Origin of the sequence: Sphingobacterium sp. UBA5996, assembly GCF_002429765.1 — a bacterium.
Taxonomy (GTDB): domain Bacteria; phylum Bacteroidota; class Bacteroidia; order Sphingobacteriales; family Sphingobacteriaceae; genus Sphingobacterium.
Window position 1 is genome coordinate 57,672 of sequence record NZ_DJAS01000010.1, and the last position, 57,671, is coordinate 115,342.

Genomic DNA, 57,671 nt, shown 5'->3' on the forward strand with positions numbered 1-57,671 from the left:
TTTATTGGTGCTCGTATCAAGTTGTGCAGCGATTGAAGGTATATTTAAAGCCGGCGTATGGTCTGGTATTCTATTGGTTGTAGTGGTTGTTGCTCTTGTAATTTGGTTGGTAAGCAAATTATTTGGCGGATCAAGATGATAATGAATATTTGATCTTTACATGCTTAGAAAGCTATATTTTTTCTACTAGATATTTCCAGTAACGTTTCGGAACATGCCTTAAATGAAGTTTCAGATTTTTACGTGATTCAATGGTTGTACTCTTAAAGTAGGTTTTCCAAAGATGCTGATAAGCCTTTTCTTGAGGATCGAGATCCACTTCTAGCTGATATGGATCTCGAATTTCATCACTTTCATTTGGCGATACTTCGACAATAGTATTTCCATCATAATGAAAGCCATAATTTCGCCTTAAATCATAAATTAACCAACACTGGTCTGCAAATCGATTTTTAAAGAATTGCACAACAAGCGGAATCACATTGAAATCGGGCTCAACAACCGCTGTATACAGATGGTCATTAGATTTGACAAATCGTATAAATGCTTTCATACGGTGCCGTTCCCTATTGATCTTTTTAATCGATTGATGCAAACGAAGTATAGGAGGATAACCATAATTATGTATATCCAATTGTTTTGTGCGAAATAATTCGACAATCAGCCGAAATCCATTGAGCCATTCAATCTGATTATCGGACAAAAAATTATGGTAAAAAAAAAATCGTGCCTTGGTTTCCAATTATTTTTTTCATGCCCGCTAGAATGCGTTGGGCTTTTTTATTATCTGTTGAAATGAGTCGTTTTTCCGAAAAAAGAGTAACTTCCGTCGCTTTTCCTGTTTTAGGAATGCTGTCAAACTCTTTCCTTTCAAACGCTTCAAATACGCAACTCAGATAGCCGGAATAACTTCCGTCAAAAATATAATCCATTAAAATAAAGTTAATTGGCTATTCGAACCTTTTATTTGCGATTGGGAATTATGTTTCATTATGGATTTTCTGATCTTTTCCGGATAGTGAAAGCCCGCAGTGATCAATGTATCCTGACATAGCATAAAATATTTCGCTCGATTATAAGCTATTCCAATTTTTTGCACTTGCTGTTCTTTTAATTTTCCATATTTGCGTGCCTGTATTATTTTTTTAGCGGATTGTCTTCCTATCCCCGGAATTCGTATGATCCAATTAAAGGTAGCGGTGTTAATGTCAATAGGGAAGAATTGTGGATTGCGAAGTGCCCAAGCAAGTTTAGGATCTATTTCTAGATCGAGGTCCTGATGTTTACTATTAAGTATTTCATGAAGCGAAAAGCCATAAAATCGAAGTAACCAATCTGTTTGATAAAGTCTATTTTCACGAACCAGCGGCGGTGCTGTTCCAATTTGAGGAAGGTTGGAGTCTGTTGCATTTATAGGAATGTAACCCGAATAATACACCCTTTTGAGGTTATAATCTTTATAGAATGTGTTTGCAGCCTCCATAATTTGGAAATCACTTTCTGGTGTTGCTCCAATAACCATTTGAGTACTTTGTCCTGCTGGTACAAATAAAGGTATTTTCTTATTGGTTTTTCTGTCCTGCTGAACATTTTGGATTTCATTTTTAATTATTGTCAGCGGTTCGCGAACAGATTGATGATCTTTCTCTGGAGCGACAAGTTTTAGTCCTGCTTCAGTAGGTATTTCGAGATTTACACTCATACGGTCAACATAAAGACCTGCTTCCTTTAACAAAGATTCACTTGCTCCAGGAATAGCCTTCAGATGAATATAACCATTAAACCGCTCCTCAGTTCGAAGTTTCTTAACCACTAACATTAAGCGTTCCATAGTATAATCTGCAGATTTAAAAATACCAGAGCTTAAAAAAAGCCCCTCAATATAATTTCGACGGTAGAAATTCATCGTCAATTCGACAACTTCCTTGACCGAAAATGCTGCTCGCTGTACATCATTGCTACGCCGACTCACACAAAAGGAGCAATCGTAAATGCAAAAGTTAGTCATTAAGATTTTTAGAAGGGAAACACAGCGCCCGTCTTCGGTATACGTATGGCAGATGCCACTTGCTGAAGAATCACCGATACCACCATTATTTTTTCGCTTACTTCCACTTGAGCTGCAGCTCACATCATATTTAGCAGCATCCGCTAGTATCTGTAGTTTATCATCAAATCCAAACATATTCAATACATCATTTTTACATTGGTAAAAATACTAATATTGTTAGCAAATAACGCGCGTAGAATTACGTGTTTTAATTTTAAAAAGTATAGTCCCCTTTTATTAAAGTATAAAGTATACTGCCTGAATTTGGCTAAATAGAAAACGATTTATGAGGGGACGTTGTTCTTTATTAAAAATAGTTATGGCAGAGAATAATTTAAGTGATAAAGACGCTTTAGAAAAGCTAAAAGAAATCGTTGATAAGATTGACGTAGGTACAGTGTGCTCTTTTCCAAAAGATTCGGACTATCCCCATGGTGTTCCGATGAGTAGACAAGAAGTTGATGAAGAAGGTAACATTTGGTATATCTGTTCGGCAGAAAGTGAAACCTTTACAAATCTTTCACAAGATTCAAGAGTTTCTTTGTTTTACGCAGATCCTGGAAATTATACCTTTCTCAGTATAAATGGAGAGGCGAGTCTTTCGCGGGATCAAGAAAGGATAGATCGTTATTGGAACAAGATGATGGAAGGCTGGTTTGAAAAAGGGAAAGAAGATCCAAATATTAAATTGTTAAAAGTTATTCCCCAAGATGCTCATTATTGGGATTCAAACTCTAATATGATTGTCAACTTGTTTAAAATGCTTAAGTCGAGAGTAACAGGCGAGACAGAAGATATAGGTAAAGAGGGAGATCTTAATATATAGTGTGCTTCATATTAAATGTATAAAAAAGGCTTCTCAGTATTGAAAATTGGGGAGCCTTTTTTATGACAGGAGCAACGGCCCGACCAGTTATGCATTTCCTTTAATAACACGAAGGAGAACCGCAATGATAGCGATTACCAATAGTATATGGATTAGTCCCCCGCCCACAAAGCCGCCAAAAAAGCTGATGGCCCATATGAGCACCAAAATAACTGCAATTGTATATAATAAATTTCCCATAGTAATAAATATATATCTGTTTATTGAATAACAATATTTATCGAACGATGGTTTACTATATTTAATCTTTTTTATTCATTAACCGAATCCAATTGCTGGTTATTTTTTTGTATTTTTTTCCATTTACGAATTCTCCCGGTTGCATTTTGATATGGTGAAGCGGTATTAAATTGTGTTATGTGGGTTAAGATCCATTTGCCATACAATGTAAGGCATAGAGTTTATTGATCGGCAAGGCGTATGATCCAGCCTAAGTTATTGTTTAATGCAATAGCTGTTTTTGAACTTATTATTGAATTTGATAAAATTCCATGATTTAAAATGAAAATAATATGGCTTATGGCGTTATTTTTTGTAAAATTTATGGTTTAAATATAAGATGGTTGTGTTTTATTCTGTTTATAACGAATATTGACGTGTGTATTCAGGTGCAGGTTCTTTTAGTAAGGATACTGTTTATATCTAATGCCAATAAAATAATAAACTGAAAATTTATAAAAAGATGAAAAAGATTTTAATTTTAGCAACCTTGGTTATGTTTTCCATTACAGGTGCTTTTGCTCAGATTCATAAACCTGTTAAATGGACTGTTGCTAGTAAAAAACTCAATAACAAGGAAGCAATTATTTACGTTAAGGCGACTATTCAAAATGGTTGGCACATATATTCCCAACATGTGAAAGATGGTGGCCCGATACCAACTTCCTTTAATTTCAGTAAAGCTACTGATTATGCGCTAGTCGGTAATACGGCCGAACCAAAACCCAAGATCAAACACGAAGAGGTTTTCAAAATGGATGTAGGGTATTTCACCAATGAGGTAATCTTTCAACAAAAAGTTTCTCTTACTAAAGGAGCGGCGACAGTAAAAGGCACTGTGGAATGGCAAGCTTGTGATGCTTCACAATGTCTTCCTCCAGATGAATACGCTTTTGCTGTGACGGTCAAATAGCCTAAAGCAATTCAAAACTAAAGCAATTGGATGCTTTATCTACCACAGTTGGACGACTATGAATAAAGTTATTTAGAATTATTTTAAATAACTATCTTTGCTTGTATATTGGAATAAGATAGGGTATATCTCTACTTATGTAAGTAAAACGATTATTCTTATGATTATGAATACAGTAGAACTGTTTGAAAATGAACGTGCAAGTGGCTATGATGAATTTGTTGAAACCTGGATCCCCAATTACCATTATTTTTTAGATCAGTTGCCTAAGATCCTGTCCGAAATAGAGCACAAAGATTTATTAGTGGTCGGATGTGGTACAGGAAATGAAATCGAACGCTTTGTCGACACATCAGAATCTTGGAAAATAACAGGGGTCGATCCCTCACCCGAGATGATTGGTCAAGCGAGGGAGAAATTTGAAGCAGATGAGAATGTTAACCTTGTGGAAGGTCTAGTAAGTGATTTGGATGAAGGAAAACAATATGGCGCCGCGACGCTTTTGCTTGTATTACACTTTTTAAAAGACGATGGCGAAAAATTGGGTATGTTGCAAGATATTTGTAAAAGAATGATGTCTCAAGCACCATTGGTATTATTAGATATAACAGGCAATAAGGAGCAAATTCAGCAAAACTTGGGGCTGTTGAGACTTCTTCTGCCTAAGGGTATAGATGAAACACAGGTCGCTCAAAGATTGCAACGAATCGAACATGAATTGTTGCATGTTTCTGAAGAGCGCTTAGCAGAACTCTGTGAAGAAGCTGGATTTGAACCTCCTGTTCGATTCTTTCAATCCTCAATATATATGGGCTGGATAACCCGAAAAAAAGATATTATTTCCTTTTCTTAGCAAAGGGATTGAAGGAAAGCCCCGCATTCATATAAAATGAAGGTTCGGGGCTTGCTTCCCATATATAATCGCGTTGGGGTTTGTTTTTCTCAAATATACGTGCGCGAGGTATGGCTTTTATTCCTGATTTAAAGGTGGCAATAAATGATCGCCCGAGGTTATGCTCATAAGTCAGGCCCGAATTGATCTCCATCTGATTGAAAGTATATACTTTTTCAGAACTTGGAAAGTTATAAAGGTAAAAGATTGTACTATTCAAATCTGAACCGATCGAAACTCGGCCATTCCACAATACCCCTTTTCGGAGATATATTCCTTTTGGTAAGATCACATCAAGTATCATCCCTTTGCCAAATTGCTGTTTGTAGGCGAAGGTTGGTAAAATCGGAAGAATTGCTGCCGGGTCTATAATCCCGATAATACCTACGGCCATTTGAATCTCCTGCGTAGCTTTTAGTACTACAGTGGCAGAGAGCATCCCATTCACGCGTTCGATTGCTTTTTCACTCCCATTTGTAGCGACCGTTGCTGTGTAAAAGGCTACTTTACCCCATAAACGTGAATAACGGGTCAGATTAAGTGATTCGTATTGATAATGATAGTGGCTGGCTAAATGTGTGATGGAATGCGCAACAAGGTCTGGACGACTGGAGTTTACAGAAGTGAACTGATAGCCAATATTGGTCCCCAGATTCCATGTTCGGCTCTTTAAAAAGTTAATGTTGATACTACCTCCTGCTTGGTACATCGATTCTACTTTCGTTTCGGATAAATCCCTACCGTGGAGTTTTGATGAATAGCTATATCCTGCATTGGATTCAAAGGTCAAATTGAGGACGCGTGTTATGGGAAATTTGTCGGTAATCACTGCCATCACTTTTTGCTGCACGCTATCCTTAGTTTGTGCGATTAAAGTGTATGACCAAAACAGTAATATAAACACTAAAAGTATTTTTTGCATAGATGTTTCATTAAAATTATTGTAAGAATAGCTGAAATTTGTAGGTGGTATTTTTTTTTTAGACCAACAGGTGTTGTTTTTATACAAAAGCCCAATTTAGAAGAACTACGGAAAGCGAAGCTATACATCATCTACTAATTTTGGTATAAAAAAAACAGGTCTTCGTATAAGAGATCTGATTCTTGCCTAGAAAAACTTTATTTTTGTTATTTAAGTTAAATCTATTCTAATCCATGCAAGACTTTAATAATAGTATTGTTTTAAGGTTTTTTACAGAAAATAAATTCAGGCCATTGCGACATATATTTTTTCTGATCGGGTTACTCTTGCTCTTTGCTAATGCAAATTTACGTTCCCATTTTCAGAGCAGTTATCGGTTTTATTTTTCTATTGTCCTATGGTTTGTATTTGTCTGCATGTTTTATGCTAATATGTACGTATTGATACCAAAGTTTTTCTTTAAGGCCAAATATGAGTTATATGTACTCGCATTAATATTGCTCGTGACGGCCAGCGTGCTGGTTGTTATGTATATTGCTAATTACATCTATTCCATTCATATTCCGGTGATAAAAAAGGCTGAGTCGGACTCTATGGGGCTAATTGCAGCTTTATTTATCTGTATGCCTATCATTCTGACCACCACGACTTTTAAGCTCTTTAAACGCTGGTTGGAAGATAATAAGCGTATTTCTGAATTGAAAAATCTGGCTTTGACCACGGAGCTTATTTCCTTGAAAAATCAGATTCAGCCACATTTTTTATTCAACATGCTTAACAATGTTAAAGCTTTAATTCGAAAAGATCCTATTATGGCTACTGAAGTGATCATGAAGTTGTCAGATTTTTTAAGATATCAGCTGTATGAAAATAACGATGATAAGACGCTTTTGAAGTCTGAAATCAACTTTATTAGCAATTTTCTGAAATTAGAGGAAATACGCCGCGATAACTTAAAAACGCGTATATCCTGTCCTGTTGAATTAGAAAAAAAAGGTGTATTTCTACCGCCACATCTTTTTACGGCCTTTGTTGAAAACGCAATTAAACATAGCCTCAGCGCAGGTGATGGCTCTACTTTTATCACAATCCATTTTTCTGAGCGGGATCAGCAACTTTGTTTTGAATGTGAAAATTCGAAAGATCCCAATAGCCGGTATGTTAGCAGCAAATTTAGCGGATTAGGACTGGCTAATGCCAAAAGAAGGCTAGACCTTCTGTATAGAAATGATTATGAGCTCTCGATTTTAACAACCGAGGTGTTGTATCAGGTTAAACTTACTATTCCATTATGAATTGCATCATTGTAGACGATGAACCCCTGGCTAGGGAAGAAATGAAGAATTTAATCGAAGAGATTTCTACCCTTCAGATTGTTGGTACATTTTCCAATGCGATATCTGCATTGGAATGTATCAAAACGAATCCGGTTGACTTGCTTTTTTTGGATATCGAGATGCCCACGGTCAATGGGCTTGATTTTGCACAATCTCTTCCAGACGACAAATTAGTGATCCTTACGACTGCCTATGCGCATTATGCCCTGAAAAGTTACGAATTGGATGCAATAGATTATCTGCTGAAACCCATTAGCAAAGACCGTCTGGCCAAAGCGATCAACAAATCAATAGCTTATAAAAAACTATTGGAGCTAAAAGAAAACCAAAATACGGTTGAGAAGTACAGTAAGGACGCACTTTTTATTAAATCGGATAGGAAATACTATAAAATTGCATTTACCGATATTCGCTTTATAGAAGCGCTCAAAGATTATGTGGTCATCTATACTCAGAACAATAAACTGATTACTGCAATGAACTTGAAGACAATTCACCAGAAACTTCCTGTGAGGCTGTTTGCGCGTACCAGTAAATCCTATCTGATTAATTTATCGTTTATTGATTCTTTTGATAGTCACACTATTTACATCGATAAGTTTGAAATCCCGATTGGTGAGATCTATCGAGAGTCATTCTTTAAACAATATACCGGGGGACTCCTCTGATTGAACAGTCGCCCTAAGCAACTACAAAGCGATCTAGGAAATGAACTTGAATATTGTAACGCTGTAGGAAATCTGTCAGATATTCAACAGAACATTCTTCTGTTTCGAAGCGGAAAATAGCGTCCTCATCATCGAGATCGACAGTAGCATCTTGTACTTGTGGAAGATGAGTTTTGACTAATTGCATTAAAAAATTTTTCTTATCTTCTGTCTTTACTGAACTTTTAAAAATCAACACTTGCCTAGCTTTCATCATTACTAATTTATATGCGTTCAAAATCACTGCAATCTCCAATCACCTGTGGAGATATTGATACAAATCTATGTTCTTGACTATTTACTGCAATCTATATTATACGAAAGTATTTAATTTTTATACAAAGCGAGATTGATACAATATAAAATATCCCCAGTGCTATCAACTTCACTGGGGATATGCTACTATAAATTGTCTATTGATCTTACTAATCTTTCTTATGGAAAAAAGATGCTTTTGGAATATCGATCACCGGTGAATCTTTGACGCTATATTGAAGTTTTAGGGTGAATCCTCCACCTGCTTCGATGAAATCTATAGCAATTGGATGGTAGCCAGGTTCTAACGCAATCTGTCCACTTTTCATAATTGGCGCATGCTGTCCATCATTATCGACGACAGGCTGATCGTGTATCCGAAGGACACCACCATCATCACAAGTGAAATAGAAATTATAGACTCCTTTTTCTTTGACATAGAAATATCCTCTTATTTTAGCACCAAAAGAAGGCATTTTGATGGTATCGCTTAGTGATACATTGCTGATCACTTCGTGGCGTACTTCGGGACCGGCAATGGCAGATGTATTAGCAAAAGTTCCATTAAAGAAAGTTGCTTTAAGGCCTGGTGCCAATGTTGATTCATCCACTCTCACACTTTTTTTCCAGGTATCATACTTAAAACTAATTTGATAGAGCTCACTTTTTGCACCTGAAGACGAGATTGTTGCAAATCGAATAGGACCTTCTTTTTTTACAGCGAGCGAATCTTTCAGTACGGGGCTTTGCTGGGTTGGAAGACTACCGTCGGTAGTATAGTGTATTGGATTTTGAGGAAGTTCATTCGCGACCTTTAATATAGATTGTCCATCAACAATCACCTGTGTTTCGGCAAAACCTTCGAGGTCGGGCATGCGATAGCGCAAACCCATTTTGTCCCAGAGTCCAAAGTGGGAAATTACTCGATTTCTATAACTATCGTATAACGGTTTGTTGGTCCATACGCGTTCAGATAGCGCACTTAAACGCGGGAGAATCATAAACTCTAATCGCGCAGTGGTTGGAATCATTTCTGTCCATATATTGGCCTGAGCACCTTGGATCAAATGAGCTTTTGAACTAGATATATCTGAAGGTATCACGTTCATGTTATACACAGCATCAAGGCTGCTGCTATTCGGAAGATAATCAAAATATAGCGGATTGGTGGGAGTCATAACGACCCTATGACCGCGGTTCACAGCCTCCTTTGGTGCATTTTTTTCCCAGCCACGCCAGTACATAACCATCATGCTAGTGTCTGAGCTGCCGTCCAATATCTCATCCCAGCCGATGCTCTGTTTATTTTTTGAACGGATAAAATTGTTTACCCGTTTGACGAAATAGCTCTGGAGATCATGTAAATTGGCAATTTGCTTTTCTTCCATAAAAGCTTTAGCAGCAGCCGATTTTGCCCAAGAATCTTTTTCTACTTCATCGGCACCGATATGAATATAGTGGGAGGGGAATAGTTCAATGATTTCACTGAGCACATTTTCAACAAAAGTATAACTGCTTTCTTTCCACGGACTGATCGGTACGGAGAATTGTTTTCCCCAGCCGGCGGTTTGACTGTCCAACAGCAGTTCGGGATAAGCTTTTGTAGCTACCATCATATGCCCTGGCATATCTATTTCGGGAATGATTTCTATTTGTCGGCGCTGCGCATAAGCAACAATGTCTCTGATATCCTGTTGGGTATAAAATCCCCCATACTCTTCTTTTCCGTTTGTTGTGCGTATCAATTCTTTGGGCAAATTAAAGTCTGGATTTTCTTTGGCCTTTACAAAGCAGGCGGAATCTTGGTTGTTATACGTTCTCCAGGCACCATATTCGGTAAGTTTAGGGTACTTCTTAATTTCTATCCGCCAACCCTGATCGTCCGTCAAGTGGAGGTGGAATTTGTTGAACTTGTAGCTTGCAATGAGATCGATAAATTTATAGAGATACTCTTTTGGAAAAAAATGGCGTGCAACATCGAGTTCGACCCCACGCCATTGAAAAGCAGGCTGGTCTTTGATTGTAATATACGGAAGAGCCACTTTAGCTGTTGTGCCCGAAAGTAAATATAATTGCTGAACTGTCTGTAAACCATAAAATGCCCCCTTCTCCGAAGCAGCAACGATCTGAATGCCTTTTTGATCTGTTTTCAATTCATAGGCCTCATCTGAGAGCCCTTGACCTTTGATCAATTGCAGCGAAGCACCAGCTCGCTTAACGCTTTTTTTATTCAATTTCCCGAACAGCGCATGGTCGATCCATCCAGATAAAGATGGAGAAGATAGCGCTGGATCGATGTAGTAACCCAATTCTTGTCCCTTTAGCTGAAAAAGACCGGGATTGGATGCTAATTGTTGAGGAAAAGGAATGAGTTGCGGAACAGTAGCTTTGTTTTGCGCAAAGTTTGTCGTTGGCAAGTATAGGGCGCAGGACAGAAGAATGGTTGCTAGAATTTTATTCATAAATTGTACTCTTTAGTAATCCACAAGTATGTTAGAATGAGCTGCAATATACCAATATTTCAGGTATTCGATCGCAAAACGCTTCACTTACTGTTGCTAATACGATTAATTTCTGTTTATAACTGTTTGACCGACATTTATGAATAATGTAGTATATTTAGCGCTGAAATAACCTTTGGACGAGGAAATATTGTGTAATACACCCTATTTTTGATATTTTAACCTGTTTACTATTTGATAATGTACTGTTTCCTGACTTGGCGCAGTGTATCCCAATTGAAAGTAAACTGTGGCTAATGTGACGTTAGATTTTATGGTGTTGTGAATGTTGTATCTATGAAAAATTTGCTATTTGTCGTTATTTTTCTGTGGCACTTGAGCCAAGTTTTTGCGCAGCCTAGTCGCGCTCATTTTTTTTCTATTCAAGATGGTCTGACCAATCAACAGGTCTTGGACCTTGTTCATGATGATGAAGGATTTATGTGGATAGCGACAGAGCTTGGTTTAAATCGATTTGCAGGAAAAGCATTTAAGAGCTATTACGCTTTGGAGAAACCGGAAGGCTTGTTTATCAATAGTAATGAAATCAATACCTTACTGTACGATAATAAAAAAGTTTTTATAGGTACGCGTGCCAATGGGCTCAATGTTCTCGATCTGAAGACCAATAAATTCAGTTATTATACGCACGATTCGAATAATCCGAAGTCTATCGCCACCAACGATATTACGGACATGATCAAAGGTGCGGACGGCAATCTATGGTTGGCAACTTACCATCAGGGATTACAGTATTTTGACATCACAAAGGAAGAATTTCGCTGTTTCAATAAAAAGAGTTTGCCTGGTCTTCCCGAAAATAGTATCTGGTCGTTGGCTGAAGATAGAAACAGGACACTTTATATTGGTCATGTAAATGAAGGGGTGACCATATTTAATCCTATTAGTCAATCTTCCAAAAGATTGACTGTTCAAAATACAAATGGGCAATTGCCTGATAACGAAGTGAAAGCTTTGTTTTGTGATCGTTTCGATAACATTTGGATAGGTACCCGAAAAGGGCTTGCTGTCTATTCTCCTTCAACAGGTGAAATTATGCACATACCGTTGGCCGTAGCATCAAAAAATGGAAATGAACCATTTGTATATACGATTGAGGAAATCGGAAATACGATTTGGATCGGGGCTGAATCTTCTCAGCTTTTTCTTTTTCAACCAGCATATGGTTTTGATCAGCAAATCTCGGGTGTTAAAGAGCTAAAAACTATGGATTTGGGAAAGGGCAATAATGCAATGGTCCAACGTATTGTAGCAGATCGATTTGGGAATGTTTGGCTTGGGTTATATGGTGGAGGTGTTGGTGTTATAAATCATATACGCCCTTTTTTTAATGTATTCCCCGAAGAAAATACGCTGCCTGATCGCCTAGCAACAGTAAGTAATATCATCGTTCGCGATAGCCAAACAATTTGGCTAACAACAGAAGGATCGGGTATTATTGAGATGGACAAAGATGGTCGTTTGAACAAACAGATAACGCATAAGGAAGGCAGCCCGGACGATTTTATATTGACTGCTTTTAGCGATCACAATAAACATGTTTGGGCAGGTTTGCGGAAAGGTGGAGTAGCTGTTAGATATGCTGGCTCGTCCGCATGGCATGAAATTGATCTTGGAGAGCGCGTTACAGAAGTCCGTGCAATTTATGAAGATCACCGCGGAGGAATTTGGATTGCTGGATATCAAGGTATATTTATATATGATCCCATAAAACATACTGTAGAAAAAATACTGATTAATAACCCTATGTTAGGTGACTATGCGCCTAGGGCGCTAGTCGAGGACGGGCAGCACAATATGTGGGTAGGCACCTATGGACAAGGCCTCTATATCTACAACAGCAATCATCAATTAATTCGAAAAATGGATAGTGAGAATGGGTTACGAAATAATACCATCAACTATCTCTTGCGTGATAGGAATAATAACATTTGGGTGGCAACAAACCAAGGTTTAGCACTGCAGGAGTCTCAGAAAAAAATTGGAGACTTAAAAATATTGTCCGTTCCTGGCGGCAATGCCTGGCTGTTTATCAATGGTCTTGCGGAGGATCAGAATGGTCACATTTGGTGTTCGACGAAGTCTGGAATGCTCAGGTTCCTACCTTTAGAAAAGCGCTTTCTACAATATGATCAGTCATTTGGCCTACCACTTGGCGGGTTTATTAATGGTAGCGTGGGAAAAGATTTGAAAAATAGGCTGTTCTTTGGAATGCAAGACGGAATCTGTTATTTTGATCCGAATGAGATCCCCTCAAATCTACCGTTATCGCCTGTCCGGGTAAGCCGATTTATTGTTTTTAGATCCGGCGAATCAAATACCCAACAAGACGAATACCCCTCGCCTAAAAATGAGATTAACCTCAACTATAAGGAGAATAGCTTTCGTGTCGAACTTGCCGTAATGGATGTTGCGTTGGATGGATTGGTTGAATTCAGTTATCAACTACAAGGACTCAACAATGATTGGATCTTCCTTGGGAACGAGACGAATCTAGATTTTCGGAATATTCCATATGGGGATCATGAATTGTTGATACGGACGCGGATGAAGAATGGGCAATGGTCCAAGACATATGAACGACTGCTTATTAAGATCGCACCGCCGATATATTTAAGTTTAGGCGCTAAAATAGTTTATTTGATTCTGATACTGCTTATCGTTTATACACTCATATTCTTTTACTTCAAAAGAATGAAAGCGGAAACCGAATTGAAACTTAAAGAGAGGCAACATCAACAGGATGAGCAGCTGCACTCGGAGCGGATGAATTTTTATACGCGAATTACGCATGAGCTCCGTACACCATTGACACTTATTTTAGGGCCTCTGGATGATTTATCACACGAAGGGGAGCTGTCAGCAAAAAATAGAAGTTTGGTTCAGACTGTACAGAAAAGTGCAAATAGACTTTTTACGTTGGTGAATCAGCTTTTGGAGTTTCGCAAAGTGGAATCACAATTTAAACCTTTGGTACTTGAATCCGGATCTTTACGTGACTTGCTCAACGACATCATTCATAAATATAAAACGCTAAACACTAAGCCGCGACTTCAAATACTATCGGATTTTCCCGAAGTTGAAACTCGTACGCTGTTTGATGCCGAAATTATGCAATTGATTGTTGATAATCTTTTATCAAATGCCTATAAATATACAGATGCAGGTTATATCAGATTGAGTCTCAAATATGAGGAAACCAATCTTGCCAACTGGACGGTATTAACGGTAGAAGATACTGGTTGTGGTATTCCTGCTAAGGATATTGAACGAATTTTTGAAAAATTTTATCAAATCTCCAAAGTTGGAGTTCAAGGTACAGGAATAGGTCTAGCCTTAGTTAAGGAGTTAACAGCAATTCACCAAGGAAAAATAGGCGTAGTAAGTAAGGAAGGTGTTGGGACAACAGTTTCAGTCCGATTTTTATTAAATCGAGTGGTCTCTAAAAAATCTGAAGAACCAGCGTTAAGTGTGGAAGAAAGTCGTCCTTCGCTTGATCCTATTCGTCCGCTGATACTCTTGGTTGAGGATGATGTGGATTTGAGCGAATACATGGTGAAGGTGTTAAGCAATCATTATGATGTACTGACGGCCGAAAATGGAGCTATAGGATTTGAGCGTGCTCAAGCTGTCGTTCCTGATTTAGTGTTAAGTGATGTCATGATGCCCGATATGGACGGGTTTCTTTTGGCTGAAAAGCTCAAAGCAGAGCGGGTGACAAGTCATATCCCAATCATTTTATTAACTGCAAGAGATACCGATTTGGATAGACAACGTGGTTATGAGCTTGGGATTGATTCTTATCTGACTAAGCCCATTGGGAGCATGCTTTTGTTGAAACGTATTGAAAATCTTTTGCAGAAGCAAAAAATAATGAACGCCGTTGTATTGCAAAAGATAAAATCGGATAATCCGCCGGAACTAAAAGGTGAAATGATTGAAAAAGATAATTTATGGCGTGAGAATACATTCGTTCAGGATTTTATCACTATTGTAGAAGAGCATATGCAGGATGAAGTTTTGGACGCCGCTACGCTAGCAGAACGGATGAATATGAGCCAGTCCACACTGTATAGGAAACTTAAAGGGATTACGGGGAAGAATATCAACCAACTGGTACGTAAGATCCGGATACATAAGGCAGCCGAACTGCTTCGTTCCGGGAATCATAATGTGACTGAAGTTTCCTTCTTGGTCGGTATCAATAGTGCTATCTATTTTCGTCAATGTTTTAAAGAAGAATTTGGCAAACTTCCGTCCGAATACCAAAAATCAGATGGGAAGGGGAAATAACTTCCATTGGCCAAAGAATACGCTCTAAGAGTCTTTAATCAGTGATTTTGACCGAATATTGTATGTTTTTTGACGGATTTATATATGTTTTGGTGCGGTAAAACTCGCTAAGTTTGGCTTATAATTCAATTATAAATCTAGGGAGGAAGGGCAGCGATGCCGCTGATATAACCAATATAAACCATGGTGCGACATCTTTTTGTCTATTCTGACCTGATTATATTTTTTACTGTTTAATTAGCATAATTACTTTATGAACAACCTAAAAATTGTTTCTCTTTATACCCTGTTGAGCGTTGCGCCAACATTGGTATACGCACAACAAGGGAAAATTACGGGGCAGGTTTTGAACAAATCAAACGAACCGATTCTTGGCGCAAGTGTTATCGTCGAGGGGGCGGGTAAAGGGACGAAGACAGACATGTCAGGTAAGTTTGAACTCAATGCCAATAAAGGTATTCTCGTCGTATCATTTGTCGGGTATAAAACTTTAAAAATTCCATTGGATGGAAAGTCAAATTTAACTATTCAGTTAGAACGTGATGAACATGTATTGGAAGATGTCGTCGTTGTAGGTTACGGTACGCAACGAAAGGCGACGTTAACGGGATCCATTTCAGAAGTAAAAGGAAAAGATCTCGTAAAAAGTCCGCAGCCAAATCTGTCCAACTCTTTAGCTGGAAGATTTTCGGGAGTGGTGATCAACAATCGTAGCGGAGAGCCTGGATACGATGGTTCATCAATCACGGTGCGGGGCCAAGCGACAACAGGTAGTAATGACGTGTTGGTTGTTGTCGATGGAGTGCCGGGGCAGATAGGTGGTCTGGAGCGCCTAGACCCCAACGATATTGAAAGTATCTCGGTTTTGAAAGATGCTTCCGCTGCAATTTACGGAAATAGGGCTGCTAACGGAGTAATTTTAGTAACCACCAAACGCGGAAAGAGTGGTAAGCCATCCATCACCTATAGCGGGAATCTTGGATTTAGTTCACCAACGAGATTGCCCAAAATGGCGGATGCGGCAACATATGCGCTATTGCGAAACGAAATCGCCTATGGTAACAGTTCTTCAGCTGGGATGAACCAAATCTATTCAGAAGAGCAGATCCAGAAGTTTAGGGATGGTTCCGATCCTTTATTGTATCCGAATACCAATTGGGCTGATGTCGCCCTGAAAAATACCGCCTTACAAAGTCAACAAAATCTATCTATTGCAGGGGGGACGGAGGATGTCCGCTATTTTATGTCCTTAGGCTCGGTCTATCAAGACGGGATCTACAAAAAAGGTGTCACGAAATATAAGCAATATAATTTTAGAACAAACCTGGAGGCCAATATAACCGATCGATTTAAAGTTGGCCTATCGCTTTCGGGCAGACAAGAAGACCGCAAATTCCCGATAGCGTCGGCAGGAGATATTTTCCGTTCGATCTACCGTGCTTACCCTACAGTAAGTGCATATTATCCGAATGGCTTGCCTACACGGGGCATCGAAGGCTCTAATCCAGCTTTAATGGTGACAGATATAGGTGGCACTGTTGTCAATCCCAAGCAGGTGTTTAACGGTATCCTCAAAGCGAGTTATCAACTTCCTTGGGTAGAAGGATTATCTGTAGATGGTTTTCTTTCAATAGATAAATCCACAAATTTTAGTAAGAATTTTAGTGTTCCGTATGTTTTAAATAATTACAATCAAGAGAAAAATAGCTATGAGGAGTCGATTGTTGGCGGAAACAATAATAAAGCTACACTGACTGAGTCGCATACGAACGAGTCGTTGATTACAAGTAATATTAAGTTGAATTTCGAACGAAAATTTGGAGATCATGCTATCAATGCCTTTGTAGGATATGAGCAGAGTAAACGACATTTGGAGTATTTCGATGCACAGCGTTTCAATTATCTATCTACGCAATTGCCCGAATTATCCCAAGGTGGATCCGCTGCTACAGATTATCTCAACTCCGGATATAGCAACAATTACACCCGTAAAAGTATCATTAGCCGTATAGCGTATAATTATAGCGAAAAGTATTTGTTTGAAGGACAGCTCAGGGCTGATGGTTCGTCAATTTTTCCTTCAAATAAGCGTTGGGGGTACTTCCCTTCCGTGTCCGCTGGATGGCGAATCAGCAAAGAAGATTGGTTTTCCGACAAGATTGGATTTTTAGATGATTTAAAACTGAGAGCTTCTTACGGTAGCCTTGGAAACGATAATGTGGATGCATTCCAATATTTTGATAATTATACACTCGTGGGAAATGGATTAGTAGCACTTTTAAATGAAAAAAGTCAGATCGAGCCGAATGTTAAATTAGCGAAATTAGCCAATCCTGATATCACTTGGGAAGTATCGAAGAAGCTTGACGTCGGACTAAACGCACAATTTCTCAAGAATTTTACACTAGAGGCCATTTATTTCAAACAAAAGAGATCAGATATTCTGACCGAACGAAATGCATCGATTCCGGGAGTTTCAGGTATTGTCAATCCCTATAAAGAGAGTAGTTCCAAACCATTAGTCCCTTCGGAGAATATTGGCAGGGTGAATAGCGAAGGATTTGAAGGAACACTGTCTTATCAAAAACCGGGAGAATTTAGCTGGGGAATGTCGGGTAATTTTACCTTTGCTAAGAGTAAAATTATCTTTATTGACGAGGCAAGTGGGACATTAGATTACCAACGTCAGACAGGACGACCTTTGGGAACTTATCTGCTCTATAATGCTATTGGATTAAATAGAAATGAGGCAGATCTTAAAGGATCTCCGCAAGCTCCCGGTGCGCAAATAGGCGATTTAATTTTCGAGGATTATAATCAAGATGGTAAGATTACCGCAGATGATATGCTGCGGACAAAGTATGGAAATATACCACAGATCACCTATGGTTTTAGCTTAAATGCGGCTTATAAAAACTTTGATGCAGCAGTATTATTTTCTGGGCAAGCCAGGGTTAGCCAACATGTACTTCCCGAATCTGGTACGGTAGGAAACTTCTACAGCAGTTGGGCCGACAACCGATTTAATGCCGTTAATAACCCGAATGGCACATATCCAATGGTTCCCGAACGTGCTTCTTCTGCGGTCAGCGGAGGGCTGTATGGAAATAATTTTTGGTTGAATAATGCTTCCTTTCTGCGTTTGAAAAATGTTGAAATAGGGTATACACTGCCACATGAGGTTCTTTCGCGATGGAAACTGGGTGGACTGCGCTTCTACGCGAATGGATTCAATCTGTTGACTTGGACAAAAGTCAAAGATTATGATCCAGAGGGAAGTAGCGGCAGCGGACAATTTTATCCGCAGCAACGAATTATTAATGTAGGTGTAAATTTAAAATTCTAAGGAGGAACATAACAGATGAAATCTTTAAGTAAATATTTCCTGCCCTTGGCTTTGGGAACGACTATCTTTTCGGCTTGCAACAAAAACCTTTTGGACGTTACAGCAACTGATCGTATTTCTACAGAAGCTATTGAAACAGATACAGCCGTTTTAGAAGCCTTTGTCATCAATAGATATATTGGCGAGAAAATAATATCAAATGAGGCAGATGGTACTAATCCAGGCTTCGGTCGCGGATTTGAATATGCGCTGTGGTCTTCTCTCACAGACGAATCCATGTATACCAATGATGATAATACCTGGCTTATTACCCGGGGACAATTGTCTCCAGAAAATTTAGGTGCCGCCGGATCGCTTTGGGCGCGTAGCTACCGAAGTATCCGCGAGTGCAATTACGCTAAAAAAGTATTGGCTAATATACAGATGAGTACGTTGCATAAGCGCCAATTGGAAGGCGAACTTCAATTTATAAGAGCATTTAGGTATCATGATCTCATTCGAAATTTTGGACGCGTTGTGTTGGTGGGAGATACAGTATATGGATTGAAGGATGATCTAACCAAAGCAAGTCTTTTTGAGCGAAAATCCATGCAAGAAGGTATGGATTATGTGATCAAAGAATTGAATGAAGCGATTGAAAAGCTGCCTGCTGAAAATAACGACAAAACCTGGGTCGCTGGACGGGCCACAAAGGCTGCAGCCATGGCTTTAAAATCGAGATTACTTTTGTATGCTGCAAGTCCATTGTATAATGTCGGAAATTGGGCGGCCGCTGCCCAGGCAGCTCAGGAGGTGATCGCCCTAAATAAGTACAAGCTATACACGGGCGGATACCAATCGTTGTTTTTAACAGACCGAAATCCAGAAACTATTTTTGCAAGATACTATACCAAAAATGCCAATCACGTGCACCTCGAAATTGCCAACGGACCGAATGGCTATGGCGGATGGGGCGGAAATACACCATACCAAAACTTGGTCGATGCCTATGAAATGAAAAATGGAAAAGCCCCTTTCAATGAGGACGGCACCGTCAACACGGCTTCAGGTTACGATCCGAAAAATCCTTATGTTAACCGCGACCCCCGTTTTGACGCGACTATTTTATATAATGGCGCTTTATACAGGGGTAGGGCAGTGGAAACATATATACCAAAGGGGCAAGATAGTCCGCAAGGAAGTGACAACTGGAATACTTCTAAAACCGGATACTATCTGCGTAAATTTATGAACGATGCCTATCCGCTTCAAAATCCTTGGGGTAATGCGGGATTTCAACCGTGGAATTACTTCCGCTATGCAGAAATCCTTTTGAATTTTGCAGAAGCAGCAAATGAAGCTTACGGTCCAGATGTGTTACCTGCTGGTGGTAGCTTAACAGCGCGACAGGCTTTAAATTTGGTTAGAACACGGCCATCTGTCGATATGCCCGAAATTCCTATGGGACAGTCGAAAGATGAGTTTAGAAAGCAAGTGCGTTACGAGCGCAGAGTTGAGTTAGCGTTTGAAGAACATCGTTTTTACGATGTCAGAAGATGGAAGATTGCGATGGTAACAGAAAATATCCCTGCTTATGGCGTGACTATAGATAAAAATGGTGAGGGTTTTACGTATACACGCAAGGAAGCGCTTTCAGGACGCCGATTTGAAGAAAAGCACTATTGGCTACCGATTCCACGTTCTGAGATATTATCGTCGAATGGACAATTGGAGCAAAATCCTGGCTATTAATTAGCATATTTGTTTACGTAAGTTATTCATCCTCTTGGTTCTTTAATAAGAGTCAAGAGGATGTTTTTGAGAAATAAAAAAACCTTTAATAAATCAAATACTCCATGCGATTAACACTTATTACATTTTTATTGATGAATGTTGCGGCGGCAGTTTACGCACAAGAATACAAGTATGGCCCAGCAGAAAAAGATTTTGCCGGTTATCTATTCGCCTATTTTAAAGGGAACGCTGTAGCTGATGAGGCTGTGTGTTTTGCGATTAGCACTGATGGCTATACATATAGGGCTCTAAACGATAATCAACCCATCTTAGACTCAAAGGTTATCAGTAAAACTGGTGGTGTAAGAGACCCGCATATTCTTCGTGGCGACGATGGGAAAACATTTTATATGGTACTGACTGACATGACCTCCTCCAAAGGCTGGGACTCCAACCGCGGAATGGTCTTGTTGAAGTCCCAAGACCTTGTGCATTGGTCGCATCAAACAATCGACATTCAGCTGCGCTTTAAAGGCCAGGAAGCCTTGAAAAGGGTGTGGGCACCGCAGACAATATTTGATCCTTCGGTAGGAAAATATATGGTGTATTGGTCTATGCAGCATGGAAACGATCCCGATATCATTTATTACGCTTATGCTAATAAGGAGTTTACCGATTTTGAGTCTGATCCTAAAGTACTTTTTCTGCCGAAAAACGGTAAATCTTGTATTGATGGTGATATTATTAAAAAGAATGGTCTATTCTACCTCTTCTATAAGACTGAAGGTCACGGCAATGGTATCAAACTAGCGATAACAGACTCACTGACATCAGGAAAATGGATTGAACAGCCAGGGTATAAACAGCAGACGAACGATGCTGTGGAAGGATCTAGCGTCTTTAAGATCAATCAGTCCGACAAATACATCCTTATGTATGATGTATATGGCAAAGGAAAATATCAATTTTGCATCTCTGATGATCTTGATCGTTTTAAAGTTATTGATCATGAAATTGATATGGATTTCCATCCAAGACATGGTACCATTATCCCCGTTTCCAGACAAGAACTAATTGATCTGACCAGCAAATGGGGAAAACCAAAAGACATGCAATTCACATTTAGAAAGAATCCAGTTTTGGATGGTTTTTATGCTGATCCGGATGTACTCTATTCCAATAAAACCAAAAAATACTACATTTACCCTACGAGCGATGGTTTTGACGGTTGGGGCGGCTATTATTTTAAGACCTTTTCGTCCCCGGACCTCAGTAAGTGGAAAGACGAGGGGGTGATTTTGGACCTGAAAGAAGATGTTGCCTGGGGACCTAGAAATGCGTGGGCACCAACAATTACGGAAAAGAAAGTTAAGAACGACTATAAATACTATTATTATTTCACGGCGGCGCAAAAGATAGGCGTTGCGGTAGCAGATTTGCCGACAGGGCCTTTTAAGGATTCGGGAAAGCCATTGATAGATTTTAAACCTGAAGGTGTAAAAGGTGGTCAGGAGATAGATCCAGCAGCGTTTAACGATCCAAAATCTGGGAAAAGCTACCTATATTGGGGAAATGGCTATCTAGCGGTAGCTGAACTCAACAAGGATATGGTTAGTATCAAGAAAAACACTGTAAAAGTCATAACTCCTGATAAGACGTTTCGCGAAGGTGCATATGTAGTCTACCGTAAAGGCCGCTATTATTTCTTTTGGTCAGAAGACGATACACGGAGTGAAAATTATCGGGTACGTTATGGAACAGCCACTTCCCCCGATGGACCGATCACTGTTCCTGAAAATAATCTAGTCTTACAAAAAGATCCTGCAAAGGGGATATATGGAACAGGACATAATTCTATTTTGCAGATTCCAGGAAAAGATGAATGGTATATTGTTTACCATCGTTTTAATTATCCCAAAGGCATCGAAATGGGTGACGCTGCAGGATTTAATCGCGAGGTGTGTATGGATCGGTTGTATTTCGACGATGAGGGCCATGTAATACCAGTAGTTCCCACGCTTTAATCACTAAACCAAATCTACATATAATTAAAATGAAAAGAATAATAAGAAAGTTGGCCGTGTTAGCGATCTCCAGCTATATAGGTATCAATAACCTATATGCACAGCCCGGGTTTGGCATCGCCGAACGCGTAAACTCAGACTGGCGCTTCCATTTTGGGGACATGGAGATAAAAGCGGGAACGGAAATGAATCGCGTTGGATGGCAACAGGTGAGTTTGCCTCATGATTGGAGTGTAAAATACCCGTTAAGTCCTAATTTAGCCAGCGCGACAGGATATTTGCCCGGCGGCATAGGATGGTACCGCAAACAATTGACTATACCCGCAGACGATCAGGGTAAAAAGATTTTTATCTATTTTGAGGGAGTGTACAACCGAAGTGAAGTCTTTATCAATGGTAAATCTGTTGGCAAAAGGCCTAATGGTTATGTGTCCTTTTCTTACGATATTACGCCATTTATTGAGTTTGGCAAAGAAAATACCATAGCCGTTAGGGTAGACCATAGCCAAAGCGCCGATTCGCGGTGGTATACAGGGTCTGGAATCTATCGGGATGTATGGATTGTTAAGGCCAATCCGCTGCATATCGACCAATGGGGGGTGTACGCCTATCCAGAAATGAAAGGTGGAAAGGGAATTTTAAATACCGAAGTAACTGTGGTCAATAGCGCTGCAGCATCTTCTGCAGTTGCAGTCGAGCAGCAGTTGATTGACATGACAGGCCGTATTGTCGCAAAAAAAACGCAAAAAGTACAGGTCGGTGCCACTGATAAGGCAACCGTACAACAGCAGTTGACCGTGTCGAACCCCAAACTATGGAGTTTGGATCAACCCCAACAATATACCTTACGGACAATTGTGACGCAAAATGGACAGCAGATCGATCGGTCGGAGGTGAAGACTGGTTTCAGAGCATTTACGTTCGATGCCAACAAAGGGTTTGCTTTAAATGGAGAGTGGATGAAGGTAAAAGGAGTGTGTTTGCACCACGACGCTGGAGTATTGGGAGCTGAAGTGTATCCAGAAGTATGGCGTCGACGTCTCCTAACCTTAAAATCACTGGGAGTCAATGCTATTCGTACAAGTCATAATCCGCAGGCATCTTCGTTGTATGCACTATGTGACGAGCTTGGTCTTTTGGTGATGGATGAAGCTTTTGATGAATGGGAATTTCCAAAAAGAAAATGGTTGCAGGGCTGGAATTTTGGTACGCCCGGCTTCGAAGGATCATACGACTTTTTTGAATCTTGGGGAGAGCAGGATCTTGCTGACATGGTCAAAAGAGATCGCAATCACCTTTCGATTTTTGCGTGGAGTATAGGCAATGAAGTGGATTATCCAAATGATCCTTACTCACATCCTATTCTTAACGGAGAAAAGAAAGAGGGTGGCTTTACACAAGCTTCGTATGGGGGCTACAAAAAGGATGCACCCGATGCGATGCGGTTGGGTGATATTGCCAAACGCTTGGTCGCGGTTGTAAAAAAATACGATAAAAGCAGAGCGGTTACAGCAGGGCTTGCAGGTGTAGCAATGTCTAACGAAACCGCCTATCCAGGCGCACTTGACATCGCTGGATACAATTATACAGAAAGCCGTTATCAACTGGATCATCAACGCTTTCCCGAGCGCGTTATTTTCGGCAGCGAAAATAGACATGATCTTTCTGCTTGGTTAGCGGTACGTGACAATGCGCATATTTTTGGTCAATTTCTATGGACAGGAATCGATTATCTCGGCGAATCCGGACGTTGGCCTTCCCGGGGATTCTATTCGGGACTGCTGGATTTTGCGGGATTTGTCAAACCGAGAGGTTATTATCGCCAATCGCTGTGGTCGGATAAACCTATGGCTTACTTAGGTACTTATCCATTGAAAGGAGGGGCAGGAGCAACCGATGTGTGGTCGGCATTGGAGTCGGAGGAAGGACAGCGCAAGAATGAAGCCCCTTCTATGGACGCTTGGCCAATTTGGAATTATCAAGAGGGACAACAAATTCGGGTCGTTTGCTATACTAATAGTGCGCAGGCACGATTGGAACTCAATGGTAAGCTTGTTGGCGAAGAAAAGAAATATGATGAGAAAACAGGTATTATCTTTTGGGATATTCCCTATACTTCGGGCAAATTGGAAGTTGTAGGTTTAGACAATGATAAAAAGGAGATCGTCCGTCATGCAATACAATCAACTCAACGGCCCACGGCTATTCATGCCACCATTCTTGGAGAACAAGACATAAAATCGGGCGCAATCATTCAAATTGCCTTGCAGTTGGTAGATGCCAACGATGAACCCGTCATACTGTCAGAAGATGAAGTAACCTGCGACCTCATTGGAAATGCACGACTGCTGGGAATGGAAGCAGGAAATAATGCCGACATGGGCGATTATACTGATAACAAACAGCGGGTATATCATGGTAAGATGATTGCTTATGTTCAAGTATTGGGCCAATCTGGCGACAAAGTCGATATAAGGTTCACATCACCTTGGCTAAAAACAGCAACGGTACAGTGTCTGGTAAAATAAGGGCATAATAAGTGACAAGAAATAGGAAGGCTGGTTGATTTAATTAGCGTTTTAAATCATCAAGCTAAAAGAGCATTGGAAGTTTTTCCAATGCTCTTTTTATTTAAGGTGAATTGATAAACTGACTTCGTTATAAAATAACGTAATGCGATTATATTAAATAAAAAAAATTATTAAATACTTTTTTTATTGTAAATTTTATTATTAATTTAGCTTCAAGATAAATCTAAAGACTGACTCAATTATATCCATGCGTTTAATCATATGCCTTTTATGTGCCATTGGTACAATGTTGGCCAAAGGACAAGAGCTGTACATTTTAAAATCTACCCATCTTTCTGGAGTAGATTCCGGCTACGTCTATATACCAAAGATGAAGCCGGGCAACCGAGCCTTACCTGTTGTATATGTGCTGCATAGTCATGGGGCAAATTATAAAAGTCTTTCAAAATTTGTCGATTTTCAGGCATTGAGCGATCAATATGGCTTTGTAGTGGTATGCCCTGACGGTCTTCGGACGAGCTGGTTTTTAGACAGTCCACAAAAAGATGGTTCTCAATTCGGACAGTTTCTGACTGAGGAATTGATGCCCTACATTCAGCATAAATATCATACGGATCGTGAAAACTCATTTATTACGGGTGTGAGTATGGGGGGGCATGGTGCACTTTGGCTCTTTTTTAACTATCCATCATTTTTTAAAAGTGCTGGCAGCAGTTCGGGAGTTGTCAATCTGAGACATTCGGCTTTCAAGAAAACAAGTCTAGCCCAACATTTAGGTCAATACAGCGATCAAAATCCATTATTCGATCGTTTTAGTGTCATCCATAATGTCCATAAGGTCGCTGGGAGTGAAAAGACATTTATTTTTGATTGTGGTACTGAAGATTATCTATATGGGGCCAATAAGTCCCTTCGGGATAGTTGTGATGTACTCAAGATCAAATCGACTTATATTGCGCAGCCCGGCGCTCATACCTCTGGCTACTGGGCCAAAACCATTCCGGTTCATTTCGCTTATTTTAATCGTCTGATCCATTAATCGATAACCTATATGTTTTATTCACCTTATACTGATCCTTTAGTCCGGCAACAAAATAGTGTATCTCTGGTTCTTACGCCGGTATTTGGCGCGTATTTTTTAAATTATTTACTGCAATTAACTTCATATGAATTGGTTTAAATCTTTTTTTTCTATTTTATTGATTTCTGTCACACTCTCCTCGCAGGGGCAGACTGTAGCATCATACGATGTATTGATCGTTGGTGGCGGTGCTAGTGGTGTTGCGGCAGCTTTGCAGGCAGCGCGGTTGGGAAGTAAGGTTCTTGTCGTAGAAGAGACAGGCTGGTTGGGCGGTATGCTCACGTCGGCTGGAGTGTCGGCTATTGATGGTAACCATCGTATGCCCTCGGGAATATGGGGTGAATTTAGGGCAGAACTTTATGCGTATTATGGTGGTCCAAAGGCAGTGGAAACGGGTTGGGTAAGTAACACCTTGTTTGAGCCTTCGGTAGGAAACCAGATACTAAAAAAAATGGTTGGCGCCGAAAAAAATATTGCCGTTTGGTATAAAAGCAACCTTTTAGATCTGAAAAAACAGGCTAAAGGCTGGACTGTTGCCATTGAACGGAAAGGGAAAAAGAAAACCGTAAGCGCTTCTATTTTAGTCGATGCGACGGAGTTGGGGGATCTCTTGCCGCGTGCGGGTGTTGCTTACAGCATCGGTATGGATAGCCGCTACGATACGAAAGAAGAATTTGCTCCCGAAAAGGCCAATTCAATAATTCAAGACCTTACTTATGTCGCTATCCTGAAAGACTATGGTGCCGATCCAAAGAGATTGCTAAAGAAACCTCAAGGTTATGATCCTAAAGAGTTTGAACATGCCTGTGATGTTAAAGATCCTGCTTCACACAGCAATACGCCTATCATCAATTGTGATCAAATGATTACCTATGGCAAATTGCCGAATGGAAAATACATGATAAACTGGCCTAAAGACGGAAATGATATCTACCTGAATATTATCGAGATGTCGCCAAAGGCGAGGGCGGTGGAATTGCAAAAGGCGAAAGATCATACCTTACGTTTTGTATATCATCTTCAAAGTCAGCTGGGTTTTAAAAACTTGGGGCTTGCCGATGATGAATATGATACGGCCGATAAACTTCCCTTTATTGCTTATCATCGCGAGTCTAGACGTGCTAAAGGCTTGGTGCAGCTTACATTGCCTTATGTGCAGAGTCCTTATCAGCAGGAGCTGCCTTTGTACCGCACAGGTGGGATAGTAGGCGATTATACCATCGATCATCATCACCTGAAGAACCCGGATGCACCCAAAATTGATTTTGTTAAGATTCGGGTACCATCCTACAATGTACCCCTTGGAAGTTTGATTCCTGAGAAAATAGCGGATTTTATTGTTGCTGAAAAAAGCATCAGTGTGAGCAATATTGTGGCTGGGGCCACCCGCCTTCAGCCAGTTGTATTGGGTATTGGTCAAGCTGCTGGAGTGCTGGCAGCGCTGTCTGCAAAACAAGCTGTTACTCCCAAAGATCTTTCATTAAGGGAGGTACAGCAAGTACTTTTGGACAATCATGCCTATCTCATGCCCTTTATCGATGTTGATCCAAAAGATAGTTGGTTTCAGGCAATCCAACGTGTTGGAGCAACTGGCATTCTTAAAGGAAGAGGTGTACCCTACAAATGGGCCAATCAGACTTGGTTCTATCCCGAACACCGCATAAGCGAAGTAGACCTGATCGATGGTATGCGTAGTTATTATCCAGTTGCCGATAAAGTCGCTGGCTCGGGGGCCGATGTGACAGCAGAATTTTTTGCGGCGCTATTGCTCCAGGTCGACCCCACTTTGAATAAAGATAAAATCAGGTCCGTCATTGCAGCAAAAGAAAATCAAGTGTTAACAAGGGCTCAAGTGGCGGTTGTGCTGGATCATATCCTAAAGCCGTTTGAACGGCCGGTGGATTTTACCGGCCAATTTATAGCAACAAAAAATTGATTTCCGAACGCATAGAAAAACGAGATGACACCAATTTTACCAAATTCTACAGCGACTCCACAGCAGCGAAACGATAGTTTGGATGTTCTGCGGGGAATTGCCATCCTTTTAATGGTGCTTTCATCGAGCATTTCATTTGGAAACCTGCCTGCTTGGATGTACCATGCACAGGTGCCACCGCCAAAACATGCATTTGATCCCAGTGTAGCAGGTGTAACCTGGGTAGATCTGGTTTTTCCGATTTTCCTTTTTACGATGGGTGCGGCCATCCCATTGGCTATGCGGAAAAAAGTGGCTAACCTAAACGCTTTGCCTATCTTGGGTACAATTTTTAAGCGTTTTGTTGCCTTATTCTTTTTTGCCTTATTTTCTTTTTATATGCGCGCTTGGGTGATGCGTTCTGAGCCTGGTACATCGCACTATATGATGTCTATCATCGGCTTTATCTTACTCTTCTTAATTTACGCAGATTTAAAGTCCTATTTGCCGATGCGGACCGCGAGACGTGTTCACGTAGTGGCCCTGTTGCTATCTGTAGGGATGCTATATCTGGTGTATGCACAGACGGATAGATTTACCCTCCAGAAAACAGATATTATTATCTTGGTGTTGGCCAATATGGCTTTGTTTGGGACAGTATGGTGGTGGCTGACGGCGAAATCCATCTGGTTACGTATGGCGATTTTACCATTTATTATGGGCGTTTTTTTGGGAGCCAAAGAAGTCGGTAGTATCAACGAATTTATATACAAACTCAGCCCTGCGACTTGGCTTTATCAATTTTATTACCTCAAATACCTCTTTATTATCCTTCCGGCGACAGTTGTCGGCGAGTGGATCATTGCTGATACATCGTTGGCTGAAAAACCCAGCATGCAGCGGTCTCAACTGGCATTACAAGGCTTGCTTTGTGCCTTTCTGATTGGACTGAATGTCTTCAATCTCTATATGCGTTATCTCGATATCAATATCGGACTTAACCTGATGTTGATCTTTTCACTATGCTTCTGTTTAGGCATTTTTCGAAAGGGCGAAGCACTGACATTACAGGCAAAAATGGCTGTACTCGGAAGTTATCTGCTTTTTTTAGGACTGATCTTCGAAGCGTATGAAGGGGGAATAAAAAAGGATTATTCCACATACAGCTATTATTTTGTCTGTACAGGCTTAGCCTGTTATGCGCTAACAATGCTGTGTTGTATCGAGAAACTTGCTTTTGGAAAACCGCTGTTTCAAGGTATAGCACTGGTTGGTAAAAATCCGATGGTCGCCTATACCGCAGGAAATCTAGTGTTGATCCCGCTATTGGCGCTTACGGGATTACAGAGCGCTCTTGATCAGATGGGGGCACAGGGTGCTTTTGGGGGAGTGATGCGCGGTGTATTATTCACCGGAATTGTGGCGCTGTTGACGATCGTGAGCAGCCGATTAAAACTTTATTGGAAGTCATAAAATGAATGAATTATTAGAACAAACGGTGGAGCTTCGCAAAGGGCGTAAGGCACTTCCGCCTATTTTTTGGATCTCCACAACATGGTTTGCCATGGGGCTACCTTTTGTTGCCCTTTCGGGTGCGAGCTCCATTATGTATAAAAATTTGGGGGTATCGGACGCACAGATTGCTTTTTGGACCTCATTGATTATGCTGCCCTGGACAATAAAACCCTTATGGGGACCTTTTTTGGAACTGTATAAGACCAAGAAATTTTTTGTCTATACCACGCAGCTGCTCACGGGGCTACTCTTTGGTCTGCTTGGTCTTACGCTGCAGTTGGATCATTTTTTTAGCTTCTCCATCGCCTTATTGACACTGATTGCATTCAGTGGTTCCACACATGATACCGCAGCCGACGGGGTATATTTGAATGAACTGAATGCAAAACAACAGGCAAAATATGTCGGCTGGCAAGGTGCTTTCTATAATGTCGCCAAAGTGTTTTCTGGCGGCGTACTCGTTTATTTGGCGGGGCAATTGGAGCAGGAAATCGGCATTAAATCCGCGTGGATGGTGGTGATGTTTGCTTATGGATTTATTATGTTGGGCATTGGATTGTACAGTATACGTGCTTTACCTGCTCACGATGAAGCTCCCAAATCCACTTCTTTAAAGGAAGGAATGGATACGCTTAAAGACGTTATCATAACTTTTTTTCAGAAAAAGAATATTTGGTTTAGTTTGCTTTTTATTGTCTTTTATCGTTTTGCTGAAGGGCAGGCTATTAAGATCACCCCCTTATTTTTTAAAGCGCAACGTACCGAAGGTGGGCTTGGCCTCAGTACTTCGGAAATTGGATTGCTTTATGGTGTATTTGGTGCCATAGCTTTTGTGTTGGGGTCGATTGTCGCAGGGCATTTTGTATCCAAAAAGGGCTTAGACCGGAGAACACTTATGATCCTTTGTTCCTTCTTTAATATTCCATTTGTAGCTTATGCATTTCTTGCGATTACATTGCCGACAAACCTTTATCTCATCGCTACTGCTGTCGCCATCGAGTACTTTGGATATGGTTTTGGCTTTATCGGAATTATTCTTTTTATCATGCAAAATATCGCCCCAGGTAAATATAAAATGGCACATTACGCTTTTGGAAGTGGTCTTGTCAATCTAGGATTTATGATTCCTTCGATGATCAGTGGCTGGCTAAGTGATCATCTGGGGTACAAGGAATTTTTTATCTGGGTATTAGTTTCTACTATTCCGGCCTTTTTGGTTTCCTGGTGGGTTCCGTTGCGAAAACCCGAAAAAGTGCATACGGACGAAAATAATTAATGCATATGAATATACTTTTTTATAGGAACTGGAAGGCCTTATTGTTGCCTTTTTTTTTACCGGCATTGACTTTAGCGCAATCAAAGGATATTGATTCTACGTTTGATAATCAACATTATCGCGCAAGGCTTGAGTTTTTTAAAGCGGTGCCCAATCAGAAGGACGAAATCGTTTTCCTTGGCAATAGCATTACCGAAGGTGGAAAATGGCAAGAAATCCTCCAGCGGAAGCATGTGATCAATCGTGGGATTAGCGGCGATGTGACTTACGGTATTTTAGCACGACTAGACGAGATATTAGCGTCCAGACCACGAAAAATATTTCTGCTCTGTGGGGTGAACGACATGAAAAGAGGAATACCACTTTCCATTATTTCAACGAATATAGAGAGGATAATAAAGCAGGTTAAAAAGCAGTCGCCAAATACAGCGCTTTTTGTGCAAGGACTTCTACCTGTGAATGAATCTTTGTTACCAAAAAGCTATGAAGAAGTACGAAATGAAAAGATTGTGTCGCTGAACAATGCTTTGAAAGAATTGTGTACGGCACATCAAGTTCGTTTTGTAGACTTACAGCCGATATTGGTGGACGGTAATGGGGAATTAAAAGCTGAGCTAACAATTGATGGCTTACATCTGAAGCAAGCCACTTATTTAATTTGGGCCAATTATTTAAAACAGCAAAAACTCTTATGACGTCGCTGGAATCTTTTAAGGTATTTCCAGCAGCTGGAAAGTATCTTCGGGGCGGTGTTTGTTTACATTTCCTCATTGGAATATGTCTATCGGTATTTTCCCAGTCCCTCTCAGCTCAGGAGACTAAAATAGATAGCAGTTACGCCAACTGGTATTATCAACAACGAATGGCCTATTTCGAACAAAGTCCAACCATTAAAGGAGCAATCGTGTTTTTGGGAAATAGTATTACTGAACGGGCAGAATGGCAGGAATTGCTTGCAGATTCAAGATATCCTGTACTGAACAGGGGGATAGGCGGAGATAATTCGTTTGGGATTCTTGCGCGTATAGATGAGGTGTTGCGCGGACGTCCGCAGGCAATTTTTCTGATGGATGGCATTAATGACCAATTCCGAAAGCTTCCGCAGGAAGTGTCGGTCAATAACTACAAGCGTATCATTAAACGAATAAAAAAGATCTCACCAAAGACCCTTATCTATCTTCAGAGTGCCTTACCGATCAATGAAGAACTAACAAAAGAGCCTTATACAAAAGGTAGAAATGTGTTGGTTCCGGTCTTAAATGAAAAACTAAGACAGCTTGCAGCAGATGAAAATATCCCATTTGTTGATCTCTGCCCACTTTTTCAGGACAATGAGGGAAGACTTAACGCAATTTACTCAGCTGATGGTGTGCATCTGATACCCAGTGCCTATATAAAATGGGTACAATTATTAAAAGAAAAGAAATATTTATGAGAATTACAGGAACATTTATTGACGAGATTTCCCACGATATTCCGCACCAGAACTGGGGGGCAGAAGAATGGGATCGGGATTTTGCATATATGAAGGCAATTGGTATAGACACTGTTATTATGATTCGCAGTGGCTATCGTAAATTTATAACCTATCCATCGGCTTATCTGATGGACAAATATGGCTGTTTTAGACCATCGTTGGATCTTGTAGAGCTTTATCTGCAGCTTGCAGACAAGTATGATATGAAATTCTATTTTGGGCTTTATGACAGCGGTATTTATTGGGAGACAGGAGATCTGAGTCACGAAATCGATTCCAATCAATATGTAATTGAAGAGGTTTGGGCTAAATATGGGCATTATAAAAGCTTCGGTGGATGGTATATCAGTACGGAAATCAGCCGTAAGACGAAAGGAGCTGTTCATGCTTTTCGTACACTTGGGTTACAGTGCAAGGCGGTCAGTGGGGGCTTGCCGACATTTATATCGCCCTGGATTGATGGAAAAAAAGCTGTGCTTGCCGTTTCTCCCGAGCTTAGTAAAGCCGATGCAGTTTCGGTATTGGAACATGAACGGGAATGGGGCGAAATTTTTGAAGGTATACAAGGAGCGGTCGACGCAGTGGCCTTTCAGGATGGACACATTGATTACGATGAGCTTCCCGATTTCTTTGAGGTCAATAAGAAATTGGCTGATAAATATGGTATGGCCTGTTGGACGAATGCCGAATCTTTTGACCGGGATATGCCGATTAAATTCTTGCCGATCAAGTTTGATAAACTAAGATTAAAGCTTGAGGCTGCGGCAAAGGCTGGCTATGATAAAGCAATTACGTTCGAATTCTCCCATTTTATGAGTCCACAGTCCGCTTATTTACAGGCAGGACACCTTTACAATCGGTACCAAGAATATGCCCTGAACAACAATTGGTGATAGGGATCACGTGTTTAAAGCACGCCAAATGACGACAAAAAGTAATCTCGAAGAAGTTAGAGAACAAGACATAGCATTATTGATAAGAGTAGGCCAGAGATTTTAAATGGCCTTTAAAGAGCAAATTCATTTATATATGAATCATTATAGTACAATTTACAAAGACGAATTATTTAATCATATTCTTCCTTTTTGGACAGCACATTCCCTAGATAGGGATTATGGGGGGTATTTTACCTGCCTGGATAGAAGAGGTGAAGTTTTTGATACGGATAAGTTTATGTGGCTGCAGGGGCGACAAGTTTGGCTTTTTTCGAGCATTTATAACAAGATTGAAAGCCGTTCCTCCTGGTTGGACATCGCAATGCATGGCGCCGACTTTATGGAAAAATACGGTCGCGATGACGAAGGGAACTGGTATTTTTCACTCGATCGACAAGGGAAAGCGCTTGTAAAGCCTTACAATATTTTTTCAGATTGCTTTGCTGCCATGGGGTTTGGTGCCTTATATACGGCAACACAGGAGCAACGTTATGCAGAAATTGCGCAACATACCTTTCACAATATATTGAAACGCCGGAACCATACCAAAGGCATATACGACAAAACAGTTCCCGGGACGCGTCCATCAAAGAATTTTGCGTTGCCCATGATTCTTAGTAATCTCTCCATCGAATTAGAGCACTTATTGGATCCTACTTTGGTGCAAGAACTGATTGAAGATGTTGTGGTCGAGGTGATGGATGTATTCTATAAAGAAGATCAGGGACTTGTCTTTGAGAATGTAAGTCCCAATGGTGCATTGCTGGATAGTTTTGAGGGAAGATTGCTTAATCCTGGACATGCCATAGAGGCCATGTGGTTTATGATGGATTTGGGAGAAAGATTGCAGCGACCAGCGTTGATTGAAAAAGCCATGCGCGTTGGTGTCCGTATGCTGGAGTATGGATGGGATGAGAAATATGGAGGTATATTCTACTTTATGGATGCGCAGGGTAAACCGACCCAGCAGTTGGAATGGGACCAGAAGTTATGGTGGGTGCACTGTGAAACACTGGTCTGTATGGCGAAAGCTTGGGTACTAACGGGAAATGAAGAGGCTAAACGTTGGTTCGAACGGGTTCATGAATATACTTGGACGCATTTTAGGGACCCCGAACATGGCGAATGGTTTGGCTACCTCAATCGAAGAGGTGAGGTATTGCTCGATCTTAAAGGCGGAAAATGGAAGGGGTGTTTCCATGTTCCCCGTGCATTATGGAAGGTATATGAGGTATTTGAAAAAGCAAAAATAATCGTGTAACTTAACTGCTATGGATGCTCTCAATGGAATAAATGCGTTGACCTTAGTTTTTGCTGCGATATTGCTCTTTGCGATTGCGTATCGGTTTTATGGCTTGTTTCTCGCAAATAAATTGCTCAGACTGAATGGCGCTCGTCAGACACCGGCGGTGGAGTTTGCAGATGGACACGATTATGTAAAAACCGATAAGAAAGTACTGTTCGGTCATCATTTCGCGGCAATCGCCGCGGCAGGACCACTAGTTGGTCCAGTGCTCGCGGCACAGTTTGGTTATCTACCGGGGGCTCTGTGGATACTAATTGGTTGTGTATTAGGTGGCGGTGTGCACGATATGGTCGTGCTTTTCGCTTCTGTACGACATAAAGGAGAAAGTTTAGCGACCATTGCCTCCAAGGAGGTCAGTAAGCCTATTGGAGCAGTTGCCGGTATTGCGGTACTTTTCATTTTGATTTTGACCTTGGCCGGTTTATCGTTAGCCTGTATCAGTGCAATGCATGAGGCGCCATGGTCATTATTTACGATTATATTAACAATGCCCATTGCTATTTTAATGGGCTTGATGATGCGCTACCGTGAAGGCTCGGTTACCTTGGCAAGTATCATTGGTGGTGTGCTACTGATTGGTGGTATTATCTCAGGTCACCACCTGATGCAAATTCCTACTTTCCACGCGCTTTTCAACTGGGATGTAAAAACGATTTCCATCGGTATTGCTGTATATGGTTTTTTTGCTTCAGTATTGCCCATCTGGCTATTATTGGTCCCAAGAGATTACCTTTCGACCTATCTCAAAATAGGTACAATTGTGATGCTTACGGTAGGAATATTTTTTGTCGCACCAACCATTCAGATGCCTGCTCTGACCGCATTTATCCATGGTGGTGGGCCAGTCATTGCAGGTCCTGTTTTGCCTTTTATCTTTATTGTCATTGCTTGTGGTGCCATATCAGGTTTTCACGCTATTATTGCAACAGGCACGACGCCCAAAATGATCGGTAATGAACGCGAGATCTTGTTTGTTGGCTATGGCGCCATGCTTGTCGAAGGCTTTGTCGCGCTGATGGCTTTAATTGCAGCTTGCACGTTGATGCCGGGGGATTATTTTGCCATCAATACACCAGTAGCCGACTATGCACAATTTTTAGCCCAGCATCCGCATCTTTCAGCGGTGGATTTACAGCATTTTATCGATCGAATTGGTGTGGACCTTCACGGTCGAACGGGAGGGGCAGTATCCTTGGCTGTCGGAATGGCCCATATCTTTGATAAAGTCCCTTTTATGAACGATATTATGGCCTATTGGTACAATTTCGCTATTATGTTTGAAGCCGTGTTTATCCTTACCGCAATCGATGCAGGTACCCGGGTGGGACGCTTTTTCCTACAGGAAATGCTCGGAACCGTTTTTCCTAAATTTAGTGATAAAAACTGGAAACCAGGTGTATGGATTTGCAGTGCCTTGTTTACGTTTTCGTGGGGATATTTGGTTTATACCGGTAATGTAAGTAGTATTTGGCCATTATTTGGTATCAGCAATCAGCTGTTGGCCGCTTGTGGTCTAATTGTGTGTACAACGATGCTCATCCGAATGAACAGGCGAAAATATGTCTTGTTTGCTGCCATTCCAGGTGTTTTTATGGCCATAATCACCTTTTGGGCGGGCTATCTTCAGGTTGTGCAAGGTTACATACCCAAAGGTCAATATCTACTGGCTGGATTGGCTATTGCGGCGATGTCCCTTATGGCGATTGTTTTTATTGGAACGTTTAAGAAGTGGATACACCTCGCTCAAACGAAAACCGAAGTAAAAGATCCCTATGGAGAGGTCGTCAAGGAACGAGTAGAAAGGTAAAATAGCGTGGATTTTATTGAAATCCACGCTTTATGTTTAATCGATAATGGAAAGTAGTCGGTCTCGGATAAGAAGGCAGGCGCCTAAAGCTGCAAGTTTTTCCCCATTATTTGAATTGGCAAGTTTGGTGTCCTTGTTGACAATAGACAATGAAAATTTATTGACTGCATTCTTTAGCGGTAACATCAGATATTCCTCACTTTTAGCTAAAATTCCACCAACAATGATGATTTCTGGATTAAAAATATTGATTAACGTTGCGAGCCCGCGACCTAGTTTTTCCCCAAGCTCATTGATGAGCTCAATAGCAAGATTATCATCTTTTTTTGCAGCTGTTATAATATCGCTGAGCCGGATATCTTCCAGATTGTTAAATTTTTTTGTCAAAATACTAGTTGCGCCATTTTTTATTTCCGCAATGACTCGGTTACGAAGGGCAAAACCAGATGCTTCCGTTTCAAGACAGCCCTTTTTTCCACAGCGGCAGATGATATCGTTGTCAAATATCGGAATATGGCCAAATTCACCCGAGAAACCGGATTTTCCATAATAAATCTTTCCATTGATCAAAATTCCTAGTCCGATGCCATTGTCCACATTGACAAAAAGAGCATCTTTCTCATCCTTTAAAATTCCACTCGAAAACTCTCCATAGGCAAGCGCCTTACTATCGTTTTCAAGATAGGTGCGCAATTGTAGTTCCTGCTCAAAATATTTCGATAGGGGATCTTCATAAAAATTAAAATAACTGTAGGAATAACCTGTTCGGTAGTTAATGCGACCAGATAAATTAATGCCGACACCCAATATTTTATCTTTTTGAATCTGATGCGTTGCAATAAACTGGTTGATCTCCCGACAAATATTTTGAAGCGATTCCTGGTTATTTTCCAAGCGATGGGGAATTTCTTCTTGTGTAGCAACAATGTCTTTTTTCATATCCATCACCACGATACTGAGATGATCATGGCTTACTTGGACGCCAACAAAAAAGGCTGCATTTGCAAGTAGACCATAGGAATTCGGTTTTCTACCAATTCCCGAAGTCGACTTTCCATTGTCCTGGACCAATGCATCTTCCATAAGTTCATTAATAGATTCGTTGATTTTTGGAATACTGATGTTGAATTCCTTGCTCAGTTCAGGAATAGTTGAAGGCCCCTTGGTCGCAAAAAAGGTCAAAATCTCCTTTTTAAGCAAAATATTTTTATAGGCTACACCGCTATAGCTTGCATCATGTAAGTCACTCAAGAATTTTATACTCATAACTGTGTTACGTTAACTTATGGGTAAATATAGTAAATATATCATCATGCAAAATTAAGTTTGTGTTTTTTCTTCTTTAGTAGATCTCAATTAATAAAAAAAATTAGAAATAATTTGAATATTTAAAATTTTATTTCTTATTTAGTGTTGTATAAATAATATACCTAATAATTGTAAACCAAAATACGTTGCCGTGCCGGTGTCAGAACGTTGCATGTTTTATCCAATGAAAAACGTCTGATCATGGTTTAGGTAACCGAGTGACCATAAATACTTATTTTTTAACATAACACTATTTTTTCATTCCTAAATTATGAAACCAACACATGTAAAACGCAGGTATCTTTTTAAGGCATTGGGATTACTTATTGTTTTTATGCAATCCGCAATAAGCTTTGCTCAATCCATTGTAAATGGTACCATACGAAATCGCGATGAACAGCCTATTGCTGGCGCGACGGTTAAAGTAGTGGGGACTTCTGTAACAACACGTACGGATCAAAAAGGGAGTTTTACCGTGCAGGTAGACCGACTTCCGGCTGAACTTCAGGTTAGTTATATCGGCTATTTGTCGCAGTCGCGGAAGATCACAGTTGCCGGTACACAGAGTTTTGTTTTGGAGTCCGATCAGCGTCAAATTGATGAGGTTGTAGTAGTAGCCTATGGTACGCAAAAGAAGAACAACGTCGTTGGATCTGTCGTTCAGATCGGTGGTGATCAGCTCAAGAAAGCCCCGTCGATGAATTTGACCAATGCACTCGTAGGACGTGTTCCCGGATTGACAGCATTGCAACAATCCGGCCGCCCAGGGGCAGATAACGCGACCTTGTATCTGCGCGGAGTTGGAACTTATGGTGGTAATCGAAGTCCTTTGGTGATTGTCGATGATATCGAAAGACCGCTTTCTACCTTGGCTTATCTGGACCCAAGTGAGATAGAAACGATTTCCTTTTTAAAGGATGCAGTCTCCACGGCCGCTTATGGTGTACAGGCCGCCAATGGTATTATATTGGTTAAAACAAAAAATGGACGAAAGGAACAGACCAAAGTAACCTATGACTTTGGATACAGCATTGGCCAAAATACCCGCTTTCCAAAATTCCTCAATGGACCGGATTATATGAACTGGTATAACAAAGGAACAGAACTGGACAATGATTTTCTCCGAAATACGAAGCAAACTGAAGCACCTTACATCTACACTCAGGAACTCATCGATGCTGTGGCAAATGGAACCAATACCAATCCGTTATTTGGGAATACAGACTGGATTGGCCTATTGGCAGATAATAATAGCTATTCGCAACATCATGCAGCGACAATTTCGGGTGGAGCGGGCAAAACGCAGTATTTTGCTTCGGTCAGCCATATGAACCAGGACGGGGTGATCGACAATACCAATTTTAAACGCTACAATATCCGTACAAACCTTAAAAGTGAGCTTAATGAATACCTGACGGTTGGTTTGAACATTGGTTTACGTAATCAAAATACCAATTTACCCGGTATTTCACCCGATAACTCGGCCTATATGAATCCATTTTACCAGGCTGTTCGGATGCTCCCGAATCTGCCTATGTATGCCCCAAATGGACTTCCGGTAGCATATCAGGCAGGAGCAGGGTGGGTCAACCCAATTGCTTCCGTTGCAAATTCGGGATACCAGAAGCTCAAAAGCAATATCTTTCAGGGAACAGCAAACATCGATTTTAAAGTTCCGGGAGTAACAGGTTTGCTGGCAAAAGTTCAGGGCGCATACGACTATAGTTCGGATGAATCCAAATCTTGGCTGACACCCTATCCGACGATGGGAAGACAGCGGGACCAGGTTGCAGGCGACTTTGTGGCGATGACCACTTTGCCCGGAATCACGAAGACATCTCTTCGTCAGAGTTTTGCTGCAAACTATCGCAGCACCTGGCAGGCCAGTTTAAATTATAACCGCACTTTTGGTGATCATAGCATCGGTGTGTTAGGTTTATATGAATATGCAAAAACTCATGGTAATCAATTTGGTGCCGGCGCAAGTAATTTTCCAATCAGTATTATTCAGGAAATAAACTATGGTTCGGCTTCCCAGGAAGACATTATCAAGTCTACAGGTTCCAGTGATGCCGAATCTGCACGTGCGGGATTTGTGACACGGCTGAATTATGCTTTCCGCGATCGTTATTTGGTGGAGTTGGTATCGCGTTGGGACGCCTCCGCTAACTTTGCCAAGGAAAACCGCTGGAAATCTTTTCCGGCCATTGGATTGGGCTGGGTTGTCTCAAATGAGTCCTTCTTTAAGGAAGCTGTCCCTTTTGCAGATTTTCTTAAATTAAAAGGGTCTATTGGGCGTACAGGTAACGACCGTGCACAAGTGGGTAGTTTCCCTTACATTAATACCCTTTCACAAAATACAACACCAGTCATTGTCATAGACGGCAAGCCGGTCAAAGCCTTATATACCAATGCACCTCAAAACCCGCTATTGAAATGGGAAGAATCCACCACATCCAATGTTGGATTTGAATCACGGTTTTTAAATGGAAAATTTGGTTTTGATTTCGAATGGTTCTATCGTTATACTTCCGGTATTTTGGGACAGGTTGGAAACCTTTATCCAGCGTCGATGGGTGGTTATTTTCCGAGTTTGGCCAATATTGGCGAAGTTGATAATCGCGGTTTTGATGCTCAATTGCGTTATAACGATCGTTTTGGTGAATTTAAACTGGGCGTAACCGGCAATATCAACTGGGCGAAAAACAGGTATCTGAAACTGGATGAAGCGAACGGTATCCCTTCTTGGCAGAGTCTCATTGGCAAACCTATCGGAACAAAAATTGGATTTGTCAAAGAGGGGATGGTACAGACCTGGGAGGAAGCACGCAATACACCTTCACCAAGTTCGGGATTTATGGCTCCCGGTTTTTTCAAATTTAAAGATTTGAATGGCGACGGGCGGATTACCCGAACGGACGATATGACCTATATTGGACGCTCCAACGTACCTGAATTAACATTCGGTTTGAATTTCGATATGGCTTATAAAGGCTTCGACTTTTCAGCATTGTTGCAAGGTGCTGCACGTGTTGATGTTGCCCTAGCAGGAGCCTATGAAGGATCGTCAGGAACTTCAGGGGTAGAGGATAATACACCTTTTACGCGACCTTTTTATAACTATGGAAACTCCCCTTATTTCTTGGTTGAAAACTCATGGCGCGAAGACAATCCGAATGCCGAATTTCCACGTATGAGTGCCTATAAAGCAACAGGCATGTCGACGAACAATGCAAATGCCAATTCAGGATGGATCAGAAAAGGAGATTATCTGCGGCTTAAATCCGTGCAGTTGGGCTACACTTTCCCGAAAGGATTGCTGAATGCAGCGAAGATTGAACATGTACGCGTGTTTGCTTCGGGCTCAAACCTTTTCACATGGGATTACTTGAAATACCTCGATCCCGAAATGCCAAACGTCAATAATGGATTTTATCCGCAGCAACGGATTTTTGAATTTGGTTTAAGCGTTACTTTTTAATCTCCTAAAAATTACTATTACAGATGAAATCAACTCTATATACCAGCTGTCGGCAGCTTTCATTTTTAGGCCTGTTGTTTATGGCGCTGCAAGGTTGTTCTGTCGATCTAATTCCACAGGACCGGATCGCAGAAGAGAAAGTATGGGCTGACCCCAATTCGGCCGAACTATATGTGTCGGGTATCTATGCTGAATTTAAAAAATTCCAGTTTGGTCAATTTCCAAATTTAGGCTATGATAATGCAATGGATGCCTTAGCCGATGGAATGAAATTTACCTCAAATACCGCTGGGAATGGTACCGTCAATATTCTTGTATCCAACTCAAACCAGTTTTCTTCCGCAAGTGTAGGATTGAATTATTGGGCGAGTGGATATGAGCGTATCCGTCGTATCAATGAAATGATCAATGGAATTAATACCAAGTCCAGCCTTTCCGATGCTCAAAAACAGGTTTATGAGGCTGAGGGCAGGTTCGTGAGAGCATATGCCTATTTCTGGCTGGCAAAGATCCATGGAAGCGTGATTCTATTCAAGAGTATGGATCAGTATACTGAAAAAGATCATGAACGCTCGAGTGAGGAAGCCGTTTATGATTTTATCCTGGAGGATCTCCAATTTGCGGCAGATCATCTTCCGCTCAACAATCTTGCCGGCCGGGCTACCCAGGGCGCGGCCTATACCCTGATGGCGCGTGTAGGACTATATGCAGGCTCTATTGCTAAATATGATCTCAAGCAGTTCAATCAGGATCCTTTGACGGGCATTTCACAGGCGAGGAGCGCAGAGTATTTTAAAAAATCAGCCGATGCAGCGCAAAAAGTCATCGATATGGCTAATGGGGGACTCTATGCTTTGGACGATAATTTTGCAAGCATTTTTACCAATAAAAATACAAAGGAAGCAATCTTTCGGGTAGATTTTGCGGCACCTGATGTCACGCATCAATACGACCTGGGCTATGCTCCACCTCGGGATGCTCCGGGTAATACATTGGTTTATGGTGTGCCAACCGCAGAATTGGTCAATGAATTTGAAATGGCCGACGGATCCAAATTCTCCTGGCAGAATGCTGCGCAGGCAGCGGCTCCCTATACAAATCGTGAACCTCGTTTCTATGCGACGATCTTGTACAATGGTGCAACCTGGAAAGGAAGAACACTGAATACGTCGACGACCGATGCGATAGAAGGATTTACAACATTTGGCGCGAGTGGCGACCCCAAACGTACCGTTACGGGATACTATGTACGCAAAATGCTTGATCCTACAAATACGACATTCGTTCAAAATAAGAGTACACAAAGCTGGATCGAAATGCGCTATGCCGAGGTCTTGTTGATTATGGCGGAAGCGAAAGCGCAATTGGGTGATTTTGCGACTGCAACCACCTACATCAATCAGCTTCGCCAGAAGCGTGGACTTAATGCCCTTAGCCTTGCCAACAATAATCAGGCAATGGCCGCAGTGGAGCACGAGCGCAAAGTTGAACTGGCTTTTGAGGGGCATCGTTTCTGGGATTTGCGCCGTTGGAGAAAAGCTCACCTCCTGTTAGATAATGTGAAGTTTACAGGGCATAAGATCAGTCCGAACGCAACAGGATTAACGTATGAAGTTGTCTCAGCAGACGCAACCAACAGAAGTTTCAGTACAAAATTATATTATCTGCCCATACCTGAAAATGAAGTGCAGTTGAACGGCGCTTTGACTCAAATTAAAGGTTGGTAAAAACATGAAAGACTAGCAATGGACAAAATAAAATTTTACAGTTTATGGGCCTGTGCGATCCTTTTGGGAGGATGTCAAAAACCTAATTATCTGGAGCGGAATGTGAAAATTCAATTGATGGATTTTTACGCTACGATTGATGGGAAAGGGCAAGATCGCCTCTTCTTGAGTACGATCAGCAATGATACGGTGTATTTGCACGTAGATTATTATTATCCGATCGATTCGGACAATGAAGTAGATCTTTCGCGATTGATGCTGCGTGCTTCCATTCCGGCTGATGCCCAGGTGACGCCGGGATTAAATGGATTTACAGACTTGACGGCACCCAAGAAAATTACTGTTACCGCGGGAAACGGTGACGCAAAGGATTATGTGGTTATTGCCGAGAAGAAAGGTAATACAGATATTTCGGGAATCAAAATTACATTTAAAGACAGCGAACAGAAAGTCAATGAAGTTGAGGGGATCTTAAACGGGAATACGGTGACGTTTTATGTGGTGCCGGGTATGGATCTTTCACAATCTACGCTGAGTTACGTTATTAATAAACATTCCAGTGGTTCTATAGCAAGCGGAGCTCAGGTCAATTTAGCAAACGGTGCAGAAGTACCCCTGACGATTTCTGGAGCCGGAAATATCAAGCGGCAGCTCAAATTGGTTGTTAAAGAACCTGTCAAACTTGAAAAAGGGGTGGGCATTAACCGGCGCTTGTTCCTGAAGAAAGCGGCAGACTTGGGCTTTACTGCAAATAGTGAAACGTCCTGTTTTGTGAGTGGCGACTACTTGGTGATTGTGAGCCGGACTTCCCCATCTGTATTTAAGGTATATAACCGTTTCACAGGAGCTTATTCCCATAACCTAACAAATCCTTTCCCGGCTGGTCGTTTGATCTTCCAAGGCGTGAGCGATGAAAAAGGACGATTTATGTTAGGAACTTATACGCCGAATGGACAGAGCTTTGTGCTATACAAATACAGAGATGTTTTTGATACCAGTCCTGCCAAGCTATTGGATCTACCTTATAGCAAACCTGCTGCGGTAGCTGCCGGCGATGGCAATATCGGTCGTAAACTTAACTGGGTAGGGGATATGGACGGAAACGGTCAGTTACTCGCTTCGGTTGCAACCAGTCGTTACCTCCTGCGTTGGACAGTCGAAAATGGCCAGATAAAATCTACCGCGGCCGATGTCCTGGAATATAAGGATGGTGCGACATCATTGGGCTTCCTTCCGGAATATCTTCCTTTAGGGGTCGGCACTAACGCCGAACTGATCGCGAGCACTAACGCCGAACTTGCTTATGTTTCGGGAAGTACCTGGGGGCGGCTAGCAGCATTCCCGGCAATTACAGGTACTGCTATGAATGGTGGTATCGCCTTTCAGCGTTTTAACAACGCAGATATTTTGGCTCAGGTCAAATTGTTTGGAAGCAATGAGATTGGTCAGCTATATGTTTATGATATTAGCGATCGAGCCCGCATTGGTACCACACTGAGTTCAACGACCTATAACCAATTACGTGTTTATGAGTCCGAACTGTTTAATGGCGGTACCAATGGTAACGCAACCAGCGACATCTGTATGGGAACTTCAGAAAATGGACAAAGGCTTCAGGTGTATATGTTGACGACCTTTGGTTATCTCGTTGCGCAGGAGTTTACAATTTATGCCGATTCAAATTAAAATAATCGTTCCTTCACGCAGCTTGTGTTGCAGTGGAGGAACATTGTATTCATTCGTAAAAAAATAAAATTATGAACAAGCACATCAAAACAAGCTTATTGTTGATGTTAGGTTTAGTTTCGTGTAAAGTTGGATTTGCACAAAAAAATGATTTAAGTAGCGTGTCCAAAAAGATTGTAAGCGCAAATAAAGGCGATATCGTCTTATTGGAAGATTTTCTAAAAACGGACTTTCCCAAGTTGCCTTACACAAAGACCGTATTACCGGGGCCGCAGTATATCATATCTGATGATCCCGAGTATATCCGTGTTCCGGAAGCCATTGCACTACAGGAGACGGTTGATCCCGGAGCAGTTAGGTTGTATGTCTATAACGTCAATGGTGTCAAAGAACCTCAAAAAATGCCCCGTAAGATTTCGGCGGTCATAAAAAACCTGGGGCATGAAAATATGCATTTTCGCATGTTGAAGTATGCTTCACAAAAACCGAGTTCAAACTATTTTGAAATTGGAAAGAAAGGGCTTGAGGACTACTTTTTATCTGCTGTAAACAATCAGGTGAAAGTGCTTAAACCGGGGGAAGTGATGGCTATCGATGAAAAACTGGAAAAACAGCTGGTACAATACGATGAACTTGTCCATGGATTCTATGAATTTGTGGTAGACCAGCCGGCGCAGATCGCTGTCATACAATTTGCCCCAAATGAGTCTGGACCAAAAGTGTTTCCGCGGATAAAGACCCTGATTCCACATAGTCACGCAAACGCTGGGCGTGGTATTTTTCCAATTTCCAATTATCAGATTAATCCGAAAGATACGCTTGACACCAAAAAAGGAGCAGTGCAGCTGATTGTTGCCGACGGGCAGGACGATCCATGGATCACGGGAACGATTGGCGCGAAAAAGGAATTTGCCAAGAATGCCGGAAACTACGGTGTGCTGTATAAAACAAAGATCAAATGGAAGAGTACAGACGGAAAAGGATTGGCTTTGGTTAGCTGGAACAGCCGATCTGGTGACAACCAATGGTGTGGTGGTATGGGGCTGACAATGGAACTTGTGAGGCAAGACGGTCAAAAGACGGTGATGCAATATCCCAAAAATGCGCTGATTACAAAAGGTTATCCAGAGGCAATTCTCATCGAAACTTATTGGCCCGACCCGAAGAAGGAAATACAGGAAATAGAATTCACCTATTCTCCTCCGGGAGCTTCCTGCCTACCGACACCATTAATTTTTTTACCCATTGATCCGAAGAAATAATGAAACACATACGCTTACTTTTTTTACTAGGCCTGACCGCCTGCAGTGCAAAAAATGAATTTGTTAAACCAGAATTTCCGGTCGTAGGTGTTGATGGGAATGAGTATCTCAAAAATGAGGTGCGTCCGGCTTCTTCAAAAGCTTGTTTTCAAGGAGCCTACTATCGAAAAGTCGTTTCCAGTACAGATGTTTGGGTCGGCATTAAGGCCGAAGTTACCTTACCAAAGATGGAATTTGATCCGGCGCGGTTGAACCCGGGCAAACCCAAGCAATACCTGGATAATCCCTCTGTTTATATGGGCGGTAACATGGGGGGACAGGAAACGGATATTGGTCTTACCTGGGAAGTTATTAAAGATGAAAAAGGAAATGTGACCGAAGACAGGCGAGCTTTCAGACCATTTTTACGAAGAGCAGCACATAGCTCTGGCCAGGCAAGTCTTTACCAAAATGCACCTGCACAAGAGGAATATTATTGGTATCCTGGAGAAAAGGTGTTGATGACATTGGAAATTGTATCCACGGGCATGCTAAAGTTTGTAATACAAGGTGCAGGAAAAAAATATGAAGCTACGTTTGAAAGTGCAGGATATACCCTGGGTGGATTGGGTGAGTTTAAGCGGGTGAATGCTATCGATCAGGTGGCCAATGAAGGCAAACCTGTACAGGCAACAAAGACGAAAGTATTGGAAGCGATTTGGTCCTACACCACTTTACTCCGTTATGATGCAAAGCAAGTGATCGAAGTGCCTATGCATGCGGGACGGATGACGCAGATGGCCTGTCCAGCGGCGCAATATTTTAAAATCCAACAAGATGCAGCCAACCTCAAAAAAGGAGGGGAGACTGTTGTGATTAATGGGGACGGTTTTTAATATTGTTCAAAGAAAAGTATATTGGGTTGAAAGCAGGTTGTAAGCAACTGGCTTTCAATATTTCTAACAACGATTAGTTTTTTCTATTCGTATTGCTAAAGTCCTGTTTAACCGATTTAGTGAATGATAAAAAATGCTTTTTTTTAAAGTTTTATTTTGTTTATACAAAGTTATTTTTTACTTTAGTGTTGCCCATTCAAGGGCACTTTTCATAAAATAGGTTAATAATATGGCTAAAACACCCGGGGTACCCCATGCTTTCGGGTGTTTTTTTGATTAATTATCACTTTCTATCAGGCCCTAAATGATCGGGCTATACCGAAATTTTGTCATCAGTATTTTTTCTTCCTATACAGCATCCACCTTTTGTTACGTAAGCATAGCTTTTTCATTTTTTTTTCTTCAATTTTTAGCGGCATTACCTTATGACCAAAGCGCAACCAAATCCTGCATTATGACAGTGCTTGTTCAGTGCTCGTTCAGTGCTTGCTCACTGATGATTCAGTAAAAACTGAACGAGCAGTGAGTAACTACTGTATTAAAAATAAATGAAAACTGTTATTAGTTATAATTTGGTGTTAGGTTGTTTTAGTTTTAATCGCTATATTGGCTATTTATAGTCTTTTGATTGTGGAAATTAGACTTAATGGTGGCAATCATTAAAAAAATCGTCGATTCCATAAGGATGAATAAAGTTTCGTGTTTTAGATGATCTTTTTGCACGTATTAATAGTTGATCTTATTTTAACTTTTTAGGTGCGTAGCCTCCCTTAGCATTGTATCGTGTTGTTATTCTTATTTTTATGTATGTTGGGTTAGGAATTTTGTATATATTTGAGAAGAATCTAAAGTCCATTGTCCGACGGGTAGATGAGTTAGAAGTGCTTCACCAGAAGTGACTATTGATTTTTTAAATTATGAAATATCTATTCCTGTTGTTGTTAAGCATTTGTTTTTTGTCAAGTTGTGACAAAGAGGATGCTGATATTGACGCTACGGAGATTGATGGAATAGCAACGGACAAAAGATATAAGTTTGTAGGACGTTCTGTTGGCTTTTCTGTGACTCAGTTTTATGTGGATGGTACTGTAGACAAGAATTTCCATTTGGGCACGGTCTGGGGATTGAAAGACACGACACCGCAGCTAAAATTAACCGCTCTTCGTTCTTATTATAAACCTTTTAAAAATACAGTTTCATCTACACAGCCAACTTTATCTTCGATTCGTATCATCCCAGGTTATGATGCTATTCGAGCTTTTGCAAAGAAAAGCAGGGGCGAACCGGCTGTTTTGGAGCAATCTTCTGTAGGCGCATTTTTCGACTATAGGGCGATACGTTATCATCTCAATAATAGCCCTGACGTAGATAGTGTGCTGAAGTTGGTTCGCCATCGTGATTCGACCACAATAAAGAGGGCAAACAGCTTGCTATTGCGCCGGGAACATATTGCATTTAGCCTTCAAGTTGATCTAGCGGATTATGTAAAGGTTTTTAATAAGGAGGAAGTTGGAAAATTAAAAAAGACAGGATATAATCCTTATTATGTTTCATCCGTGAACTACGGTACGCATTCCATTATAATGGGAGAAAGCGATTTTCCGCGTGGTGATCTGAAAAACGTCCTAGAAAAATTACTTTATAACCAACAACTGACCGAATTGGATAAAGCGATTTTAAATGGTTCAGACGTATTGGTATATTTGCGCGGCGGACGACAAAAAAGCTTTATTAGACGTGCAACAGGTCTTAACCCAATTAAAAAACTTGTTGCGGATTATAAAAATGAACTTGAATTGCAACAGCATAGCTATGATTATCCTATTAGCTATAGTCTAGGTGGTCTCAATTCTTATGGACACCTAAAATTTTGGTATTCTTATGATTTTCTTGTACGAGAGGAGAAGGAGTGATTTTGCGTTTAGTCCTGCTTTTAATCCATTGAAGTGCAATAGCACTTGGTTCATCCGATGCTGAAAGGCTTGTGTTGTGATCTAGTGCTGGGAATAGGCAATACTCGAAAGGTTTACCTTGCGCTTTCAATGCATTGAGGCGTTCTATGGATAAGCCTACCGGTATTTGGATATCCTGCGACCCGAATAGCCAAAGTCCAGGTGCAGCTGTCGTTTTTAGTGATGCGATTGGATCGGTATTGATAAATTGATAACGGTCTGGATCATTCATCACATGTTGACGAGCCTCAGTTTCCGTATGTTTATCCCAAAAGTCTTTTTTTCCGTTTGTGAAGAACTGAAATCGGAGCTGTTCACGTGCCGGAATTACTGCACCACTATACAAGACAAAAAAGTCGACCAATGGATTTTTGTTGGCCGCCAACGGGATGATCCATCCTGCTTGACTAAATCCCAACAGTCCGATTGGAATATTCGGGTTGTCCAGTTGTTGATGGAGAGTTTTTACAGCCGCCTGCGCATCTTTTGCAAGCAGGTTGAGGTTAGCGGAGTCAATGTTATTTGTACCAACCTCAGGGCCCGCATAGATTCCCTCCGATTTTCCAACCCCGCGTTTGTCATAGGTAAATACAGCGATACCATTTCGGGCTAAAAATGAGGCGAACTCCGTCATCCTTTTCTCTTGCCCAGAGCCGTGAACGAGGACAATGGCCGCACGGGTATGTTTAGGCTGAAGTATGGAACCTGCCAATTGAATGCCCTCACTCCTAAATATGATATCTTTTGTTAACCAATCTGATTGTTGGGCTTTTGCATTCTGTGAATAGGGTATAAAATATAGAACCATCAACGATAGTAGCATGTTGAATCTGATCCTTTTTACCGAAATGAGCTTCGACGGAAAATAGTCTAATAAATGGATCTTAGGCATAAGAATTTCTCTGTTATATTTGTTGTTATCGAAGTTAATCACTTGAACTTTAAATAATTTGTTTTTTAGGCGGACTGTCCATTTATGTCGGTAAATAGCAGTTTTTTCGCTGTGAATGAATTTAAGACTATTCCAACGCAGGATCAGATCGCATGCTAATCACTTTAAGAATTTTTAGGCGGGAAGTATTTTTGTTGATATGCTGATGGGGACATTTTTGTTCGTTTCTTGAAAAAATGCGAGAATGTAGACAAGTCTTGAAACCCGAGTTCAATCATAGTCGCCTTGATTGGATTGGGCGCAGCCCTTAGTAGACACTTAGCTTCTGTTAATAAGCGCTCGTGTATTAATTTAAGTGGCGCAACATTCAAATGGTAATTACTGAGCTTCCTAAGCGCATTTTCGGTCATATTAAGCGCATGTGCATAATAGGCAACATCATGTTGCTCCTTGTAATGTAGCTCGATCAACGCTAGGAATTTATTTAAAGTTACTGGAAGGGATGACGATCGGGGATATCCAATCCGATCCATCAGAATCCGATTAATTTCCTGTAAGCTAAGTGATGCACGTGTCCCTAAAATTTTAAATAGCGGTTGAATTCGAGAAAGTTCCGATCCTATTTGTTGTAAATCGTTACGTAGTATTTCAAATTGATATTCCGTGATGTCTATTATAGGGTTATGCCTTAGTAACTTCATATTGATAGGAAGGCAAAGACATAGCTTTTCGAAATTTTGTCTAGAGAGTTTAAACTGATAAGCAGTGGTCTCTTCCATACAAGAGAAGGAACTTGACTGTCCTGGAAAAATTAAATGAATTTGATAGCTTTCTAACGGATATTTTTTCTGGTCAATTAGATGAATACCACCTTTTGATTGCAATAAAGTAAATACAAATTTTTCATTATTCTTAACTTGAATGGTGTAATTTGTAACCCTCCATAATTTGAATAAAAAACCTTGATGTTCTACATGTGAACCACAAACTTTTACATTGCCTGCACAGAATGTAATCCATTTTAATGCGAGAGGATAATTTGGCACAAATTTTAACTATTTTTTAATGTTTGCGTGCGTATTTGGCGGACGTTTCCGCTTTATATTCACACGTGAAAAAAATTATTGATGTATTCGGCGCAATCGACGCTCAAACTGTTTTGGTTAAAAACATTTGTGATTAATGTTTCTAGTATTCAAGTTAATATTTTTTTTTGAAATATGGTATTTTTATTGAAAAATAATCGATTGAATACTGAATAATGGATCGTGATACGGTGATTTTGGAGGTCCACTTCTTCGGGGCTATTAAACAAAAAAAAAGGGTATTTTCGTTAGAAAATACCCTTTTTTTTATAAAATATTCGCTATTGCATTTGTATGCCTTCCATGGCATTCGTGTTTTTATTTTTCTTAAACATGTTCATATCCATTTTTCCAAAGCGGTAGGAAAGATTCAATTTGATCAATTGTGGATTTGAAAGACGGTAATAGGTTTGAGAAAACCCTTCTCCGGAGGAAACGATTGTATTGCCTCGTGTTCTGAAGATATCGTTGATTGCCAGAGTTGCTGAGGCAGCCTGATTCTTTAAGAAGCTTTTTTTGATGGCAAAGTCGATACCATAGAATGGTTTGATATACCCTTGTGAAGAGCTTTGCGCTTGGTTCATAGGTGGGCCAAATGTTTGACCCTGCGTTACAGGCATATTTGTTTTGCCTTGATATTCAAAGGCAAGCTGCAGATTCCAGTTTTTCTGTAAGTTGAACGTATTGTTCAATTTTCCAAATACGGTCCACATACCTTCCGATGGTGTTTGTTCGTCGACTTCAATTTTAGAATTGTAGAAGTTAAGGTCTGCCGTCAGATCCCACCATTTTTTAAGCGTATTGGTATACGTGAATTCGGCCCCATAATTTTTGCTGGAGTTGGCATTGATATAGGTGTTAATGAAGTCCATTTTGTTTGTGACCGGATTCAGTTCTTGTGTCAGATAACGTGTAATCAGGTTGTTTGTACGTTTATAGTAGACCGTTGCCAAAAATGTACCTTTTCCATGTGTACGACTATAGGACAATTCGCCCGATGTAGTAAATTCAGGTACAAGATCCGGATTACCGCGCGTAATATTCAAGCTATCTGTGTAGTCAACAAAAGGGATGAGCTGGAAAAAATTAGGACGGTTGACACGACGGGTTACACTCATCTGTATTTGGTCTTTTTTGGTTATTTTTTTGCTCAAAAATAACGAAGGGAACAAGCTAAGCGGGTATTTATTGTGGAACTTTTCATTTGTATTCAGAAGTTCTCCGTCGTAAGTTGAACTCTCGGCACGTAAACCAACCTTATAAGAAACCCAATCTTTTAAATTGCCACCCAATGAGGCATAGGCAGCATAAACGCTGTTCTTATTGTTATAGTTTGCTGAAGCTGCGGTGATATTTTCAAAATCATCTTTATCTACGGCTTTTAAGAAGTTATTGTTGAGGTTTTTAAGTTTATTGATCTGCGCTCGTACGCCAGTTTCGAGTTTCATGCCATTTTTGAATGGTTTGACATAGTCTGCCTGAACAGTCATGAACTGATTGTCTCCGGAACCGATGTTTTTTTGGATCTGTGTTCCGCTGATCTTCCTGTCGAAATTGAGATAGTTGGTTGTATACAGGCCGTTTGATGTGTTGGTGCCGCCAAAGTAATTGAAATCGACAGACAATTCCTCGCCTTCAGTTTTGAATTTTTGGACAAGACCGGCTTGCAATCCACGTGGTTTGAAGCTTCTTTCAGATTCGGAGATCCGATCGCTCATTGAGGTACTGCCTGCAGAAGTGGTCGATATTGTTGAGTTTTCATTCGGCTTAAATTTACCTTGTACCAATACTCCTGCAACAGATAGGGTAGTTTTGGGGCTTAAATCGTAATCCACACCCAATCGGCCAAAGGTGATCATACCTTTTGTTTTGCCTTCGATATCCTGATCTACTTCAGACTCCACACCGTTAATTGTACTGATACGGCGACTGTCGCCTTCGGTGTTGGTGCGCATGCGCATATTCATTCCGGTCAGTGATATATTGAATTTATTCTGACGTAGATTTAGACTACCCATAAAGTTGGTGCCGCCAAAACGATCTCCACCCAGGGTGACCATACCGTTATATCCGGCTTTCTTATTTTTCTTCAGAATAATGTTGAGGATACCGGCCATACTTCCCGAAGCGTCATATTTGGCAGATGGATTTGTAATAATTTCGATTTTGTCGATCACGTCGGCAGGAATCTGGTCGGGAGTGAGTGTGGTCGGTTTTCCATCGACAAAAATGGTGGGAGCTGCATTTCTCAGTTTTACGTTTCCGTCAATATCGACTTGTACCGAAGGCATATTTCGGAGTACATCAATGGCTGTTCCACCAGCGGCAACAATATTTTTCTCCACATTGAATACTTTTTTGTCGATGTCCATTTCGAGAAGTGCCTTGCGGCCGGTGACGGTAACTTCATCGAGTTTACGGTTGTCATTTTCCAATTTGATTGCACCCAGATCTTTACTTGTTGCTTTATTGTCGCTATAATCTACCGAAAGGTCTATTGGAGTGTATCCGACAGAGCTGATTTTAAGCTTCCATTTTTCTCTTGCCGAAATGGCGGAGAAATTGAACTTTCCGTTTTCCGAGGAACTGGTGCTTTTTATAAGAATTTCCCTTTCCTTACCTGTTGTTTGGTCTATAATGACCTTTAATAAATTAACCGAAGCTTGCGAAATAGGTTTTCCTTCGTTGTCTACAATTTGGCCCGAGATCTGGCCTTCAGAAATTGCGAAAGCAGGTCGTCCTCCTGCGGGTGCTTGAGCGTGTACAGCGGCAACAGTGGTTGCCATTAATGCTATTGCTATCAATCTTTTCATTTTTTCTTTGCTATACTATCTTTATGCGGATTAGGCTACATAATAGTACACAAATTTGAAAAGGATTTTTTAGCTATGCAACCATCTGTAGACCGAAGGAGCGAATGTGTAGACGAATGGATCTTTAGAGCGATGCAATCCGGAGATATGATGTTAACTGTTCAATATTTTTGATGTATTTTTTACCAATAGGAAGAGCTGCTTCGGGCAACGTTAGTCTATTTTGGGAGATTTTCTCAATACGGTTTTTGTTGACAATAAAGGAATTATGTACGCGGAGAAAGTCTGTAGTAGGTAATATTTTTTCCATCCCTCGTAGGTTACTACGCGTAAGAAGTGGCGATTCTCGGTCTACCAGATAGATCTTTACATAGTCTTTCAAACCTTCAATGTAACTGATCTCATGGAGTGATATTCTTGTCTTTTTGTATTCTACATTGACCATAATGTGATCTTGTACAGCAGGTTGTTTCGAACGGAGCAGCATGCTTTCTTCCGCTTTTTGGACTGCGGCGGCAAGTCGGGTCTTTGAAATCGGTTTAAGGAGATAATCTAGGGCATTTAGCTCGAAACCTTCGACTGCATATTGGTGGTAGGCAGTGGTAAAGATAACCAGCGGGCGAGGAGTGAGTTCCCGAATAAATTGCGTGCCCAATTGATCGGGCATTTCGATATCAAGAAAAATCAAGTCAATATGGTGATCTTTTAAATATTCTTTAGCTTCGGCCGTGGCATTAAATTTACCGGCGACCTCAATATGTTCAAAATTTAATAAGTCGTCTTCAAGAATATTGAGCGCGAAGGGTTCATCATCAATCAATATACATTTAATCTTCATCAGTCATCAGTTTGAGTGTTACTTCAAAATCTCCGTCGTCGGTCTTTATAATCTTAAGATCATGACGATTGGGATATAGTAATTGCAATCTTCTATGTACATTCATCAGTCCTATACCTTCATTTGGACGTGTTTCTGTATGTTTTAAGATTCTATTGCGGGATGTGAAGACAATTCCACCTTCAATTTCCTTAAATTGAAATTGTATCTGGGGTGCAGTTTTACTGTCCACACCGTACTTGAAAGCATTTTCTACAAAATGTATGAACAGTAGAGGGGGGATGAGCCTGTTTTTGACGGTATCTTCAATAGCTAGGCTTACATTTCCTTCAATCGGAAGACGAAGAGTTTGTAGATCAATGAAGTTGCGCATATGATCGATTTCTTTAAACAGCTCGACTTTGGGGCCATCTACTTCATAAAGAATATACCGAAGCATTTCGGATAGCTTAACAATAGTCCCTTCGGAATCGGGAGACTGTTTGCGGATAAGCCAACGGATATTATTGAGTGTATTGAACAGGAAATGCGGGCTGATCTGAAGTTTTAGCATGGTTAGTTCTGCCGTCGTTTTTTCCAGTGCAATCTGTTTATTGAGTTCTTTTTGTCTAGCCTGTTCGTCATACAGAAAGATCATGGAAGAAGTAATCATACAGAGGGAATAAATAATACCTGGACCGATCACCAGGCGGACAAAAAGAATATTCTCCTTCATCAGATGAGCGAGTTCTCCATCTGGGTTAAAATAGACTATGGTATAATTCAGAGCTACATAAGTAGCGAATCCTAGTGCTATCAATAGCACAAAGATCTTTCTACGGCCGAAAAAATAGGTCGGTGCGACAATGTAACAATGTAAATAAAAATGGGTAGCCAGGAATACGATATTTACTAAATGCGATAATGCTGAATAGGGCTTGAAATCTGCAATCTTATCCGGTTGGTAAAGATAGATAATAAAGGGTAAGAGCAGTAATATTGTCCAGATGACAATATGTAAATAGAATTTTCTGAAAAATCTGCCGATCATGTGATGCCTAATTAATCCCTTTAGTTTTGGATAACCCCAAACTTAGATAAAATGCTTTTTATATGCAATATAAATACTTTTCAAAGCAAAAAAAATTATTCAGCAAAGCCTATTGTACAAATTCATCTGATCTTGCTGCTAATCGAAATAATATTTAAGGCATTCGGTTGGACCATATGAAAGCGGAAAATAAGCTGAACCGTTGCAAATAGTTTTGTATTTTGCAGGTATAAATTTTAGCATGCGGCAATCAGTCCAAACCGATAGCAGAACATGAACTTGATATTTAATCTGTATAGCAGAAAACAGCAGTTGCCGCTTTGGATCTTGGTATCACACAATTGGTCTTAGATGAGGGAAGAATGGGGGGGCATTTTAGCAATAATTTGAAAATATCTTATGGAAAATCATAAAGTTGTCTGGGGCATCATCGGATGTGGTGATGTCACGGAAAAAAAAAGCGGGCCTGCGCTAAATCTTGTTGCTAATAGTCAGCTTATGGCTGTCATGCGAAGGGATGCGGCCAAAGCTGCTGACTATGCCGAGAGACACCACGTTCCTTTGTGGTATTCACAGGCCGAAGATTTACTTGATAATATCGATATCAATGCGATTTATATTGCAACACCGCCGTCGTCTCATCTTGCGTACGCACTGTCTGCTTTACGTAAAGGAAAACATGTTTATGTAGAAAAACCTGTCACGTTAAATGCGCAGGAAGCTGAATCTTTACTGGAGGAAGTAAAAGCCAGGGGCGGAAAGTTGGTTGTAGCACATTATCGAAGAGCATTGCCTCTTTTTTTGAAAGTTAAGGAACTTATTGACCAACGTGCAATCGGCGAGTTGAGAACGGTGCAACTACGTTTGTGGCAAAGCAGAACTCCAGATTTGGTGACGAAGGATGCCGGCGATTGGCGTACTGATCCTGCCGTTTCCGGAGGAGGTTATTTTTTTGATTTAGCCCCTCATCAGCTAGACTTAATGCTCTATCTTTTTGGGATGCCTGTATCCTATGATGGTTTTAGTTTAATTCAGGATGACAAAAGTGCCATTGCAGATCAAACGACAGGGACCATTTTGTTTGAAAACCAGCTTGTGTTTCAAGGAAGTTGGTGCTTCAATGTTGCCAAAGAAAATCAGATAGACAGGTGTGAAATTATTGGAAGCCTTGGTCGTATTACTTTCCCCATTTTTGGAAATACTGTTGCTGTTCATACTACGTTAGAAGAGAAGGAATTTACATTTGACCATCCTGAAAATATTCAATTGCCGATGATTTCGCGTACAGTAGAATATTTCACGGGTACCGGGCCAAATCCATCTCCGATTGAAGAAGCATTGGTTTTGATGAAGATTATTGATAATTTTTCGGCAATAAGATCATAATACATGGAGCTGTTGATACACCGGTGTCTGCCCGCTGCAGTATTTGTGTCAATTACTATTGAGTTCGTCTTATGCACTGATATTCACCGAAGAATCCTCTGAGACATTCAAACGACTTTATCTCAGGTTGTTTGTTTGAATTAATATTCTTCATACTAAAGACTAAATGTTATATTAGTACTATCACTGGGGAGATGCCAAGCTAATCATCTTCTTCGTGTTGAACACAATATCAATATAAACCAAATTAAACAATGGAGAGAAAAGAATTTATCCGAAGCACGGGCCTATTGGCGGCATCAGCATTTTTTGCACAGTCTAAAGTATTCGGTTTTCAAGCCGATACAGTCCGTGTGGGGCTGATCGGTACCAACGGTATGGGCTGGTCAAATTTGAATGCGATCTTGCATATACCTGGGGTGGAGTGTACAGCATTATGTGATGTCGATGAAAATGTGTTGCGGAATCGAGTTGAGGAATTAAAGAAGCGCCAGATAAATGTGAAAGCTTACGTTGATTATAAAGATCTTCTGAAAGCAAAAGACGTCGATGTTGTTATTATCGCTACGCCAGATCATTGGCATTGCCTGCAAATGGTTGATGCTGTTGCAGCCGGAAAAGATGTATACGTCGAAAAACCAATTGGTAACTCCATTCACGAATGTGAAATTATGGTTGCAGCTGCTAAAAAGCATAAACGTGTTGTTCAGGTCGGGCAATGGCAACGAAGTCAGCAGCATTTCAAAGATGCTATGGATTTTGTCCACAGCGGAAAACTTGGAAAGATACGTCTTGTTAAGGCTTGGGCTTATCAGGGCTGGATGAAGAGTGTTCCAGTGCAGCCAGATGCTTCTGTTCCAGCCGGAGTGCATTATGATAAGTGGCTAGGACCAGCGCCAAAACGAGCATTTAATCCCAATCGCTTTCATTTCAATTTTAGATGGTATTGGGACTACGCAGGTGGTCTGATGACCGATTGGGGAGTACATATGCTGGATTACGCTTTGATTGGCATGAAAGTGTCGGATCCGGTGTCTGTAATGGCCGCGGGGGGTAAATTTGCTTATCCAGAAGACGCTGCTGAAACACCAGATAGCTTAACTACGGTCTATGAGTTTGAGGGATTCAATGTTCAATGGGAGCAGGCAACAGGTATAGATTTGGGGCCTTACCAAAAGAATCACGGAGTAGCATTTATTGGTAATAACGGTACCCTGGTGGTAAATCGCGAGGGCTGGGAAGTTATTCCAGAAAAAGGGCGAATGGATGCTGTCTCTTTTCAACGTTCACAGGATAATGGATTGGACAAGCATATGGTAAATTTTGTCGAAGCCGTTAGAAATAAGTCAGCAGAAGGTTTAAATGCTCCGATAGAAGCCGGTGCGCATATAGCCATTTTCTCGCAGATGGGAAA

The 57,671-nt window shown here is 40.8% G+C and carries 42 protein-coding genes (2 of these 42 cut by a window edge); 28 read left to right on the forward strand and 14 right to left on the reverse strand.

The window, feature by feature from the left end; translation table 11 throughout:
- Positions 1–139, forward strand: partial view of a hypothetical protein gene (locus B3E00_RS06870; protein ID WP_209574955.1) — the 3' portion only. Its footprint begins 35 nt before the window's first position; the window shows 139 of its 174 coding nt (coding positions 36–174); its start codon lies beyond the left edge, outside the window; it ends in the stop codon at positions 137–139.
- A gap of 33 nt (positions 140–172) precedes the next feature.
- Here the strand turns inward: B3E00_RS06870 and B3E00_RS06875 are convergent, their stop codons facing one another.
- The 3 genes from B3E00_RS06875 to B3E00_RS06885 are packed head-to-tail and all read right to left on the reverse strand — an operon-like array spanning position 173 to position 2,185.
- Positions 173–703 carry a TIGR03915 family putative DNA repair protein gene (locus B3E00_RS06875; RefSeq protein ID WP_293937812.1) on the reverse strand — a complete coding sequence of 177 codons (531 nt, stop codon included), beginning with the start codon at positions 701–703 and terminating at the stop codon, positions 173–175.
- Between the two features lie 4 nt (positions 704–707).
- Positions 708–932 carry a hypothetical protein gene (locus tag B3E00_RS06880; protein ID WP_293937813.1) on the reverse strand — a complete coding sequence of 75 codons (225 nt, stop codon included), beginning with the start codon at positions 930–932 and terminating at the stop codon, positions 708–710.
- The gene (locus B3E00_RS06885; RefSeq protein ID WP_293937815.1) at positions 932–2,185 is read right to left on the reverse strand and encodes a putative DNA modification/repair radical SAM protein; all 1,254 of its coding nucleotides are present in this window, start codon (positions 2,183–2,185) and stop codon (positions 932–934) included. Before B3E00_RS06885 ends, B3E00_RS06880 begins: the two co-directional genes overlap by 1 nt.
- Positions 2,186–2,369: 184 nt before the next feature.
- Between B3E00_RS06885 and B3E00_RS06890 the strand changes: the two genes are divergently transcribed.
- Positions 2,370–2,876, forward strand: a complete 507-nt coding sequence (locus tag B3E00_RS06890) for a pyridoxamine 5'-phosphate oxidase family protein (RefSeq protein ID WP_293937818.1) — start codon at positions 2,370–2,372, stop codon at positions 2,874–2,876.
- A gap of 87 nt (positions 2,877–2,963) precedes the next feature.
- Here B3E00_RS06890 and B3E00_RS06895 read toward each other — a convergent pair whose 3' ends face one another.
- Entirely contained in the window at positions 2,964–3,116 is a 153-nt protein-coding gene (locus B3E00_RS06895) for a lmo0937 family membrane protein (RefSeq protein ID WP_112376008.1), read from the reverse strand.
- 71 nt (positions 3,117–3,187) lie between these two features.
- The gene (locus B3E00_RS22225; protein WP_414712418.1) at positions 3,188–3,322 is read right to left on the reverse strand and encodes a ClbS/DfsB family four-helix bundle protein; all 135 of its coding nucleotides are present in this window, start codon (positions 3,320–3,322) and stop codon (positions 3,188–3,190) included.
- 296 nt (positions 3,323–3,618) lie between these two features.
- On the opposite strand from B3E00_RS22225, the gene B3E00_RS06900 reads away from it, so the two are divergent.
- Both B3E00_RS06900 and B3E00_RS06905 read left to right on the forward strand, forming a co-directional pair.
- A complete protein-coding gene (locus tag B3E00_RS06900) occupies positions 3,619–4,068 on the forward strand; it encodes a protein-disulfide reductase DsbD domain-containing protein (protein ID WP_293937820.1) in 450 nt (149 codons plus the stop codon).
- Between the two features lie 166 nt (positions 4,069–4,234).
- Positions 4,235–4,921, forward strand: a complete 687-nt coding sequence (locus B3E00_RS06905; protein WP_293884992.1) for a class I SAM-dependent methyltransferase — start codon at positions 4,235–4,237, stop codon at positions 4,919–4,921.
- Here B3E00_RS06905 and B3E00_RS06910 read toward each other — a convergent pair.
- Positions 4,905–5,882 carry a hypothetical protein gene (locus tag B3E00_RS06910; protein ID WP_293884993.1) on the reverse strand — a complete coding sequence of 326 codons (978 nt, stop codon included), beginning with the start codon at positions 5,880–5,882 and terminating at the stop codon, positions 4,905–4,907. The two genes, B3E00_RS06905 and B3E00_RS06910, sit on opposite strands and share 17 nt — an antisense overlap.
- Positions 5,883–6,313: 431 nt before the next feature.
- Between B3E00_RS06910 and B3E00_RS06915 the strand changes: the two genes are divergently transcribed.
- A complete protein-coding gene (locus B3E00_RS06915) occupies positions 6,314–7,177 on the forward strand; it encodes a sensor histidine kinase (RefSeq protein WP_293884994.1) in 864 nt (287 codons plus the stop codon).
- Entirely contained in the window at positions 7,174–7,887 is a 714-nt protein-coding gene (locus B3E00_RS06920) for a LytR/AlgR family response regulator transcription factor (protein ID WP_293884995.1), read from the forward strand. Before B3E00_RS06915 ends, B3E00_RS06920 begins: the two co-directional genes overlap by 4 nt.
- 13 nt (positions 7,888–7,900) lie before the next feature.
- Here B3E00_RS06920 and B3E00_RS06925 read toward each other — a convergent pair whose 3' ends face one another.
- Both B3E00_RS06925 and B3E00_RS06930 read right to left on the reverse strand, forming a co-directional pair.
- Complete coding sequence (locus B3E00_RS06925) at positions 7,901–8,074, reverse strand: hypothetical protein (protein ID WP_293937822.1); 174 nt, start codon at positions 8,072–8,074, stop codon at positions 7,901–7,903.
- 277 nt (positions 8,075–8,351) lie between these two features.
- Complete coding sequence (locus tag B3E00_RS06930; protein ID WP_293937824.1) at positions 8,352–10,643, reverse strand: family 20 glycosylhydrolase; 2,292 nt, start codon at positions 10,641–10,643, stop codon at positions 8,352–8,354.
- Between the two features lie 336 nt (positions 10,644–10,979).
- On the opposite strand from B3E00_RS06930, the gene B3E00_RS06935 reads away from it, so the two are divergent.
- The 14 genes from B3E00_RS06935 to B3E00_RS07000 all read left to right on the forward strand — a co-directional run bounded on the left by B3E00_RS06935 (position 10,980) and on the right by B3E00_RS07000 (position 35,922).
- Complete coding sequence (locus tag B3E00_RS06935; RefSeq protein ID WP_293937826.1) at positions 10,980–14,996, forward strand: hybrid sensor histidine kinase/response regulator transcription factor; 4,017 nt, start codon at positions 10,980–10,982, stop codon at positions 14,994–14,996.
- Between the two features lie 253 nt (positions 14,997–15,249).
- Complete coding sequence (locus B3E00_RS06940) at positions 15,250–18,342, forward strand: SusC/RagA family TonB-linked outer membrane protein (protein WP_293937828.1); 3,093 nt, start codon at positions 15,250–15,252, stop codon at positions 18,340–18,342.
- A gap of 15 nt (positions 18,343–18,357) precedes the next feature.
- A complete protein-coding gene (locus tag B3E00_RS06945) occupies positions 18,358–20,073 on the forward strand; it encodes a RagB/SusD family nutrient uptake outer membrane protein (protein ID WP_209574928.1) in 1,716 nt (571 codons plus the stop codon).
- Between the two features lie 104 nt (positions 20,074–20,177).
- Positions 20,178–22,079: a family 43 glycosylhydrolase gene (locus B3E00_RS06950; protein ID WP_293937830.1), complete on the forward strand. Its 1,902-nt coding sequence runs from the start codon at positions 20,178–20,180 to the stop codon at positions 22,077–22,079.
- A 29-nt stretch (positions 22,080–22,108) separates the two neighbouring features.
- Positions 22,109–24,607, forward strand: a complete 2,499-nt coding sequence (locus B3E00_RS06955; protein WP_293937832.1) for a sugar-binding domain-containing protein — start codon at positions 22,109–22,111, stop codon at positions 24,605–24,607.
- Between the two features lie 250 nt (positions 24,608–24,857).
- Entirely contained in the window at positions 24,858–25,649 is a 792-nt protein-coding gene (locus B3E00_RS06960; protein ID WP_209574922.1) for an alpha/beta hydrolase, read from the forward strand.
- A 127-nt stretch (positions 25,650–25,776) separates the two neighbouring features.
- Positions 25,777–27,627, forward strand: coding sequence for an FAD-dependent oxidoreductase (locus B3E00_RS06965; RefSeq protein WP_209574921.1), 1,851 nt, complete (start codon positions 25,777–25,779; stop codon positions 27,625–27,627).
- Between the two features lie 24 nt (positions 27,628–27,651).
- Complete coding sequence (locus B3E00_RS06970) at positions 27,652–29,079, forward strand: DUF5009 domain-containing protein (protein ID WP_209574919.1); 1,428 nt, start codon at positions 27,652–27,654, stop codon at positions 29,077–29,079.
- A 1-nt stretch (position 29,080) separates the two neighbouring features.
- On the forward strand, positions 29,081–30,397 hold the full coding sequence (locus tag B3E00_RS06975; protein WP_209574917.1) for an MFS transporter: 1,317 nt from the start codon (positions 29,081–29,083) through the stop codon (positions 30,395–30,397).
- A gap of 5 nt (positions 30,398–30,402) precedes the next feature.
- Positions 30,403–31,092: a GDSL-type esterase/lipase family protein gene (locus B3E00_RS06980; protein WP_209574915.1), complete on the forward strand. Its 690-nt coding sequence runs from the start codon at positions 30,403–30,405 to the stop codon at positions 31,090–31,092.
- A complete protein-coding gene (locus B3E00_RS06985) occupies positions 31,089–31,832 on the forward strand; it encodes a GDSL-type esterase/lipase family protein (protein ID WP_209574913.1) in 744 nt (247 codons plus the stop codon). The genes B3E00_RS06980 and B3E00_RS06985 overlap by 4 nt, the downstream gene beginning before the upstream one ends.
- On the forward strand, positions 31,829–32,767 hold the full coding sequence (locus B3E00_RS06990; RefSeq protein ID WP_293937837.1) for a DUF4434 domain-containing protein: 939 nt from the start codon (positions 31,829–31,831) through the stop codon (positions 32,765–32,767). Before B3E00_RS06985 ends, B3E00_RS06990 begins: the two co-directional genes overlap by 4 nt.
- 136 nt (positions 32,768–32,903) lie before the next feature.
- Positions 32,904–34,070 (forward strand): AGE family epimerase/isomerase, encoded by a 1,167-nt coding sequence (locus B3E00_RS06995; protein ID WP_209574909.1) that lies wholly within the window; start codon positions 32,904–32,906, stop codon positions 34,068–34,070.
- A gap of 10 nt (positions 34,071–34,080) precedes the next feature.
- Complete coding sequence (locus B3E00_RS07000; protein WP_209574907.1) at positions 34,081–35,922, forward strand: carbon starvation CstA family protein; 1,842 nt, start codon at positions 34,081–34,083, stop codon at positions 35,920–35,922.
- Between the two features lie 36 nt (positions 35,923–35,958).
- Here the strand turns inward: B3E00_RS07000 and B3E00_RS07005 are convergent, their stop codons facing one another.
- Entirely contained in the window at positions 35,959–37,188 is a 1,230-nt protein-coding gene (locus tag B3E00_RS07005; RefSeq protein ID WP_209574905.1) for an ROK family transcriptional regulator, read from the reverse strand.
- Between the two features lie 313 nt (positions 37,189–37,501).
- On the opposite strand from B3E00_RS07005, the gene B3E00_RS07010 reads away from it, so the two are divergent.
- From B3E00_RS07010 to B3E00_RS07035, 6 genes are all read left to right on the forward strand, one after another.
- Entirely contained in the window at positions 37,502–40,711 is a 3,210-nt protein-coding gene (locus B3E00_RS07010) for a SusC/RagA family TonB-linked outer membrane protein (protein ID WP_293937841.1), read from the forward strand.
- Positions 40,712–40,734: 23 nt separating this feature from the next.
- Positions 40,735–42,438 (forward strand): RagB/SusD family nutrient uptake outer membrane protein, encoded by a 1,704-nt coding sequence (locus B3E00_RS07015; protein WP_293937843.1) that lies wholly within the window; start codon positions 40,735–40,737, stop codon positions 42,436–42,438.
- Positions 42,439–42,456: 18 nt separating this feature from the next.
- Positions 42,457–44,124, forward strand: coding sequence for a DUF5018 domain-containing protein (locus B3E00_RS07020; protein ID WP_293937844.1), 1,668 nt, complete (start codon positions 42,457–42,459; stop codon positions 44,122–44,124).
- Positions 44,125–44,195: 71 nt separating this feature from the next.
- Positions 44,196–45,386, forward strand: a complete 1,191-nt coding sequence (locus B3E00_RS07025) for a copper amine oxidase (protein WP_293937846.1) — start codon at positions 44,196–44,198, stop codon at positions 45,384–45,386.
- Positions 45,386–46,261: a hypothetical protein gene (locus B3E00_RS07030; protein ID WP_293937848.1), complete on the forward strand. Its 876-nt coding sequence runs from the start codon at positions 45,386–45,388 to the stop codon at positions 46,259–46,261. Before B3E00_RS07025 ends, B3E00_RS07030 begins: the two co-directional genes overlap by 1 nt.
- 917 nt (positions 46,262–47,178) lie before the next feature.
- Positions 47,179–48,174 carry a hypothetical protein gene (locus tag B3E00_RS07035; RefSeq protein ID WP_209574894.1) on the forward strand — a complete coding sequence of 332 codons (996 nt, stop codon included), beginning with the start codon at positions 47,179–47,181 and terminating at the stop codon, positions 48,172–48,174.
- Here B3E00_RS07035 and B3E00_RS07040 read toward each other — a convergent pair.
- From B3E00_RS07040 to B3E00_RS07060, 5 genes are all read right to left on the reverse strand, one after another.
- Positions 48,107–49,105, reverse strand: a complete 999-nt coding sequence (locus B3E00_RS07040; protein ID WP_209574892.1) for an alpha/beta hydrolase family protein — start codon at positions 49,103–49,105, stop codon at positions 48,107–48,109. The genes B3E00_RS07035 and B3E00_RS07040 overlap by 68 nt on opposite strands.
- 164 nt (positions 49,106–49,269) lie before the next feature.
- Positions 49,270–50,151, reverse strand: a complete 882-nt coding sequence (locus tag B3E00_RS07045) for a helix-turn-helix domain-containing protein (protein ID WP_209574891.1) — start codon at positions 50,149–50,151, stop codon at positions 49,270–49,272.
- Positions 50,152–50,471: 320 nt separating this feature from the next.
- The gene (locus tag B3E00_RS07050; protein ID WP_293937849.1) at positions 50,472–53,003 is read right to left on the reverse strand and encodes a TonB-dependent receptor domain-containing protein; all 2,532 of its coding nucleotides are present in this window, start codon (positions 53,001–53,003) and stop codon (positions 50,472–50,474) included.
- Positions 53,004–53,127: 124 nt separating this feature from the next.
- Entirely contained in the window at positions 53,128–53,841 is a 714-nt protein-coding gene (locus B3E00_RS07055; protein WP_293937850.1) for a LytR/AlgR family response regulator transcription factor, read from the reverse strand.
- Positions 53,831–54,871, reverse strand: a complete 1,041-nt coding sequence (locus tag B3E00_RS07060; RefSeq protein WP_209574884.1) for a sensor histidine kinase — start codon at positions 54,869–54,871, stop codon at positions 53,831–53,833. Before B3E00_RS07060 ends, B3E00_RS07055 begins: the two co-directional genes overlap by 11 nt.
- A gap of 399 nt (positions 54,872–55,270) precedes the next feature.
- Here B3E00_RS07060 and B3E00_RS07065 point away from each other — a divergent pair, with 399 nt between their 5' ends.
- Entirely contained in the window at positions 55,271–56,257 is a 987-nt protein-coding gene (locus tag B3E00_RS07065) for a Gfo/Idh/MocA family protein (protein ID WP_209574882.1), read from the forward strand.
- Positions 56,258–56,511: 254 nt separating this feature from the next.
- Positions 56,512–57,671, forward strand: partial view of a Gfo/Idh/MocA family protein gene (locus B3E00_RS07070; RefSeq protein ID WP_293937853.1) — the 5' portion only. Its footprint extends 124 nt past the window's final position; the window shows 1,160 of its 1,284 coding nt (coding positions 1–1,160); it begins with the start codon at positions 56,512–56,514; its stop codon lies off the right edge, out of view.

Coding starts and splice junctions, on each gene's coding strand:
- B3E00_RS07060 (WP_209574884.1), bottom strand. CDS start 54,871: ATGATCGGCAGATTTTTCAGAAAATTCTATTTACATATTGTCATCTGG.
- B3E00_RS06960 (WP_209574922.1), top strand. CDS start 24,858: ATGCGTTTAATCATATGCCTTTTATGTGCCATTGGTACAATGTTGGCC.
- B3E00_RS06995 (WP_209574909.1), top strand. CDS start 32,904: ATGAATCATTATAGTACAATTTACAAAGACGAATTATTTAATCATATT.
- B3E00_RS06955 (WP_293937832.1), top strand. CDS start 22,109: ATGAAAAGAATAATAAGAAAGTTGGCCGTGTTAGCGATCTCCAGCTAT.
- B3E00_RS06890 (WP_293937818.1), top strand. CDS start 2,370: ATGGCAGAGAATAATTTAAGTGATAAAGACGCTTTAGAAAAGCTAAAA.
- B3E00_RS07035 (WP_209574894.1), top strand. CDS start 47,179: ATGAAATATCTATTCCTGTTGTTGTTAAGCATTTGTTTTTTGTCAAGT.
- B3E00_RS06925 (WP_293937822.1), bottom strand. CDS start 8,074: ATGCAATTAGTCAAAACTCATCTTCCACAAGTACAAGATGCTACTGTC.
- B3E00_RS06950 (WP_293937830.1), top strand. CDS start 20,178: ATGCGATTAACACTTATTACATTTTTATTGATGAATGTTGCGGCGGCA.
- B3E00_RS07050 (WP_293937849.1), bottom strand. CDS start 53,003: ATGAAAAGATTGATAGCAATAGCATTAATGGCAACCACTGTTGCCGCT.
- B3E00_RS06980 (WP_209574915.1), top strand. CDS start 30,403: ATGAATATACTTTTTTATAGGAACTGGAAGGCCTTATTGTTGCCTTTT.
- B3E00_RS07005 (WP_209574905.1), bottom strand. CDS start 37,188: ATGAGTATAAAATTCTTGAGTGACTTACATGATGCAAGCTATAGCGGT.
- B3E00_RS06915 (WP_293884994.1), top strand. CDS start 6,314: ATGTACGTATTGATACCAAAGTTTTTCTTTAAGGCCAAATATGAGTTA.
- B3E00_RS07055 (WP_293937850.1), bottom strand. CDS start 53,841: ATGAAGATTAAATGTATATTGATTGATGATGAACCCTTCGCGCTCAAT.
- B3E00_RS06895 (WP_112376008.1), bottom strand. CDS start 3,116: ATGGGAAATTTATTATATACAATTGCAGTTATTTTGGTGCTCATATGG.
- B3E00_RS06970 (WP_209574919.1), top strand. CDS start 27,652: ATGACACCAATTTTACCAAATTCTACAGCGACTCCACAGCAGCGAAAC.
- B3E00_RS07010 (WP_293937841.1), top strand. CDS start 37,502: ATGAAACCAACACATGTAAAACGCAGGTATCTTTTTAAGGCATTGGGA.
- B3E00_RS06930 (WP_293937824.1), bottom strand. CDS start 10,643: ATGAATAAAATTCTAGCAACCATTCTTCTGTCCTGCGCCCTATACTTG.
- B3E00_RS06920 (WP_293884995.1), top strand. CDS start 7,174: ATGAATTGCATCATTGTAGACGATGAACCCCTGGCTAGGGAAGAAATG.
- B3E00_RS06880 (WP_293937813.1), bottom strand. CDS start 932: ATGGATTATATTTTTGACGGAAGTTATTCCGGCTATCTGAGTTGCGTA.
- B3E00_RS06905 (WP_293884992.1), top strand. CDS start 4,235: ATGAATACAGTAGAACTGTTTGAAAATGAACGTGCAAGTGGCTATGAT.
- B3E00_RS07040 (WP_209574892.1), bottom strand. CDS start 49,105: ATGCCTAAGATCCATTTATTAGACTATTTTCCGTCGAAGCTCATTTCG.
- B3E00_RS06985 (WP_209574913.1), top strand. CDS start 31,089: ATGACGTCGCTGGAATCTTTTAAGGTATTTCCAGCAGCTGGAAAGTAT.
- B3E00_RS06885 (WP_293937815.1), bottom strand. CDS start 2,185: ATGTTTGGATTTGATGATAAACTACAGATACTAGCGGATGCTGCTAAA.
- B3E00_RS06990 (WP_293937837.1), top strand. CDS start 31,829: ATGAGAATTACAGGAACATTTATTGACGAGATTTCCCACGATATTCCG.
- B3E00_RS07015 (WP_293937843.1), top strand. CDS start 40,735: ATGAAATCAACTCTATATACCAGCTGTCGGCAGCTTTCATTTTTAGGC.
- B3E00_RS06910 (WP_293884993.1), bottom strand. CDS start 5,882: ATGCAAAAAATACTTTTAGTGTTTATATTACTGTTTTGGTCATACACT.
- B3E00_RS07020 (WP_293937844.1), top strand. CDS start 42,457: ATGGACAAAATAAAATTTTACAGTTTATGGGCCTGTGCGATCCTTTTG.
- B3E00_RS06965 (WP_209574921.1), top strand. CDS start 25,777: ATGAATTGGTTTAAATCTTTTTTTTCTATTTTATTGATTTCTGTCACA.
- B3E00_RS06940 (WP_293937828.1), top strand. CDS start 15,250: ATGAACAACCTAAAAATTGTTTCTCTTTATACCCTGTTGAGCGTTGCG.
- B3E00_RS06900 (WP_293937820.1), top strand. CDS start 3,619: ATGAAAAAGATTTTAATTTTAGCAACCTTGGTTATGTTTTCCATTACA.
- B3E00_RS06975 (WP_209574917.1), top strand. CDS start 29,081: ATGAATGAATTATTAGAACAAACGGTGGAGCTTCGCAAAGGGCGTAAG.
- B3E00_RS07065 (WP_209574882.1), top strand. CDS start 55,271: ATGGAAAATCATAAAGTTGTCTGGGGCATCATCGGATGTGGTGATGTC.
- B3E00_RS06945 (WP_209574928.1), top strand. CDS start 18,358: ATGAAATCTTTAAGTAAATATTTCCTGCCCTTGGCTTTGGGAACGACT.
- B3E00_RS06935 (WP_293937826.1), top strand. CDS start 10,980: ATGAAAAATTTGCTATTTGTCGTTATTTTTCTGTGGCACTTGAGCCAA.
- B3E00_RS07030 (WP_293937848.1), top strand. CDS start 45,386: ATGAAACACATACGCTTACTTTTTTTACTAGGCCTGACCGCCTGCAGT.
- B3E00_RS07000 (WP_209574907.1), top strand. CDS start 34,081: ATGGATGCTCTCAATGGAATAAATGCGTTGACCTTAGTTTTTGCTGCG.
- B3E00_RS07025 (WP_293937846.1), top strand. CDS start 44,196: ATGAACAAGCACATCAAAACAAGCTTATTGTTGATGTTAGGTTTAGTT.